Annotated in this window: 40 protein-coding genes (1 of these 40 running past the window's edge); 23 read left to right on the top strand and 17 right to left on the bottom strand. The window is 43.1% G+C overall.

From position 1 onward, the window contains the following. Nucleotides 1–181: DUF4187 domain-containing protein (locus ACRBG0_RS17710; RefSeq protein ID WP_431488274.1), on the bottom strand; the 181-nt coding region annotated here is incomplete at its 3' end. Beyond that, the gene (ltrA, locus tag ACRBG0_RS17715) at nt 159–1,148 is read right to left on the bottom strand and encodes a group II intron reverse transcriptase/maturase (protein WP_431488197.1); all 990 of its coding nucleotides are present in this window, start codon (nt 1,146–1,148) and stop codon (nt 159–161) included. The genes ACRBG0_RS17710 and ltrA, both read right to left, overlap by 23 nt. A 701-nt stretch (nt 1,149–1,849) precedes the next feature. On the opposite strand from ltrA, the gene ACRBG0_RS17720 reads away from it, so the two are divergent. From ACRBG0_RS17720 to ACRBG0_RS17790, 15 genes are all read left to right on the top strand, one after another. Next, nucleotides 1,850–2,761, top strand: coding sequence for a DUF2199 domain-containing protein (locus tag ACRBG0_RS17720; RefSeq protein ID WP_431488198.1), 912 nt, complete (start codon nt 1,850–1,852; stop codon nt 2,759–2,761). Between the two features lie 224 nt (nt 2,762–2,985). Further along, the gene (locus ACRBG0_RS17725) at nt 2,986–3,561 is read left to right on the top strand and encodes a hypothetical protein (protein ID WP_431488199.1); all 576 of its coding nucleotides are present in this window, start codon (nt 2,986–2,988) and stop codon (nt 3,559–3,561) included. Between the two features lie 11 nt (nt 3,562–3,572). After that, nucleotides 3,573–4,055: a hypothetical protein gene (locus ACRBG0_RS17730; protein ID WP_431488200.1), complete on the top strand. Its 483-nt coding sequence runs from the start codon at nt 3,573–3,575 to the stop codon at nt 4,053–4,055. A gap of 143 nt (nt 4,056–4,198) precedes the next feature. Continuing rightward, entirely contained in the window at nt 4,199–4,813 is a 615-nt protein-coding gene (locus tag ACRBG0_RS17735; protein ID WP_431488201.1) for an SMI1/KNR4 family protein, read from the top strand. A gap of 267 nt (nt 4,814–5,080) precedes the next feature. Further along, nucleotides 5,081–5,698, top strand: coding sequence for a hypothetical protein (locus ACRBG0_RS17740; RefSeq protein WP_431488202.1), 618 nt, complete (start codon nt 5,081–5,083; stop codon nt 5,696–5,698). A gap of 502 nt (nt 5,699–6,200) precedes the next feature. Further along, complete coding sequence (locus tag ACRBG0_RS17745; RefSeq protein ID WP_431488203.1) at nt 6,201–7,694, top strand: S41 family peptidase; 1,494 nt, start codon at nt 6,201–6,203, stop codon at nt 7,692–7,694. Between the two features lie 251 nt (nt 7,695–7,945). Beyond that, nucleotides 7,946–8,317, top strand: coding sequence for a cupin domain-containing protein (locus ACRBG0_RS17750; RefSeq protein ID WP_431488204.1), 372 nt, complete (start codon nt 7,946–7,948; stop codon nt 8,315–8,317). 398 nt (nt 8,318–8,715) lie between these two features. Then, nucleotides 8,716–9,663 carry a phosphotransferase gene (locus ACRBG0_RS17755; protein WP_431488205.1) on the top strand — a complete coding sequence of 316 codons (948 nt, stop codon included), beginning with the start codon at nt 8,716–8,718 and terminating at the stop codon, nt 9,661–9,663. Between the two features lie 2 nt (nt 9,664–9,665). Next, nucleotides 9,666–10,499, top strand: a complete 834-nt coding sequence (locus ACRBG0_RS17760) for a 3'(2'),5'-bisphosphate nucleotidase CysQ family protein (protein ID WP_431488206.1) — start codon at nt 9,666–9,668, stop codon at nt 10,497–10,499. 2 nt (nt 10,500–10,501) lie between these two features. After that, complete coding sequence (locus ACRBG0_RS17765) at nt 10,502–11,941, top strand: FAD binding domain-containing protein (RefSeq protein WP_431488207.1); 1,440 nt, start codon at nt 10,502–10,504, stop codon at nt 11,939–11,941. Nucleotides 11,942–11,946: 5 nt separating this feature from the next. Continuing rightward, on the top strand, nt 11,947–14,205 hold the full coding sequence (locus ACRBG0_RS17770) for a xanthine dehydrogenase molybdopterin binding subunit (protein WP_431488275.1): 2,259 nt from the start codon (nt 11,947–11,949) through the stop codon (nt 14,203–14,205). Then, on the top strand, nt 14,202–14,684 hold the full coding sequence (locus tag ACRBG0_RS17775; protein ID WP_431488208.1) for a hypothetical protein: 483 nt from the start codon (nt 14,202–14,204) through the stop codon (nt 14,682–14,684). The genes ACRBG0_RS17770 and ACRBG0_RS17775 overlap by 4 nt, the downstream gene beginning before the upstream one ends. Then, on the top strand, nt 14,681–15,646 hold the full coding sequence (locus ACRBG0_RS17780; protein ID WP_431488209.1) for an XdhC family protein: 966 nt from the start codon (nt 14,681–14,683) through the stop codon (nt 15,644–15,646). Before ACRBG0_RS17775 ends, ACRBG0_RS17780 begins: the two co-directional genes overlap by 4 nt. Before the next feature lie 135 nt (nt 15,647–15,781). Beyond that, a complete protein-coding gene (gene secDF / locus ACRBG0_RS17785; RefSeq protein WP_431488210.1) occupies nt 15,782–18,883 on the top strand; it encodes a protein translocase subunit SecDF in 3,102 nt (1,033 codons plus the stop codon). Nucleotides 18,884–19,266: 383 nt separating this feature from the next. Then, nucleotides 19,267–21,246 carry an OmpA family protein gene (locus ACRBG0_RS17790; RefSeq protein ID WP_431488211.1) on the top strand — a complete coding sequence of 660 codons (1,980 nt, stop codon included), beginning with the start codon at nt 19,267–19,269 and terminating at the stop codon, nt 21,244–21,246. A 13-nt stretch (nt 21,247–21,259) separates the two neighbouring features. Here the strand turns inward: ACRBG0_RS17790 and ACRBG0_RS17795 are convergent, their stop codons facing one another. From ACRBG0_RS17795 to recR, 3 genes are all read right to left on the bottom strand, one after another. Further along, nucleotides 21,260–24,484 carry a DUF7619 domain-containing protein gene (locus tag ACRBG0_RS17795; RefSeq protein WP_431488212.1) on the bottom strand — a complete coding sequence of 1,075 codons (3,225 nt, stop codon included), beginning with the start codon at nt 24,482–24,484 and terminating at the stop codon, nt 21,260–21,262. Between the two features lie 109 nt (nt 24,485–24,593). Further along, nucleotides 24,594–26,546 carry a glycosyltransferase gene (locus ACRBG0_RS17800; RefSeq protein WP_431488213.1) on the bottom strand — a complete coding sequence of 651 codons (1,953 nt, stop codon included), beginning with the start codon at nt 26,544–26,546 and terminating at the stop codon, nt 24,594–24,596. 121 nt (nt 26,547–26,667) lie between these two features. After that, nucleotides 26,668–27,276, bottom strand: coding sequence for a recombination mediator RecR (gene recR / locus ACRBG0_RS17805; RefSeq protein ID WP_431488214.1), 609 nt, complete (start codon nt 27,274–27,276; stop codon nt 26,668–26,670). 179 nt (nt 27,277–27,455) lie between these two features. Between recR and ACRBG0_RS17810 the strand changes: the two genes are divergently transcribed. Next, on the top strand, nt 27,456–28,766 hold the full coding sequence (locus ACRBG0_RS17810; RefSeq protein ID WP_431488215.1) for a pyruvate dehydrogenase complex dihydrolipoamide acetyltransferase: 1,311 nt from the start codon (nt 27,456–27,458) through the stop codon (nt 28,764–28,766). Nucleotides 28,767–29,036: 270 nt separating this feature from the next. Here the strand turns inward: ACRBG0_RS17810 and ACRBG0_RS17815 are convergent, their stop codons facing one another. Next, nucleotides 29,037–30,473 carry a DASH family cryptochrome gene (locus ACRBG0_RS17815; protein ID WP_431488216.1) on the bottom strand — a complete coding sequence of 479 codons (1,437 nt, stop codon included), beginning with the start codon at nt 30,471–30,473 and terminating at the stop codon, nt 29,037–29,039. 210 nt (nt 30,474–30,683) lie between these two features. Between ACRBG0_RS17815 and ACRBG0_RS17820 the strand changes: the two genes are divergently transcribed. The 3 genes from ACRBG0_RS17820 (at nt 30,684) to ACRBG0_RS17830 (ending at nt 36,579) form a co-directional block, all read left to right on the top strand. Continuing rightward, on the top strand, nt 30,684–31,298 hold the full coding sequence (locus tag ACRBG0_RS17820; protein WP_431488217.1) for an SCO family protein: 615 nt from the start codon (nt 30,684–30,686) through the stop codon (nt 31,296–31,298). A 17-nt stretch (nt 31,299–31,315) separates the two neighbouring features. Then, nucleotides 31,316–31,720 carry a c-type cytochrome gene (locus tag ACRBG0_RS17825; protein ID WP_431488218.1) on the top strand — a complete coding sequence of 135 codons (405 nt, stop codon included), beginning with the start codon at nt 31,316–31,318 and terminating at the stop codon, nt 31,718–31,720. An 83-nt stretch (nt 31,721–31,803) separates the two neighbouring features. Then, entirely contained in the window at nt 31,804–36,579 is a 4,776-nt protein-coding gene (locus ACRBG0_RS17830; RefSeq protein ID WP_431488219.1) for a choice-of-anchor L domain-containing protein, read from the top strand. 317 nt (nt 36,580–36,896) lie between these two features. Here ACRBG0_RS17830 and ACRBG0_RS17835 read toward each other — a convergent pair whose 3' ends face one another. Beyond that, complete coding sequence (locus tag ACRBG0_RS17835; RefSeq protein ID WP_431488220.1) at nt 36,897–42,440, bottom strand: alpha-2-macroglobulin family protein; 5,544 nt, start codon at nt 42,438–42,440, stop codon at nt 36,897–36,899. Nucleotides 42,441–42,548: 108 nt separating this feature from the next. On the opposite strand from ACRBG0_RS17835, the gene ACRBG0_RS17840 reads away from it, so the two are divergent. Beyond that, nucleotides 42,549–43,184: an LON peptidase substrate-binding domain-containing protein gene (locus ACRBG0_RS17840; protein WP_431488221.1), complete on the top strand. Its 636-nt coding sequence runs from the start codon at nt 42,549–42,551 to the stop codon at nt 43,182–43,184. Between the two features lie 436 nt (nt 43,185–43,620). On the opposite strand, the gene ACRBG0_RS17845 is transcribed toward ACRBG0_RS17840, so the two are convergent. The 5 genes from ACRBG0_RS17845 to ACRBG0_RS17865 all read right to left on the bottom strand — a co-directional run bounded on the left by ACRBG0_RS17845 (nt 43,621) and on the right by ACRBG0_RS17865 (nt 49,479). Further along, nucleotides 43,621–43,839: a hypothetical protein gene (locus ACRBG0_RS17845; protein ID WP_431488222.1), complete on the bottom strand. Its 219-nt coding sequence runs from the start codon at nt 43,837–43,839 to the stop codon at nt 43,621–43,623. 227 nt (nt 43,840–44,066) lie between these two features. Further along, nucleotides 44,067–45,155 (bottom strand): hypothetical protein, encoded by a 1,089-nt coding sequence (locus ACRBG0_RS17850; protein WP_431488223.1) that lies wholly within the window; start codon nt 45,153–45,155, stop codon nt 44,067–44,069. Nucleotides 45,156–45,393: 238 nt separating this feature from the next. Further along, on the bottom strand, nt 45,394–46,506 hold the full coding sequence (locus ACRBG0_RS17855; protein ID WP_431488224.1) for a glycerate kinase: 1,113 nt from the start codon (nt 46,504–46,506) through the stop codon (nt 45,394–45,396). A gap of 25 nt (nt 46,507–46,531) precedes the next feature. Continuing rightward, entirely contained in the window at nt 46,532–48,100 is a 1,569-nt protein-coding gene (locus tag ACRBG0_RS17860) for a sodium:solute symporter (protein ID WP_431488225.1), read from the bottom strand. A 62-nt stretch (nt 48,101–48,162) separates the two neighbouring features. Further along, entirely contained in the window at nt 48,163–49,479 is a 1,317-nt protein-coding gene (locus ACRBG0_RS17865) for an MGH1-like glycoside hydrolase domain-containing protein (RefSeq protein WP_431488226.1), read from the bottom strand. Nucleotides 49,480–49,694: 215 nt separating this feature from the next. Here ACRBG0_RS17865 and ACRBG0_RS17870 point away from each other — a divergent pair, with 215 nt between their 5' ends. Continuing rightward, complete coding sequence (locus ACRBG0_RS17870; RefSeq protein ID WP_431488227.1) at nt 49,695–50,552, top strand: AraC family transcriptional regulator; 858 nt, start codon at nt 49,695–49,697, stop codon at nt 50,550–50,552. On the opposite strand, the gene ACRBG0_RS17875 is transcribed toward ACRBG0_RS17870, so the two are convergent. The 3 genes from ACRBG0_RS17875 to ACRBG0_RS17885 are packed head-to-tail and all read right to left on the bottom strand — an operon-like array spanning nt 50,549 to nt 54,074. Beyond that, nucleotides 50,549–51,544 (bottom strand): YihY/virulence factor BrkB family protein, encoded by a 996-nt coding sequence (locus tag ACRBG0_RS17875; RefSeq protein ID WP_431488228.1) that lies wholly within the window; start codon nt 51,542–51,544, stop codon nt 50,549–50,551. The two genes, ACRBG0_RS17870 and ACRBG0_RS17875, sit on opposite strands and share 4 nt — an antisense overlap. Then, nucleotides 51,531–51,947 carry an acyl-CoA thioesterase gene (locus ACRBG0_RS17880; protein WP_431488229.1) on the bottom strand — a complete coding sequence of 139 codons (417 nt, stop codon included), beginning with the start codon at nt 51,945–51,947 and terminating at the stop codon, nt 51,531–51,533. The genes ACRBG0_RS17875 and ACRBG0_RS17880 overlap by 14 nt, the downstream gene beginning before the upstream one ends. 21 nt (nt 51,948–51,968) lie before the next feature. Beyond that, a complete protein-coding gene (locus tag ACRBG0_RS17885) occupies nt 51,969–54,074 on the bottom strand; it encodes a heavy metal translocating P-type ATPase (protein ID WP_431488230.1) in 2,106 nt (701 codons plus the stop codon). Nucleotides 54,075–54,184: 110 nt separating this feature from the next. Here ACRBG0_RS17885 and ACRBG0_RS17890 point away from each other — a divergent pair, with 110 nt between their 5' ends. Then, nucleotides 54,185–54,982 carry a phosphopeptide-binding protein gene (locus ACRBG0_RS17890; protein WP_431488231.1) on the top strand — a complete coding sequence of 266 codons (798 nt, stop codon included), beginning with the start codon at nt 54,185–54,187 and terminating at the stop codon, nt 54,980–54,982. Between the two features lie 55 nt (nt 54,983–55,037). On the opposite strand, the gene ACRBG0_RS17895 is transcribed toward ACRBG0_RS17890, so the two are convergent. Both ACRBG0_RS17895 and ACRBG0_RS17900 read right to left on the bottom strand, forming a co-directional pair. Then, a complete protein-coding gene (locus ACRBG0_RS17895) occupies nt 55,038–56,099 on the bottom strand; it encodes a saccharopine dehydrogenase family protein (protein ID WP_431488232.1) in 1,062 nt (353 codons plus the stop codon). Between the two features lie 69 nt (nt 56,100–56,168). Beyond that, nucleotides 56,169–57,161, bottom strand: coding sequence for an acyl transferase (locus tag ACRBG0_RS17900; RefSeq protein WP_431488233.1), 993 nt, complete (start codon nt 57,159–57,161; stop codon nt 56,169–56,171). A gap of 57 nt (nt 57,162–57,218) precedes the next feature. Between ACRBG0_RS17900 and ACRBG0_RS17905 the strand changes: the two genes are divergently transcribed. Next, nucleotides 57,219–57,671, top strand: the 5' portion of a protein-coding gene (locus ACRBG0_RS17905; protein ID WP_431488234.1) for a hypothetical protein. Its footprint extends 48 nt past the window's final position; 453 of the gene's 501 nt are visible here — the first part of the coding sequence; it begins with the start codon at nt 57,219–57,221; the stop codon falls past the right edge of the window.

Raw genomic sequence — 57,671 nt, forward strand, 5'->3', positions numbered from 1 at the left:
ACGCATAAGCCATTCCTTTTTCTACTCCTAGTCTAATTAGATGCTTACGTTTTCGCTCGGGCTTTTTCCAATCACACCAAATACAATATCGCAGTCGATTACGCAGCCATTCGTCTACCCTCTTTAGCTTTGAGTAAATACTAGCTAATCGGTAATTGTTAATTGTTAATCCATCCTTGATAGATTAATTTGATGGCTGATAATCTTTGGCTAAAACTATATCCTAGCGTTTTCTTGGTTACTCGCTTAAGTTTCCTCTTCAGTTCTGCCCAACTACGTTTACTTACTAACAGCTGAAATTGACCTTTGCTTCCCTTCTTATAAATAGAAGTAAAAGTGTGGCCTAATACCGTGAAATTTGATGGCCGTCTGATGCCGCTTTTCTCTCTATTGATTTGTAGTTCTAGTTTATCTCTAAGGAAAACATAGACTTCATTACCTATAGATTGTGCTTCTGATTTTGATTTAGTATAGATACTAAAATCGTCTGCATAGCGGATAAATCTACACTCTCTCTTTTCTAGGTATTTATCCAATTGATCCAACATGATATTGGATAGTAAGGGACTCAGCGGACTTCCTTGCGGAAGCCCTTTACGTCGCTTGTGTAGCTTGCCATTTATGCGTATCGGTGCGCGCAGCCACTTACGGATTAACCGCAAGGTGGTTTTACATTTAACCTTCTCATAAATGAGCTGTAGTATTTTGTGGTGTGCTACTTCATCGAAGAATTTGCTCAAGTCTATGTCCACTATATCGCTATATCCATCATTGATATAGGCCAGTGATTGTATAAGAGCTTGTTGCATGTTCTTCTTAGGACGGAAGCCATAACTGTGATCCGAGAATTCTAATTCGAATCTCGTCATCAGTTGCTGACTGACCGCTTGTTGTAGCCATCTGTCTACTACAGTGGGTATTCCTAGGAGGCGTTTGTTTCCATTAGATTTAGGAATTTCTACTCCTCTGATAGCCTCGGGCAAGTAGTTTTCGGCCAGAATTTCTCGCACCAAGTCGCCCTGATGGGTTGATAGATATTCTTGCAGGTCGGTTACTTGCATTCTGTCTACTCCACAAGAGCCTTTATTGCTTACTACTCGTCGGTAAGCTTTATATAGGTTCTTGCCTTGTAGGATTTTTGCTATCAATTCATTTTTTTTTTCTGTCCTTTTAGACCATGGCTATCAGTGATTCCATGGTGAATCCAGACGTGATTTAATGTTCAGTCCTTCCCAAGTTGTCTACCCTAGGGTATGGTATTAGCAGCCCTAGCTTGTTACTCTTGGTACTATGACCTCGGCTGACTTCTCAGAAATATCAACTATTTCTGAGATCTCCCTGGGTAAGTACTTATTCTTTCCGTCGATATCTACTTGATCTACTAATGGAGCCTTTTTACATGCTTAGGGCTTTACAAAGATGTGCTTGCTCACCCCAACTCTACTAGCCTCGGTATCAAGTTCCTGTTCGTTAGAACCGACTTTTGTAGTCTCGCTTCCTTCAGATCTAAGGTCACCCTTAACACCCTTGCGACTTACTAATACTTCGAGACCTCCGTCTCGCGTATAAGGGACTTACACCCTCTAGAATAATTTGCTATCTTTCGATAGCGATACATGCCAGGCACACACTTTGCTACCCCGACAATGCTCGTTCCTCGCACTGCGGGGTAGCCGGAGTTGGGTACAATTGAAAATCCAGTGAAGACAAAATATTTGATAAAAGATTGAAGTATTGTAGGCTTAGTTGATTTCCAATAATACCTCTAACTTATGAACTGAATATTTATCTAATTTTACTAAGAGGAGGAATACCAATTGATAAAACGTAATTCACTCGTACAGAATTAATGGAAAAATACCATTGTAATATATGTGGGAAAAAGCACCCTGTTTTTCATGGTGCCAAGAGTCCGTTACCTGCTATTCTTCGGGATATTCCAGAAAAAGACTGGAGTAGGAGAGTATTGGAGAATGAAGGATTCTATTTGATAGATAAAGCTCTGGCGACGTTAGAAGGATATGTGCAGGTTTTTCATGAAGATGATCCATCCAAGTCTTTTTTTAATTGGCATGTTTGGGTTTCCGTTAGTCCGAGAGAGTTTTTATCAAAAATTGCTTTCATAGAGAGTGAAAAAGAAGTTCGTCTTCAAGGCCGATTGGAAAGTGAGATCATGTTCTATGAAGATGCTGTAGGCCTAGAAGTAGAACTAGTTTTTGATCTATTCAGAGATTTTCCTTTAGTAGAGATAGTTGAATCAAGTGAAATAAAAAATGATCAAAATACTCCCATAACTACGGAACGAGTAGGTGAATTAATGAATAGACTTCATCACCGGGAACTCTTCGTGGCCCCAATTTATTTTGATACTCCTTTTACAATTAGATTATTAGAAGAACTAAATAATTGCAAGATCAAATATGGTCAGGGACGGTTTATCATAAGTCTGATATCCCCGAAAGAGGTGTTATTTCAGATAATACCAAATTCTTTCTTGGAAGCAACGAAAGATGACAGAAAAGGATATGGAGTACATGTTGCCTTTGATTTGGATGATGAATTGAGTGTAGAGCACTTTGAGAGAATTAAAGAACTCGAATCAGCTGACAGTTGGTCATACCATGTTATTGATGGAGTTTCAACTTATCAACTTGACTTAGAGCAAGATCATAAGAAGTTAGTAGAGATAGCTTCAAAACTAATTGAAGATGTCTTTGAAGAGAAAACGGGGCAGATTGAAATTGATAGTTTTGAGATATAATGAAGGACTGTACCGAACTTTGCTAGTGCGACAATGCCTCCTGCGTCGGCACGGCGTGTAGCCAAACCGTTCGCCGACAATGAGTTAAAGGAGTTAAAATGCTAGCTCTGAACTTCAAAAGACAACAAAAGGAATAGATTGCAATTCTAATTATTTTAGAGTAAATTACTTGAGTCTATTTATAATGGAATTTAGTATTGTTATTATGATATTCAATCTCTAATATGGATCGAAAACTCGTCAAAGCAGGGCTACTAGTTGGAGCATTTGCTTCGTTAGCCTTTTTTGTTGACTTTCTAGCAAATCTTACAACTATAGCAGGCTGGGCTATAGGGCCATTATCTACAATCGTTGAAAAGGAAAATTTGAAGAGAATTCATAGTAGAGAAGATACCCCCTCTAATGATATTCTAAGTTTGATAGACGATGCTAATTGGAGTGAGCAAAAGTGTATTATGATATTAATTAACTTTGATGCTATTCCCGCACGAATAGCATTGATTGAAAAAGACATAAGGCAAAAACTAACAAATAAGGAAGAGAGGATTCAGCTATTAGACTCCGATATAGATTCAGATACAGAATGTTCTCTACTAGAATTTACACTTGAATCCGTTGATACGACTATCATTTCAAGTTTAGGTAATATATCTGTTGGTTTTTATTGCACTCTTGATTATACATACAATGACGATAAGCCTACTCGAATTTGGGAGGATAAAATATATGGGGCGGGAATAGATGCGGAGAGTGCCTACATAAATGGCGTGGGCAAAATACGGTCTAGAATTCAAATGTAAATTATATATATATGCGCTTAGTTATAGTATTTACTACTTTAATAATCTTTACTTGCCTTGCTTGTGACCTCACTTATGGGCCAATCGACTTATTAGCAAAGAATAGTGCAAGAGATCTTGTTGATAGACAGATTAAGACAATCGCTATTGCTCCATTTAATTCCATGAATGGTAAGTATCAAAACATGAGCAGTATTCTGAGGGAGAAGTATAAGGCAAAGCTTTCAACTCGAGCCGAGTTTTTTAATATTTCAGATAGAACAGAAGTACAAACTTTGTTAGCAGAACAAGATTTAAGAGAAAGTGGCATGTTTCGTGAAGAAACCATCACTAAGCTGGGAAGTATGTATAGCATAAACGGGGTTGTTACTGGAAAATTCATAGTGACTGAAAACTGGTTAGGCAATCCAAAGAAGGTTACACTATTTATTACCAATATTTCTCTAGCTTCTGGTGTTTCTAAATCTTTTGAAGCTACAGAAATACCTCTATAAAAGATAGATAGATTCTGCACCGAATCGAGTAGGGTAAAACGGACTTCCTTGCGGAAGCCCTTTACGTCGCTTGTGTAGCTTGCCATTTATTGGTCATTGTATTTGATGAAGTATATTAATTTGTAATAACAATCGAATAGTGAATGGGAACAATTAGGGAGAACATAAACTACATCATCAGCGCGCAAAAAGACTTGGGTTATCATATGCCTAGCATCATCAATCCGCCAGCTACAGAAAAAGAAATCAGGATAGTAGAAGAAAAAATTGGACTTAAGTTTAATGCTGCGTTAATCGAATTATTTGGAACTGTAAATGGAATACAATTAGATGGAAAGACTCCATCGGGGCTTACAGGAATAATTCCTATCTATGATTTGCTGAGCCTAAATGACGCAATTGACTATTACAATGAGATGAATTGGGATGATCACAAGGACATCTATGAAATTGAATATGAGCTTGGCCATCAATTATTTCCATTTATTCATGACGGAGCAGGGAATTGCTACTGGGTAGATCTTAATGAGGGGACTGACAACTATGGGAAGCTCTATTGTACAAATACCTTTGGTGATAGGCCAGATTATCTATTTAATTCGTTAGATTTTTTTTTTGAAGCAATAAAAAGAGGGTACGAGCGAGGCATTTTTTCATTAGATGAAGAAGGGTACTTGAATTGTCAATACAAGGGATGGGGAGTGATCTGCCATGAATTGGATAAGTCAATAGCATACTGGGGAAAATATGTAAGTTAGAATAAAGGCAGCGGCGAACTTTTTGCAACGGGCTCCTTTGCTACTGCGACAATGCTCCTACGTCGCACTGCGCAGTAGCCCGAGTTCGGAACCATTGAGTTTCTATTCTATCTGGTACAATATTGAAGCGTATAGTGAAGCAGCGCTCGTCAAGCTCGCAACTGAAAAATACGGCCCTACGGGACCGGTTATAATTCTTTGATTACATTACAGATCATCGCATATGATTTATCCACGTTAATCACCTAGTTCTAATTATTATTAATTATGCTTCTAATTATTCTAATTGGTTTTGTTTCCATTTTGCTCGGATTCGGTGTGATGTTTAAATGGATTCCAAAGGATAAAATGACATTGTCTAATACTCAGGCTCATGTATTAGATGCCTTTGTATATTTATCGCTATTTCTGCTCACATTTAGTATTATTCTGTGGGTAGGTTGGAATACTAGAGTCATAAATTTTCAAGTGTTTAGAATAATATTCTCTATTGGACTCCTTGTGTCATTGTTACTGTATCCAATCAATCGTATTTTTAAAAATTATCAAAACAAGGTGAATTTCAAGACTCTTAGCTCTTGTTTTACTTATCTAGTTATGGCAATCGGAGTCATACCTTTTTTGAATATTGCATTGTTCCAATCGATTAACCCTATACTTGGATTCGAGAGAAAAGTGATCTTTAAAAGTGGTGACCTTATGATGGAAAAAGAGGAAGATGTGATAAAGTCAGGAGGGCAGAATACGTATGTGATTTACAGGAAATCAACGCTTGGAGATGTGTTAATAGATGACTTTATGGGATATAGTCGAGAATATGAAAATCAAGAGTATTGGCTGAGAATGAGTGAAGAACTGAATTCAAAAAATCAAAGTGAAGAATAGTCATTTTGAGAAATCGGAATTGCAAAGTATTCTTATTATTACCTTATAGTCAACCTAAAGCATGAAATTATCAAGAATACTAGTAATACTCGGAGGCATTGGACTGATGATACTTCTCAATCTATTTCTGCCAAACAAAGCTAGTTTCTACTCCCCACCGCTTGGTATAAAGTTGCTGGATTCTGCGGTAGTGAAATCGCTTTCGGTTCATCATATTAGTCATGAGTACTGACTGTGCGGCGGAAGCTCAAGGGGCGCTTCGCTGTGTGAAGTCTCGATCAGGATGATACAGGTACTGTTGCCGCTTACTTGGTGATAAACAATTGAATCGACGAAGCGATTTTAAATCGTGGAGTAGTTGCTGAGTCATTTATAATGATCAGAATAATCTTTATATTGGAAAAGACTTAGCTTAATGACCATGAACTTTGCTGCTACGTCCATGCTCCCTACGGTCGCACGTCGTTCTAGCTTGAGTTACTGTACAATTTAAGACCAAACTATGATAAAAAGAAAAATCTTAATCGTCCTGACCCTATTACTTATTTCAACTTCGGGATATAGTCAATATTTGACAAAAGAAAAAGCTCTAGAAGATTTAAAGGAATTTAAGACTTTATTGCAGAATCAATCTTCATATTATCAAGTATCAAATTTTGATTTTGAAAAAAGCTATAATGAAGTCGAAAGAAAAATAAATCAAGAAGACTCAATCCCAGTATATTTTTTAGCATTTGAGTTAGAAAAAATCATCTCAAATATAATTGATAGACACGCTAGTATCAGAATGGAAAATTTTGAAGAAGATGATTACGAGCTGTTGAATTTGTATTTGCCTTTTGCGGTATCGTCCCTGGGCGACAATATTGTTGCACTTAATTTTAATAGAACAACCAAAGAGTACGAGTATTTTGACCAAGCATATCCGTATTTAAAAGCAGTTGACGGGATTGACATCAAAGACTTTTTAAATAAAAATGCTTACACAAGAAAACTTTCGCCAAAAAATGCGAAACAATCAGATGAATTAAAAGACTTAAGGGATATTGGAGAGCTTTATTTTAAACAAGGCAAAATAACTTTGAAAGAAATCGAAATAACTTTGACGAATGGCAAAACCGATAAAAAATTGCTGCTACCTATGAGCAATAGGAGAAATTGGTATTTCGATATTGGCTCTACAAATTTTAATCGAGACTATAGAGACTTTGGGCGTGATGAAAATTTTGAATTATCAAAGTTAGACAAATGGCTGATAGATTCTATTGCATATATAGCTATCCCTTCAATGTTGAGTTATGAAGAAACCCCGAATTTAGAACCCTACTTGTCATCTACAATTGAAAAGTACAAAGATTCAAAAGCAATGATAATTGACATTCGTGGAAATGGTGGCGGAACAAGAGAAATACTTAATACACTATCAGGATATTTTGTACAACCTGAACAATCGCCTTGGATTGCAAATGTGGCTTATGTGCGAAGCGACCAATTCTTAGATGAAGATATTTCTTCTATGCAATCAAGATTTCTTTACAACTACAATTCAGAAATGTTATCCGACAAGGATAGAAAAGCAATAGATAGTTTTAATGAGAATTACGAAACAGAATATAAAGTTGACGTGAATAAATTTAGTGAACCATATTATATGGTTCTTCACAGTAAAAAACCAATAAATTATCCTATTTATATTTTGGTTAATGAAGAATGTTTCAGTGCGGCTTCTGTCTTTACTTCGGCACTTAAAGGTTTAGAAAATGTAAAAATAGTTGGCGTAACGACGAATGGCTCAAGCGGTAGGTCACAGAAATTTTATCTTAAAAACTCTAATATTCGAGTAAAGTTGTCAACTATGCTTTCTTTTCAAAGAAATGGAAAGACACTTGATGGAAATGGAACAGTTCCGGATATTATTATTGAGAGAGATGAGAATCAAGTGTTGAGAAAAGGTGATTCTCAATTGGAAAAGTTAATTGAAATAATAAAAAACTGATAACTAACGCCTAAAATACCTCGATATCATTAACCAAGCCCCTTCCATCTTGTTTTAGCCTCAATGTGCTGCAAGTTCATTTTATCCGCCAATAATCACTAGTATCCGCATTCTCTAAGCAGTACTATCGTGGGTAATCCTGGTTTGATGTTCTCGTCGAGAAAAGAACCTTAACATGCTATAGAAATAGTTAGAAATGAATTACCTTACCCAGGTTTTTCACAAACCATAGAACAAAACATATTAAAGACATGCAACGATTTAGCAAAAAGTACATCATCTCAAAAGATATGGAATGGGAAGAGCTTGGTGGTGGAGTATCAAGAAAATTCTTGGGTTACGACAACCAAATCATGATGGTGAAAGTAAAATTTGAGAAAGGAGCTCTAGGTTCTCCACATCAACATTTTCACACGCAAGCCACCTATTGCATTTCAGGTAAATTTGAATTTGAAATTGATGGAGAAAAGAAAATTGTAGAAGCAGGAGATGGGGTGTATATCGAGCCTAATTTATTGCATAGTGCAGTTTGCTTGGAAGAAGGGATGCTAATTGACACCTTTAGCCCTGTTAGAGAAGATTTCTTAAGCGGAGGTGAGGTATCTTATTTTGGTGACAAATAATCATCAGGAAAACATCTGTTAGCTTCCTTTAAGAAGATTTTTACGATTTGTAATCGTCTACGAAAAAATCAACAGATATCCTGTCATTGCCGAAATACGCGGAACTGGTGAATTTGCTATTATAGGCACTGTGGTTGGAGGAGGAGCTCCTAATGATTTCACCTACAGTTATAAGAAGCGTTCTGAACTGGCTGGAAATTAAGCTAAATCGGTGCCTATCAAGTCTGGATTCATAAATATTGGATTGGCAGACGATATATTCCGAGTCATAGAGGGGTTCAGGTTGTACTTCAGCCTAAACCCCTCTACTCGTTATCGCTAAAAAACATTAGCCAGCTTCCGCACTTTCAAATAGAATTCTTCCAGCCTTCTACCCTACCCTAGCTAATAACGCTCCTATGAATGAATATTTCAGATCGATCATTTTGCAGAAAACAGGGGCTTCTTCTTTATTTGAAAAGGAGATGATCCAGGAATTGTGGAGTGGCTACGGGAAAATCATCCGGGTCGGATTAAAGAATGCTCCTGTCGAAAGTGTTGTAGTAAAGCACGTTCAGTTGCCCCTGCATAAAAATCACCCGCGCGGATGGAACACGGATATTGGTCATCAGCGAAAGGTGAAATCCTACGAGGTTGAAGCTGCGTGGTATAACACCTACAGCAAAAATAGTGTTGCCCGCTTGCCGCAATGTTTAGCCCTTGAGACGCAAGATGACGAGGTACTGATGGTGCTGGAAGATTTGAATGGAGCGGGCTACCCCTTACGCAAGAGAACGGTCAGGTGGGAAGAAATAGCAGCCTGTTTGACATGGTTGGCACAATTTCACGCAAGTTACTTGGGGGAAACTCCCAATGGACTCTGGGAGGTAGGCACCTATTGGCACTTGGAGACCAGGCCTCATGAATTAGCCGTATTGGAGGATCAAAAATTGAAAGAGGCTGCTGCTGTCATTGATAAAAAACTGAATACTTGTACGTACAAAACATTTGTTCATGGCGATGCCAAGCTGGCCAACTTTTGCTTTGCTGAAGATGGCCCCGTTGCTGGTGTGGATTTTCAATATGTAGGCGGCGGGTGTGGAATGAAAGATGTGGCGTATTTCATAGGCAGTTGCCTGAACGAAAGGGAGTGTGAACGTTTGGAAGCACAAATCCTGGACACCTATTTTGGGCCTTTGCAAAACGCAATGAAGGAACGAAATGAAGCGTTGGAAAAGGAATGGCGTTCTTTATACCGAGTAGCTTGGGCCGACTTTCATCGCTTCCTAAAAGGATGGAGCCCTGGTCACTGGAAGATTAATAGTTACAGTGAGCGTGTCACGGCAGAAGTGATTAATAGTTTATAGAAATGGATCTTTCACAGCTTAGCAATATAGCCATCAAAGCTGCCCTTGCCGCAGGGAAAATCATTCAGAAGCATATGAATGAAGATGTTTCGGTGGAGAAAAAGAAGGGAGGGACAAGCTATGCCTCACAAGTCGTGACAGCGGTAGACAAAGCCTGTGAATCAGCCATTCTTTCTCATTTACTTCCTACTTGTGACGCGTTTGCCTTAGCGCTTTTATCGGAAGAGACCGAAGATGATGGTCGTCGATTCAAAAAAGACTTCTTCTGGTGCATTGACCCAATGGACGGAACGCTTGCTTTTATCAATAAACAATCGGGCTTTTCTGTATCGATTGCTTTAATCGCAAAAGATGGGACACCATATATAGGAGTCGTTTTTGATCCCAGTACAGATACCTTGTACCATGCGATTAAAGGATATGGGGCCTTTAAGAATCATAAGCCTTGGAAAATCAAGCATAGAAACAACCATTTGACCTATGTGACTGATCGAAAACTGAAGGATACGCCTCGTGCAGCCGAAATAGAAAGGCTGCTAAATAAATATGTAGCACAGCTGGGTTTGAATGATGTAAAAGAGATTGCTGGAGCTGGATCTGTATTAAATGGTATTATTGTACTGGAAAATGGCCCTGCTTGCATGTTGAAATTTCCGAAAAAGGAAACCGGAGGTGGGAGCATCTGGGACTATGCTGCTACCGCCTGTATTTATCAGGAATTGGGCTTAGTCGCAACAAATTTTGCTGGAGGAAGATTGGATTTGAACAGAAAAGAGGACACTTTTATGAATCACGAAGGCGTCTTTTATTCTAACTTGATCGATACACAAGATTAGTCATGATACAATTTATACTTAACAATAAGGTTGTCAAAACATCTACCAACTCGGGGCTTACATTACTCGATTTTATTCGAGAGCATCAACAATTGAAAGGCACAAAAATAGGCTGTCGCGAAGGTGATTGCGGTGCTTGTACCGTTTTGGTTGGAACCTTGAATGGAGACGACGTAAATTACCAGAGTATTACGTCTTGTCTTTCCCCTTTAGGAAATGCCAATGGAAAGCATATTGTCACTATAGAAGGTATTAATTTACCTACAGCCTTGAATGCCGTTCAAAAGGCGATGACCGACAATTATGCGACTCAATGTGGGTTTTGTACACCAGGATTTGTCCTTTCTATAACGGGTTTTGCTTTAGCAAATAATAAATCAAGACGTTGCAACGACGCTATTAGCGGGAATATCTGTAGATGTACAGGTTATAAATCTATTGAAAAAGCAGGTTTAGCAATTGAGCAAAAGCTACACCAGGAAGAGGAGCTTCACAGCATAGCGTGGTTGATAAAAGAAGGTTTTATTCCTGATTATTTCGAATACATTCCGCAAAAACTAAAGGCATTACAATATAGTACTTCGAGTGCTTTGACTTCTCTTCCCACAGCGAGCGTGGAGCAGTTTTCAAAAACTACAAAAGTTGCTAATGGAACCGACTTATATGTTCATCATGCAGATAAAATGGCAGCACAAGATGTACATTTATTAGTTGACGAACCAGCCCTGAAAGGTATTTCATTCTCAGACGGCATTTGCACACTGGGAGCCAACACAACGGCTACAGAAATAGCAGAAAACAAGCAGCTACAAAGTCTGTTTCCGAGACTAAAGCAATTTTTCAAACTTGTTTCTTCTGAACCCATCAGAAACATGGGGACTCTTGGCGGAAACTTTGTAAATGCCTCCCCTATTGGTGATATGTCTATTTTTTTTTTAGCACTAAATGCTACCTTGACGATTATGAACGAAGACGGAAAGGAAAGGCAAATCCCATTCCAGTCGTTTCACCGAGACTACAAAGTTTACGATTTACAAAAGCATGAGATTTTAAAGAATATTTCTTTTGACATTCCAACAGCGAATGAGTTTTTCAATTTCGAAAAAGTAAGCAAACGCACTCATCTGGATATTGCCAGTGTGAATTCAGCAGGAAGGATTGAAGTTTCGAATGGTATCATTACGCAAGCGCATTTTTCGGTAGGTGGCGTTGCCGCAATTCCCAAGTATTTATTCAAGACAAACGAGTACCTGTTAGGGAAAGCAATGAATTCGAAAACGGTAAGCGATGCCGCTGAAGTCTTGCAATCAGAAATTTCTCCAATCAGTGATGTAAGAGGAACTTCGGCCTACAAACGCTTGCTGGCAAGGCAATTATTCTTCGCCCACTTCCTTGAATTATTCCCAACTCAAATGGAGTTCGATAAACTAATGGCCTCATGAAGACGATGAAAAACATTGATAGTTTTACCCATGTCCGAGGCGAATCGTTGTTTGTGGATGATTTAATCTTACGACAAGATGCATTGATCGGATTGTGTTTTGATTCGCCAAAAGCGCACGGAAAAATCAAATCGGTAGATTATTCAAAAGCGGAAACACTGGAAGGTGTGGTCAGAATATTTACCTACAAGGATATTTTAGGAGAGAATCAAATTGGCGGCATTATTCCGGATGAACCGCTATGGGCAGAAAACGAAGTGCATTTCTGGGGACAGCCCATTGCTTTTATCGTGGCAGAAACGGAAGCCATTGCTAAAAAAGCAAAAGCCTTGATTTCCATAGAACTCGAAGAGTTGCCTGTCATTACCACCGCCAAAGAAGCCAAAGAAAAAGGGAGTTTTATCAATGCCCCCCGTTCTTTTGAACTCGGTGATACGACCAACGCATTTTTAGCTTGCGATTATGTTTTTGAAGGGGAAACATTCTCTAACGGGCAAGAACATTTGTACCTGGAGACGCAAGGATGTTATGCTATTCCACAAGAAAATGGCACGATAAAACTAATCTCCTCTACCCAAGGGCCAACTATTGTTCAAAAAACAGCGGCTAAAGTATTGGGGATACCCATGCATAAAATCGAAGTGGATGTAATTCGGCTAGGGGGTGGTTTTGGTGGTAAAGAAGACCAGGCAACCCCATGGGCAGTGATGACCGCTGTGGCTGTACAACACCTGAATCGTCCAGTGAAATACATATTGAATCGTCATGATGATATGCGGATGACGGGTAAACGGCACCCCTATACTTCTTTCTATAAAATAGGATTGACCAAAGATTTGAAGATCAAAGCTTTTGAAGCGGAGTTCTTACAAAATTCTGGTGCTGCTGCCGATTTATCTCCAGCTATTGCAGAGCGAACCTTATTTCACGCAACGAACAGTTATTTTATTCCCAATGTAAGTACCACCGTCTTTAGTTGTAAAACTAATTTGCCTCCAAACACTGCTTTTCGTGGCTTTGGTGGCCCCCAGGGTATGTTTGTCATCGAAAGCGCCATTGCCGATGCCGCTGATAAAATAGGGCTCAACAAAAGGCACATCCAAGAAGCAAATCTGCTGGCCGAAAATGATGAGTTTTCTTATGGCCAAATTGCTACACAAGTAGAAGCTGAAAAGACCTGGTTTAGTGCTAAAGAAAAATTTGATTTAGCGCGTTTGGAACAAGAAGCAACTGCTTTTAATAAAGAAAACAAGCGCCACAAAAAGGGCATTTCACTAATGCCCGTCACCTTCGGAATTTCATTTACCAATACCCAAATGAATCATGCCCGCGCACTTATTCATATTTACCAGGATGGCAGTGTGGGCGTTTCTACTGGTGCGGTGGAAATGGGACAAAGTGTAAACACAAAAATGCTACAAGTAGCACAATCGGTACTGGGGATTTCACCTGCAAAAATAAAACTGGAAACGACCAATACGACGCGTGTAGCGAACACCTCTCCTTCTGCTGCCAGTTCTACGGCAGATCTGAATGGAAAAGCCGTGGAAATGGCCTGCAATTCTTTACTGGAAAGATTAATAAAAGTAGCAGCTAAAACACTTTCAGTCGAGGAAAAAACCATTTCCTTTCAAGAGGATTTTGTTTTTGTTGATGGAGAGAAATCTTCCCTTGCCTGGGAAGACGTAATCAATCAAGCAATGATTCACCGAGTTGCATTATCTGAAAATGCACATTACGCCACGCCTAAAATTCATTTTGATAAAACGAAAGAAAAAGGACACCCTTTTGCCTATCATGTGTATGGAACAGCCATTACAGCTGTAACCGTCGACTGTTTGCGAGGCACCTATGAAATTGATGCAGTGAAAATCGTACATGATTTTGGGAAATCTATGAATCTAGGAATCGACTTAGGGCAAGTTGAAGGTGCCTTGGCGCAAGGAATTGGCTGGATGACCATGGAGGAAATTGCATATGGTGAAGATGGGCGATTATTATCAAATGCCTTATCTACATATAAGGTGCCAGATATTTTTTCTGCACCAAAAACAGTAGAAACCATTCCCCTGGAAACAGAAGGAAACGATATGGCTATCCAAAAATCTAAAGCTGTCGGTGAGCCTCCTTTAATGTATGGTATTGGAGCTTACTTTGCGATTCAGCAAGCAGTGAAGGCGTTTAATCCAAATTATAAATTAAAATTTCATTCGCCTTTTACACCAGAGAAAGTGCTGATGGGATTGTATGAACCTCTAAGTTGAAATACACCAAGCAAAATATCATTAGAGGCGCTGTTATTTATAGTATTGGAGATACCATTGCTGCGCTGTTATTAACCGAATTCTCTATCTATCGATTACTCGGAATGGTACTCATTGGAGCAACCATCTATAGCTTTGAAATTCCTAATTATTTCTCATGGATAGATAAAAAAACCATTTCCTATAGCGGAATAAAAAAGACATTAGCCAAAACAGGATTGGCAATTGCGTACTTTAATCCCTTATGGATTTTCCGGCATTTAGCGTTCATAAAACTATTTTCTGGCAATTACCAGCACATCAATAGTAACCTGCTGTTAATTGCGTTTTGGTCATTTTTAGCAAATATTCCGATCTCGTTTATTGCGAATTACCTGATTCAGAACAAGGTGAAATTGGACTGGAGGTTTATGGCAAGTGCTATATTCTCAGCGTTAATGGCTATTTATTACGCATTAAGCGAAACTATTTTCCAATGATTTTTTGGCAAAAACTATTAGATAAGCTTCAAGACAATCAAAAAGTATATGTCTTAACCGTTATTGAAAACTTCGGGAGTTCTCCGGGAAGAAAAGGTTTCAAGATGCTCGTAGCTCAAGACAAATTCATCTTTGGTTCTGTTGGTGGCGGTGTTATGGAATTTTCTTTAGTAGAAGAAGCCCAGCAATTATTATTAGAAGAAAATTCGCCCACATTTATAAAAAAGCAAATCCATAGAGGAGGGGTAAAAAATGGCTCAGGGATGATTTGTTCTGGTGAGCAAACAGTAGCTTTTCATTGCTTAACGTTCCAGCACATCTCTGTCGTTAAAAACGTGCTGAATTGCTTACAAAATGGCGAAAAAGGAACCTTAAGTCTGACACCGGGGACTGTCTCTTTTTCAGTTAAACATTTAGCAAATCTATTTGACTATCAAATCAATTCAAGCGAAGATTGGTTCTTTGAAGAACATATCGGTTTTAGAGAGACCTTGTACATCATTGGTGGTGGCCATGTTGGTGTTGCTGTTTCTGAACTGTTTGTAAAACTGGGATTTCACGTCATTATCTTGGACAACAGGCCGCACTTAAACACCTTAGAGAACAACAATTTTGCACATCAAAAATTAGTGGTTGATTATAACAACATACATGACTATGTGCCTCAGGGAAACCATAGCTATGTAGCAATTATGACCAATAAATACACGGATGACAAATTGGTTCTGAGTAAGTTAATCAAGAACAATTACAAGTTTATTGGCGTCTTAGGTAGCAAATCAAAGTTGAAAATGATGTGGAAAACCTTGCTAAATGAAGGTTTTACGCAAGCAGAACTAAAAGTGATTTACGCTCCTATTGGTTTGTCTATAAAAAGTGAAACACCCGAAGAAATAGCGGTGAGTATAGCTGCGCAGGCTATTCAGGTTAAAAACAAGCACTTTACAAATACTTCTACCTAAAAAGCTGTAAATACAACAAAAGCACTATATTTGCGCAGTTTTTCCAAGGGCTTGTTTTGGAGGCACTCTTGGATAAGGCTTTATGTATTTATTTTTTTTCTAATCTTAACTCGAGATTTTTTAAACTTTGAAATTATGCAAGGTAAAGGAATTGTAAAATTCTTTCTTGTGGTGATGATACTGGTCACTTTGATCCAGTACCTATTTATTCTCCCGACAAATCGGGTAGAAAAGGACGCTGAGCGCTATGCGCTGAGCATTTCGTCATCCATTGAAGACGACGCGGAACAGAACCAAGCCCATACGGATGCGGTTCGCGCGTACCTAGACTCTATGTCTAGCCAGACGATATTTAAAATACCGTTACTCAAGTCTTACACTTATCAAGAACTCAAAAGCCAGCAATTGGCTTACGGTCTTGATTTGAAAGGCGGTATGAGTGTTGTATTACAGATTGACCTGAGAGAACTAATAAGGACGCTCGCCCAGAATTCCAAGGACCAAAAATTTCGAACTGCATTAGAAAATGCCTCCAAAGCTCAGTTAAATGCACAGTCTGATTTCGTTGCTCTTTTTGCCGACGCATGGCAGGAAGTACGCGGTGAAGATCGCCTCGCTCCTATCTTCCAACGCAACGAATCTTTGCGTGATGAGATCAACTACGAGACGACCGATGCCGAAGTTATCCGTATTCTACGGACCAAGGCGGACGAAACAGTAGAACTCACTTTCAACCTGCTCAAGCAGCGTATTGACAAGTTGGGTGTTGTGCAACCAAACGTTAACCTTGACCAGGAACGCGACCTTATTTTGGTTGAACTTCCTGGCATTGACAACCCACAACGTGCTCGTGAATTCCTACAGGCAGCAGCCAACCTGGAATTTTTCGAAACGTTCCGCGTAAGTGACCCAGCCGTTTCTAATGCGCTGACACAGGCTAACGAAAAGTTGCGTACCATTCGTGGTGCAAATACAGAACAGACCATCGAGCGTGTTGATACGCTTTATGTAACCGATTCACTTGGTAATGTTTCTAACGAAATTGAAAAGATCGATACGATCTACGCACAGAACAGCCTTAACGGCCCTCTGTTTGACTTGATGTCACCAGGCCAGGGTGCTGTAATCGGTGTAGTTAGCCGCAGCAATATCGCTGAACTGAAGAGAGTACTAGAGATGGAGGAAATCCTGAACTTGTTCCCTTCTGATCTTCGTTTCCGTTTCTCACAGAAACCTTTCGAAAGCACCTTACTGGACGAGAGTGATCGTCCGTTGGAGATGTTTGAAGTATATGCCATTAAGATGCCTCGCTCTGGCGAAGCTCCTCTAAGTGGTGACCATGTAGTTGATGCAAGTGCGCAGCCAGACCCTCAGAGCAACCAGATTGCTGTATCCTTGAATATGGATCAAACGGGTGCTAAAATTTGGGCACGCATGACTACAGAAGCTGCGAATAACGGTAACCGTGAAATCGCCATTCTTCTGGATGACGAGGTAGCTTCTGCTCCTCGTGTAAACGAGCCTATTACCGGCGGATCGAGCTCTATTTCTGGTAGCTTCTCGCTACAGGAAGCAACTGACCTTTCCAATATTTTGGAGATTGGTAAGTTACCTGCTAGCACGGAGATCATTCAGGAATCAGTGGTAGGTCCTACCCTTGGTGCAGCGAACATTAAAAGCTCAATGACAGCACTTGCTGTAGGTTTCTTGATCGTAATTGCGTTCATGGTTTTCTACTACGGTGGTGGTGGTATTGTATCTGTTATTGCATTGCTGTTAAACCTTGTCTTCATCTTTGGCGCTCTTGCTAGCTACGGAACGGTACTTACCCTCCCTGGTTTCGCAGGTATCATCTTAACGATTGGTATGGCCGTGGATGCGAACGTAATCATCTACGAAAGGATTCGAGAAGAATTGCGAGAAGGCAAGTCAACCATAATGGCTGTTGCTGACGGTTTCAAGCACTCTTATTCTGCAATCATTGATGCCAACGTTACGACGATCCTTACAGCGATTGTCCTTGCCTACTTCGGTTTGGGCCCAATCAAAGGATTTGCGGTTGTATTGATCATCGGTGTACTTTCTTCTTTATTCACAGCAGTACTGGTAGGGCGCTTGATGCTTGACAGCTACTTGAAGCGTAAGAAAGACATCAGCTTTAATACCAGCGTATCGAAGAACGCATTTGCTAATATGCAGATCGACTGGATGGGTAAGCGTCGTATCGCTTATATCATCTCTGGAACGCTGATCGCTTTGAGCCTTGTGTCTTTCGTTACTCGCGGTTTCGAGCTAGGTGTAGATTTCAAAGGAGGTTACAACTACAACATCTCTTTTGATGACAATATCGATGTTGACATTGATGGCCTACGTGCCAATCTTGCAACTGCTTTTGAGGGTAGCACGCCTATCGTTAAAGAAGTAGCTGGTGTCAATACCTTCAATGTAGTAACAGACTACCTCATTGATGTACAATTCGATCCAGAGGCTTACGCTAACGAAGATGAAGCCAACGCTAATAAGCCAGAAACACTGGTTATGCATGCCCTTCACGAGGGTGTTGTTAGCACCATTGGTAGCGAAGTACCTTTCGATCAATTCAGTAATGCTGGCGGTGTGGGCACCCATGTTTCCAGCTTTAGCAAAGTAGGTCCTACGATTGCCGATGATATTACTCGGAGTGCAATTTACGCGGCCATCTTTGCCCTGTTGTTGATCTTCCTTTACATCTTTATCCGCTTTAGCAAGTGGCAGTACTCACTGGGTGCCGTTGCGGCTTTGTTCCACGATACTTTGATCGTATTGGGTATCTTCTCTTTGGGACACGGCGTCTTCGGTTTCAGTATGGAAATTGACCAACCCTTTATCGCTGCAATCTTGACCGTAATTGGTTACTCGATTAACGATACCGTGGTTGTATTTGACCGTATCCGTGAATACTTCAACACTTACACTAGCGGTGATAAGACTTCTGTGATCAACGCAGCAGTGAACAGTACGGTTAGCCGTACGATCATTACCTCTTTAACTACCCTCTTCGGTGTATTGGTACTCTTCCTCTTCGGTGGAGCCAGCATCAAAGGTTTTGCTTTCGCAATCCTCGTGGGTGTTCTAGTAGGTACTTACTCATCTATCTTCGTGGCTACTCCATTGGTACACGATTTGTCAGATGATCTGCAAATGAAAAAGGCTGATGACGGACGTCGGAGCTTCTCTCGCGCTGGTCAGAATTCTTAAAGGTATATTATATTAAGTACTTAGGTACTTGGTATTTTCCGCCTAATATTTTCCAAAGCCGCTTCGACATTGTCGGAGCGGCTTTGGTCGTTTTCTGCGAGGTATCTCGGCAAGAGTCGCGATATGCACAGTGGCAGGATGGAAAGCACATCACGGTAGGTTATTCAATCTAGCTTTATATATTAAAAATCCTCCCTCCATCACAAGGGAGGGAGCTAGAGGATGGGTCGTAAATACAGGCCTAAAAGTGTCACTCTCCTTTAGCATTAAACGACATAAAAGAAATTAGCGACAACAATAAATTGAGGAAAATCGTTTTCTTTGGTAGTTCTTAAGCCCAAAAGTGATTTTTGTATCTAAACCACTTCTTAATTCAATTCCCGATGATCAAGCATCTCTCTTTACTAAGTCTTCTTGTTCTTTTACTAGCTGCGTGCTCCTATACCATGAAAATTCAGGATGGTGAGATGGCGGTAGATCGCAAGCAATACGCTGTAGCGGTTAAAATGCTAAAGAAGGAATATAGCAAAGCAGATACAAGGATAGAAAAAGGAAAGATTGCCTACCTGCTCGGCACCGCTTACGATGGCCTTAATCAAGGCGCTGATGCCATCAGTTGGTATAAAACAGCTTACGACAACCAATATGGCATGGATGCCCTGCGTAACTATGCGCAAGCACTTAAGCAAGCTGGAGATTACCGGGAGGCTGCTCGTGTTTACAAAGAATTGGGTTTAGAAATTGGAAGCCCCTATGAATACCGTAAAGAGATTCGAGCTTGCGAAACTGCGGCAGAATGGAGTGAAGAAGAACGCCAGGAATACGAAGTAGAAGCCTTGGTTGCAAATTCTGCTTCTTCGGACTATGCGCCAGTACTCTATGGCCAAGAAGAATTGATTATCACTTCTGACCGGGCCGATGCGACAGGGGAAGAGGCTTACAATTGGACAGGAGAGGCTTTTAGTGATTTCTTTGTACTTAACCTTACCACCAATACGGTCACTCCATTACCCTTTGGCTTGAATACTGCTGACAATGAAGGGACGCTCAGTTTTAACAGAGATCAAAGTCAGGTGTTTTTCACAAGGTGCAACGCTCCCAAGGGAGAAGATGCCTTTTGTAAAATAATGGTAAGCAATAAAATTGCAGACGGCACCTACGGTCCGGCAACACCACTCCCTTTTCAGGAGGCTGGTGTTAACTATATGCACCCTACGATGGGGCCGGATGGTAAAACATTGTACTTCAGCTCGGAACACCCAGACGGATGGGGCGGCTTCGATATTTATTCTTCTGTCTACGAAAACGGAAACTGGAGTGATCCCAAGCTGCTAAGTCGATCTGTAAATACAGAAGCTGACGAGCAGTTCCCTACTTTCGATCAAGACACCATGTATTTTGCCTCTTCCGGTCACACGGGTATGGGGGGCTTGGATGTATTCAAAACTTACCCGCTGGCTTCTGGCAATTGGGCACCTCCTATCAACCTAAAAACGCCTGTTAACTCAGGAGGTGATGATTTTGGTTTTGTCATCGATCGCCGTAAGCAAACCAACCAAGGAGATGTTGTTGCTACAGGCTACTTCACTTCCCGTCGTGGGGAGATTGGCGGTGATGATATTTACAAATTCACCCAGAAAGTTTTGCCTCCTGAGCCAGAACCAGATGATTCGGAGCCTATCGTCTACAAAAATACGCTAGACGTTTACGTAGTAGAAAAAATTTATGAAGACCCTAGCAACCCTAATAGCAGAGTGCTAGGAAAACGCCCATTACCGGGAGCAAGCTTAAAGATTCAACTAGGCCGTGAAGAACGTACTGTTGATGTTGGTGAGGAAGGGAAAATCAGCCTTAACATTCAAGACAATTCCCTCTATGCTTTCTTTGCCAACAAAGCAGGTTACCTCAACAACGATGGCAAATTCAGCAGCATCGGCCTTCCCGAAGACCCCCGCAATCCGGAGCAACTCTATGAAGTAGAGATCGTTCTGGAAAAAATCTTCCTTAACCAGGAGATTGTCCTCGAAAATATCTACTACGATTTTGATGAGTCCTTCATCCGCGATGATGCAAAACCTACGCTCGATGCCCTCGCTAATATCCTGGAGAAAAACCCGAAAATACGCATCCAACTTGGTAGTCATACAGACTGCCGTGGTGGCGACCCCTACAACGAATCCTTGAGTCAGCGCCGGGCACAAGCTGCCGTTGATTACCTAATCAACCAAAAAAGCATTGATGCCAGTCGATTGGCCGCCTTGGGTTACGGCGAAAGCCAACCAGCAAATGATTGTCTTTGTAGCCGTTGCAGCGAGGAGGACCACCAGGAGAATCGGCGGACGACATTTAAGATTTTGGAGTAAGAAGTCATGCCTATTACTCCATCACCACTATTTTTCGAGTTACCCAGTGCTCACCTTTACGCATTCTAAGAAGGTAGAGCCCTGGCCTTGAGATTGTGATTTGCTCGCGGAGGGAACTTCCTTTGTAGCGTAAAACTATTCTTCCTGCAAGGTCAAACACTTCTGCCTCCCAGTTTTCCTGTTGGTTTGCATCTTGCCAATCAAGCCAAAAACCTGTCCGGGATGGATTAGGGTAAACACGAACCTGTAACGTCTCTACGGGTTCATCGGTATCAACAGAAAGGTCTTCTACCAGGATATTTTCGGTGGTGTTCGTAATAATAGCTGGGTTGAGGTCAAAATAGATATGTGCGGTATTGTGAATTGGTGTAGGATCTGGCAGTTCCGCTAAAGGATTTATTTGGTATTTGATAAAACCCTGGCTACCAGTTACATCTTCCATCTCAGGCGGCAGATTAATGTCCATAAATCGGAAAACAGCCTCACGGTCGCTGTTGATTGTTGTCGTCATTAAGTGGCTACTAGAAAGTACTTGCAAAGATGAGATATCCAGAGACGGATCAATGAAGTCGCGAATTACGACATCCTTGGCCCTATAGTTACCCATGTTTTGAAAACGAATAGTGTATTGTAGTGCTTCACCTAATAAGGAATAGTTAGCACTTGACTCACCTACTGCGGTACATGTCTTGTCATTGGGATCAAAAGAACATAATAAGATGCGTTCATCCGAAGAAGAAAGGTTCTGTTCACCACTGATAATATTGCCCGTGAACGAGTAGGTCTCGTTGAGTTCTTCTACCCCTGGGGCAACTAGCTGGAGGCGAAACACACGGGATTCCAATGATCCTAAATTACTAAACGACCAGGTAACTTCTGTATCAGTGACGGATGATGCTTCAGGCATCGTCTCTACGAAAGTAAAGTTAGCTGGAAATGTAAGGGTAACGTCTCCATTTGCTGGCAAAAGAGCTTCATTGCGAAAGGTCACCCAGATGCTGCCCTCTTCGTTACAAACCAACTGCCCTGCTACCACATCTATACTCACGCGTTCTGGTAGTTCCTCTGCGTATACCGCAAAATCCTGTTCCGCAATAGACTCATTGGCGTATGCTATATTTAAGCTCGTCGCAGTAACTGGCGTAAGAGGCGCAATTGGCGTAGAAGTGATCTCGTAATCACCGCTCTGTGTTGGGTAGAAGCTGTAAGCGCCCAAACTATTCGTGATAGCGCTCGTATTATCTGGCAAAAGCAAGACCTCCTGGCCAGGAAGACGAACGTCTTCTGACGATTCAAAAACGCCATTCTCATTGCGATCAATAAAAACCAGCCCACTGATATTGTTACCGTTCTGGTAGTTTTCCAGCACGGAAGCCCCATACAGATGCAAAAACCAAACATCATTTGTAGCTGGGTCAATGACAATTTCGCGGATATAACTAGAAGTCATTCCTGTATTTTCAATATTATAGAATGAGGTCGAATAGCCATTCCAATAAACCACCCCATAAGTTACACTCAGCCAGAAATGGCCATCAACATCCTCCTTCATACCCGTGACGCCAAAAAAGCTTGGATCAAGGGCTAAAAACTCCCACTCTGTTCCGTCATACTTAGCCAGGCCACCATCGGCACTAACCCATAGGTTTTGCTCGCTGTCTTCATAAATCCAATAACAGTTTGCGGTAACAGGAGAATTGCTGGCGTCAAAGATCGTCCATTCGCCATTTTCCCATCTCGCTAAACCCTCATCACGGCTACCGACCCATAGCGCTCCATTGCTATGCATTTTCACAGACCTCACGTGGTTATTTAGGGGAGAATTACCTTCATTGAAAAAAGTCCATTGGTCATCTTCGCGCACGGCTAAACCCATCGTATGGGTACCAACATATAGCGTACTACTCGTTGAGACGTCTATACATCTTGCACTGGTTGAGCCTATATCAAAAGTGGTAAAATCGGAGCCGTCGTAATATCCTACTTCTGGTTCATCGGGGCCATTGCTCCACAAAGCAAACCAAACGCCACAAGTTTGAGGGTCAATGACTGCCTGCCGTACGCTAGATTCAAACCCCGTTTCTTCTCTATAAAACAGCTCCCAATTCTCTCCATCAAACCTGCTAAGGTCGTATCCTGCCAGCCAAATATTGTTGTCACAATCAATGACCATCGCATCATTCAGGTTACTAGCGAGCGGCGTTAGTTGTGTATCATAAGCAGTTATTGAAGTACCATCAGCATTGAAAACTTTGGGAGCTTGCATCCCACTAAAAGCGTGAAACCATAAACTATTAGCCGAGTCTACTGCGTATAGTACAGGCGTTCCATACCAGATGGGAATATCCAAAGTATTGGTCGTGTAATATTGCCACGCTGTACCATTGTGGGTGCCATAGCTATTGCTTTCCGTAGCTCCTCCAAAAAAATTAGCCCACAACTCACCATTTATATCTTTAAAAAAACTGGTAACATAACCAGGTGCGTTACCGTCTTCTATGAGCCATTGATTGCCATCAAATTTTATCAGTCGATCATATCCAGTAGTATAATTCTCGGTAGACACCCATAAAACCCCTTGGTTATCAACTTCAATACGTCGAATACTTTCGTCCTGTACTAAACCTATTGCGGTAGGGGAATAAGTCATTAGCATTTCATTACCGTCGTACCTGATGATGTCATTATAGGCAGCAACCCACAGTTCATTTTCATCAATAAAGGCAAAATCTTTCACTCCCCGATCTATGGGTAATTGGAGATTTGCCTGATGATTACTAAACTCACTTCCATCGTAGCTTATCAACTTTGGGCACCCCCAACAGGTGCCGTTTGATACGGAAAGAAACCACGGATTTCCATTGGGGTCAAGTTTAAGCTTGTCAATTTCTATCAGCGTATCTCCAGTATTGATAAAATAGAAGTTCTCCCAGCTGTTTTCACCATCCCAACGAAAAAGGCCTGAATTCTGGCCTCCTATCCATTTAGTGCCGTCTTCGGTTATCTCAATCTCCTTTGGACTACCACCACGATAGCCGCTGTTGGCTGCCCGTATGAATTCTTTCTCATTGGTTTCAATATTCATTTTCACGAGTCCTCCTTGGGTAGCCGTCCAAAAGAAGTCGCCCTCAAGTGCGATATCCTCGATAATGTGGTCATTGATATGGTTGGTCCAGGTTGCCTGTGCGACAAGGTTTACACCTAAAAGAATTAATAGCGTAGAGAGGAGCGTTCTCATATTTTCAAGATTTCAGAAAAGCGGATTAATAGCAAAACGTCCTACCAATATACAAACATTTCAATTCAACAAGCCTTTACAATGAATTCATTTATAGGGAGATAACAAACTATTGCTTTCCCAAATCTACCCTACCCTTCCAAACAATATCCAAATCCATCCAGAGCTGGTAATCTTTGGCGTAAAGAAGGTTCAAACGATGGACGGTAGCTTCGTCAGGCTGGCTGATCTCTAGTGGCAAGACAGGGTTCAAGACGCCCGGTTTGATTTGGGGTAGTAATTCTCTGCTGGTTGCTGAATCAGCATATCCGACCCAACTCCGGCGACCGATCAGTACCTTAAAGATATTCTGAAGTAGGCCCAGCGGCTTTTTAACCATCAGTATACTTACTGGAAAGAAAAGCAAAAGAAATAAGCTCATTCCTATATCCAACAAACGCTTGTTACGGCGTAGTAATGGCTGAGCAATAGCAAACTGTACGTCAATCGTATAAAGCTCACCGCTGTGGTTCTTGGAGTGGCTGCCGATGATACTTACACTATCCTCTGGGAGAATTTTGTACAGCATTTTGGGGCCGAGCATACTCATCCATTTCATGATGGACTGAGCGGGGAGGTCGCGAGAGCAGAAGATCAATTCTTCAATGCGATATATCCTGACAACCTCATCCAATTGGTTTAGAATACCCAAGGTTCCCGTTTCTTTACTTTCCGGTGCTACGCGACCGACGAAATTGGTACGCACATTGGCTTGTTGCAGCAATTGCAATGCGCGGGAAGCTTCTTCTTCACTTCCGACAAGCACCAATCTGCGCTGTTGCTCCTGCCCTATCGCCAGCGACTTATAACGCAAGAAATACAACAACATTCGAGTGGCAAGTGTAATCCCGAACGCCCAAGCTGCTCCCAATAAAATAAGCGCTCGTGAACTCCGATATTCTTGCTCTAAAAAACCATAAGTAGCCGCTAAGATCAAGGTGCCCATAAGTAGCCCCCGCAGGAGTCGGCGTAACCGGAAAGGCTCATCATAAGCCCCTGAGAAAAAGTTGCTCCCGAGCCAGATCAGTACATACAGCGGAAAGTTGATATAACGCACTGCTGGTTCGTAATAATCAGGGTTTTGAAAATGATAATTTGCCCAAAAATTTTGTAAAAAAATCAAGCCTAGATAAATCAGGATCCCCTCCAGTGCTGGCAGGTATATTTTGCGGATCATATTGCTCACCAAAGTCATCCCTGCTCTCAGATAGATGGCCCCTTGTAGCATGGCTACGAATAAACGTGCTTGCCCGCCCTGAAAATGTTTGCGAGCAAAAATGATCATGGCCTGGTAAAAAGCCTTGACGTAATTAAGGCTTCCTTTTTTTGTGCTCTCGCCTTTGTAGTGAATGATTGTTGTTGTAGGCAGGTAGTAGTTTTTGTAACCACCTTGTACAATCCGGTAAGAGAGATCAATGTCTTCACCGTACATAAAAAAGGCTTCGTCCAGCAGGCCTACTTTTTCCAAGGCGCTACTGCGCATAAACATGAATGCGCCGGAAAGCACTTCTATTTCATGTGTTTCGTGTTCCGAGAGATAGCCTAAATGGTAATGATTGAAGCGCGGAGAGGACGGAAAAATCTTTGCTAAACCAAATGTTTTGGCGAAAGCCACCCAAGGAGAGGGAAAACCCCGTTTGGATTCAGGCAAGAAATTACCGGCTCCATCGATCATTCTAACCCCTAATCCGCCTGCTTCGGGGTGAGCGTCCATAAAAGTGACACAGGTGGTGAAGGTATCTTCTTCCACCAAGGTATCCGGGTTGAGCAATAATACATATTCTCCGGTTGCTTGCCGGATAGCTTGATTGTTGGCAATAGAAAAACCGGGGTTATCCTGATTGGCAATAAGTTTGACTTCAGGAAACTTCTCGCGTACCATGCTGACCGAGTCGTCGACAGAATTATTATCCACTACAAAAACCTCGGCAGACACATGAGCCGCAGCTTTCCTTACGGAGAGAAGTGTTTGTTCCAGAAAGTACCGGACATTATAGTTGACAATAACGATACTGAGTTTCATAGCACTAATGGCGAGTATGCATTAAAGCGTTGTTCGCGCAGAGACGCAGAGACGCAGAGTTTTTTTTGATGAACGACAACCTGTACATTACCTAAATATTTTGGCACCCATTGACTCCCCACTAATCTACCTTATAGGGTATACGAGCTACAATACTGCGGCCCAGCGTGAGGCCGTCTGCGTATTCTAGTTCCCCGCCAAAGGAAACGCCCCGAGCGATGGTACTGACTTTCACATCAAGCGCTGCGAGTTGTTTAGTAATATAAAAGATAGTTGTATCACCTTCTATGGTAGGGCTGATAGCCATAATGACCTCTTTTATCCCTCTTTCATCAATTCTACCGACCAAGGAGTCAATATTCAATTCAGCTGGGCCGATACCTTCTATCGGAGAGATGACGCCACCCAAAACATGGTAGCGCCCGCGGTACTGTCCCGTTTCTTCAATGGCCATTACATCCCTGATGTTCTCGACGACACAGACGAGCTGGGGGTTGCGGCGGTCATCTTTACAGACGGTGCAAAGCTTATCATCGCTAAGATTATGGCATTGTTCACATTCTTGAATACCACTACGCATTTTGGTGAGTGCGCTGGCAAATGCATCTACGGTTTCACCAGGTTGTTGAACCATGTGAAGTACCAGGCGCAGGGCTGTTTTGCGACCAATTCCGGGAAGACTAGAAAAAGCTTCGACTGCTTCCTCAATTAATTTGGAGGAGAATTGCATATTTGTTTTCTTCGTGCTGCGCAAAGATACAGCCTTCTTTGACAATAGAGGATAACATGAACTATGAAAAGGTTAAGCTGTTGATTGCTAGGATAAGGATAATTTCATAAAAAAATTGCATTTTTGCGTCAGCCTTGACCAAAGATTTACAAGAAACAACAGAAAAACATCAAAATATTATGGCGGAAGTCATTCGTATGCCGCGCATGAGCGACACCATGGAAGAAGGTAACATTATCGGTTGGCTCAAAGCTGAAGGAGAAACCGTAGAAGCTGGTGAAACACTGGCTGAAGTGGAAACCGACAAAGCTACCATGGAATTGGATAGTTATTTTGACGGTGTGTTACTACACATCGCCGTAAAGGAAGGTCAAGTCCCTATCAATGGCGTTATCGCTGTAATTGGAGAAGAAGGAGAAGACTGGAAAGCAGCTATCGCTGCTGCCGGTGATGTTGATGGAGGAGATGATAGCAGCTCGGATGCCCCTGCTGCCGTAGAAGAAGAATCTTCCTCAGCAAGTCCTGCTACTGCTGCTTCACCTGAAAGTGAAGGAGACCGACTGAAAGCTTCTCCACTTGCTCGGAGCATGGCCAAAGAAGCGAATATCGACTTAGGTAATGTTACCGGGTCTGGTGATCAAGGTCGCATCGTGAAGCGTGATATTGAAGCTGCGATAGAACAGAAATCTTCTGCTCCTGCGCCAAGCCCTGCGCCTGCGGTTGCTGCACCAAGTCCAGCCGCTGCTCCTGCTCCTGCAAAAGAACAAGCAGCCCCAGCTGTTACGCCATTTGCTTACACTGGTGGTGGTGATAACTTTGAAACTGTTCCACTTTCGCAAATGCGTAAGGTGATTGCTCGCCGTTTAGGCGAAAGCAAATTCACCGCTCCTCATTTTTACCTGACGGTAGAAATCAACATGAACAAAGCCATTTCATTGCGCAAGCGCATCAACGAAGTTGCTCCTACCAAGGTTTCCTTCAATGATCTTGTGGTCAAAGCCAGTGCTGCTGCCCTGCGCCTACACCCTGCTGTTAATAGCGCATGGATGGATGATCATATTCGTATCAATAAGGACATCAATATCGGTGTAGCTGTAGCTGTAGAAGATGGCTTACTGGTGCCAGTTGTTCGTTATGCGGACATCAAAACGCTTTCGCAAATTAATACGGAAGTAAAAACATTGGCTGGCAAAGCCAAAACTCGCAAACTACAACCCGACGAGATGCAAGGCAACACCTTCACCATCTCTAACTTGGGGATGTTTGGTATCGAAGAATTCACAGCCATCATCAATCCGCCAGATGCTGCGATCCTAGCCGTGGGTGGTATCATTGAGAAACCCGTTGTAAAAAATGGAGAAATCACGGTCGGTAGTCAAATGAAAGTGACCCTTTCTTGTGATCACCGCGTGATTGACGGCGCTACTGCTGCACAGTTCCTGAATACGTTTAAGGGTATTCTTGAAGACCCCATCCGCTTGATGGTGTAATTGCACAGCTTGATTGAATTAAAAAGGCCCGGACAACAGTGTTGTTCGGGCCTTTTTTAGGATAGTCTGACAAGCTGAATTAAGAAGATAGTTTTTGTCCGTTTTCCACTTATCCGGGTTGTGCTGCAATACGCTTGTAGTAATACTCATTCTTCGTGAAAGCACCGAACACGTCGGCGGTAGCCGCGTTATACGCGAGCTTTAACGAGTACTGCCGCGAACGCGAGTGAGCACAATCGTGAGCATAGCGAACACTCATACCACACCTCTCTAATCCCACTTCTTGGTTTCAACAATCGCTTGTGGGTAATCTTTTCCAATTTCTACATGATGTTCTTCCTGCTCAACAAATTTCAATTGATCCGGAATATGCACCATGTCTGCGGGCAACTCTGCCAACTCTGGCACCCATAGTTTCACATAATTCCCTTTTGGGTCATAACGACGAGCTTGTTTAACGATATTAAAGTATCGATCTTCTCGGGGGTCACTCCCTACGCCTGCGATGTAATTCCAGTTTCCCCAATTGCTGGTCACATCATAATCGATCAGCATTGACTCAAAATATTCCGCCCCCATTTGCCAGTTGACAAAAAGATCTTTCACCAGGAAACTGGCTACATTCTGTCGTCCACGATTAGACATGAAGCCCGTAAGGTTGAGCTCTCGCATATTGGCATCGATAAAAGGAACACCGGTTTCTCCTTCAAGCCAAGGGCGCATATTCTGCCAATTATTGCGCAAATTTGATGGCTCTTCCCTTTTGGTCCCTCCTTTTAAGAATATTTTCTCTCCATATTTTTTTCCCATAAGCCGGAAGAAATCTCGCCAGAGTAGTTCAAAAAACAACCAGTAGGTGCTCTTATTCGCGCCACGCTCAGCTTCGTACTTTTTTAGCTCATGATAGATTTTTTTGGGTGAAAGGCACCCCTGCGCCAGCCAAGCCGAAAACTTGGTGGAATAATCCCCCCCGATTAAGCCGTTACGCGTCTCCTTGTACTCCTTGATGTGATCCGTCTCCCATAAATAATAGTGCAGCCTGTCGAGTGCTGCGGTTTCTCCCCCCTGGAATGGGATAACTGAACGTGAGTCTGGAACAACTTCATCGTGACCAAAATCCTGAAGGGTAGGAATTAATCCAGGTACGATATCCGAACTAAAATGAGGAATATGCTTTGGTGAAGGGAGTGGTTCCCGTACGGGAACTATCCGTTCTACTTCCTTGCGAAACTGGGTAAAAACATCAGGGGAATGAGTAACTGGAAACGGTAGGTCTGCTGTATAATAGAGCATCTTTCCTCTAGTATAGAGCACCTCCTGCCCTATTGACCATAAGTTTTTCTCTAGCGTATTTTGTACCGCTACTTCTTCTGTCGTTCGTTCACGATTACAGAAAACCCAATTACTCCTGCATTCTCGGGCGAGCTCAAAAATGACTTCTTCCGGCTTGCCTATCCTCACTACCAATTCATTTCCACGGGCACGCAATTGTTCACGTAAATCTTCCACTGCTTCAATGATAAACTTAGCTCGAAATTTGCCCGTTTTGGGAAAATCAAAACATCGAGTACGCCCTCTAAAGATACGCTCATCGAAGACATAAACCGGCAATACTTCATCGGCCATCTTTAGGGCGTTGGTGATTGCTTCATTATCATGCAATCGTAAATCTTGTCGAAACCAGACTATTGCGCGGCGCAAGCTCATAGATATCGTTTTAACAATACAGTGTTACTGGAAAGAACTATCACTATACTGTTCTTTTTGAAAACATTGAAAGTAAAACAAAGATACAACTACTTGGTTTGGAAAATGACCGTATAAATCATCATTTTTCAGACACATTTTCCGGGTTGAGAAAAATCCTTATGTTGTGTCGATTTCTATCATTGATTTTCAGCTTGTTCAAGTACTTTTATGAGATATTGTCTCTATATTTTTTGCTTTTCCATCTCCGTATTTCTCGCCATTAGCTGTCAATCAGCGGATAGCCTCCCTATTTTGGGCCCTTATGAAAAAGTTGATGGAGAAAAAGTGTTCCATCCCGTCCGAAGCTTTCAGCTCTTGAACCAAGATAGTCTTACTGTCACTGAGGAAACATTTCTGGGAAAAATCAGGATTGTAGACTTTTTTTTCATTTCCTGCCCGACTATTTGCCCTAAGGTGCAAGCACAAATGTTAAGGATTCAAGAGCGTTTCAGTACAGAAAAAGACGTAGTTCTAATTTCTCATACCATTGACCCTAAACGAGACGATGTATCAGCTTTGGCTAGCTACGCTAAAAACATTGGGGTTGAGCAAACTGACAAATGGCAATTCCTTACCGGCGACCGAGCATTACTTTATCAACTTGCTGACGACCATTTCAATATCGTTGTTGAAGACTCCTCTGCGCCAGGAGGCTTTGATCATACAGGCCGAATAGTATTGATTGACAAAAAAGGATTCATCAGAAGTTTTGGCAACGGTACTAACCCCGCTTCTATAGATACCTTGATTCAAGATATCGACCAATTGCTGATACAGGAATGATAAAACAGAACAACAATATGTATACTACCTTTTTTCGCTTCGCGCTTATTGCTATCACGTTAATCTTGCTTACCCAAAACTGCCAACAGGAACCTTTTCCGCAAGGTAAAAACCTCTATGCCAAGAATTGTGAAAATTGCCACATGGCAGATGGTAGTGGTTTGGGTGCCAACATTCCTCCATTAGCGCAAGCAGATTTCCTGAAAAACGAGCAAGATAAAATTGCTTGTATTATTCGCTATGGAATTACTGACACATTGATTGTTAATGGAACGACGTATGAAACGCCTATGGCTGGCATCGAAAAACTCAGTGAGTTCCAGATCGCAAACATTATCAATTACATCAACCACGCCTGGGGAAACAACTACGGTTTTGTCACTATTGAGCCACTCCGGCTTCAATTAGAAAACTGCAAATAAGCCGACGGTAATAAGATTAAATTCCTTAATAATTTCAGAATTAGTACATTGTAGTCTACTTCTCTATCTAAATGACTGTTACAATGCTACAGAACGTTAAGAATACGCTCTTTTTATTGATTTTTTTCATCACTACTGTTTCTCTTCATGCCCAAACACCAGTCAATGATGATTGTGTGGGCTTGATTGATCTAGGGGTAGCACCTTATTGTCCTGATATCACTATCCCTGGGAATGAAACAGAAATTTATTCCAATGTCGATGCTACTGCTTCTGACATAGGATTTGGCAATAATCCGCTTTGTTTCAACGGAGGTACCACCCAGCGTGATGTCTGGTTTGCTTTCACAACCAGCGATACTATTTTTGACTATACCATTACCGTTATGGGTGTCGAAGGCCCCGATGGAGAAGCTTCCATTGTTAATCCACAGGTCGCCCTTTATCGAGGTGCTTGTGCTGTAAACAACTTGGCAGAGTTACTCTGTTCTTCTGCTGATCCTGGCGAAACAATGGTAGAGTTAGATGCGGAGGGTCTTACCCCTGGCATCACCTACTTTATACGAATCAATGATTATTCTGGTACCGCTACGCCAAATGCTGGAAGTTTCAAGTTGTGTATTGATAAAAAAGACCCTATCGACCTCATTACTGACGGAGGCTCTACCAATTGTAGTGGAGAGCTCTACGATTCAGGAGGCCCCGATGGGGATTATGGCAATAATGAAAACAGTGTTTTCACCATTTGTCCTAACCAGCCTAACCAGTGTATCAATTTCACCCTGGAGTACTATAATATGGAGTACAATGATTTTGCTGTTACCGATCAGATGGTTTTCTATGATGGAGATGGTACAAACCCTGGCACAATCATCACTACGCTTGGCGGCAATGATTTTGGTGGTACTAGTGCTACTTCAGGCGTCTGTTTTGCGGTTCAAGCCAGCAGTGGATGTATGACTATCCAGTTTATTTCCGATGGTACAAGTACTTTTCAGGGATTTGCTGGCAGCTGGGAATGTTCTGCTCAGGCTTGTGAAATCAACGAGCCCGTTGTGGTTAATCCCGGGGCTACGGCTACAGAAATAGAGAATGCACTCTCTACACCGTTTACCCAAACAACGATTACAGACATTAATTGTGAAGGCGTAGCTTATGGTACATTTACCGCAGGTGACAATACCGACTTAGGGCTTGAACGAGGGCTTATACTTACTTCAGGAAGTGCCATTGGTTCAATCGGACCTAATAACCAAGCGGGGGTATCAACGAGTTTATTCGTGGAAGGTGATCCTGATCTGGATGTCCTTTCTGACCTTTCTGGCAATGGAGAAGCATCAGAAGATGCCTGTGTTATCGAACTAGATGTATTTGTTAATACCAATGAACTTTCCTTCGAATATGTCTTTGGTTCTGAAGAATACCCGGAATTCGTAGATGATATCTACAATGATATATTCGCTTTCCTTATTTCAGGGCCTGGAATAACCGGCATCCCTGGACTCAATGGACAAGACAACATTGCTACCATACCAGGAACCAATACTTTTGTAGAAATCAACAGTGTAAATACATCCCTGAATTGGGAATACTACCGTAATAACCAGGATGGACTGAGCCTTCAATATGATGGACTAACTTCTGATTACCTAGGGGTTAAAAAAAGCCTTACTGCTCGTGCGACGGTTGAACCATGTAATACTTACCATCTCAAGTTAGCTATTGGTGACCGGGGCGACAACCTTTTTGATTCTGGTGTTTTTGTTTCTGAATTAAGCGGCGGTACCCCAGAGCTTCTCGTGGAATTCAATTCTGGTATTGACTACCTGATTGAAGACTGTACGGATACGCCTGATCAAGTCATCTTCAGTCTCGACAATCCACTGGACAACGATATTACCTACAATGTCGTAGTTACAGGTACAGCAACCCAGGGAGAAGATTATCTTTTCGTAGTCCCCTCTCAACTTACCTTTGTTCCTGGTCCAAATGAGATTTCGTTCCCTATTTCGGTACTTAGTGACCTGGATGACATGGAAGGCATTGAAAATATTATCATCACCCTGACCAATGATTTTGGCTGTGGTTTGGTTGAACTCGCGACCCTGGAGATTCAGTTGTATGACCAGTTGATCGTTGATATCAATGCAGGTAGTGATACGGCTAGGGTTTGTGCCAATAGCGATATTGTGCTTACGGTAGAAGGCGCCTCTGATTACTTCTGGACACCTGTAAACCTTTTTGACGATGTTACTTCCAGTATGCCTACCGTTACACCTACGGAGAATGGATGGGTATATGTCGAGGGGCAAGTAGGTAATGCTTGTGCTGCTGTAGACTCCATCTACCTGCTTATTCTTGATCCTGTCATTGACATTGTCGAAGACACCATAGCAACCTGTCAATCTCAGGCTGTTCAGCTTGAAGCCATAAATAATACGAATGGAGAAGGACTTACCTGGAGCCCGATTGCTGGTTTGGATGACCCAACCTCTGCTACGCCAATGGCTAACCCTGAATTTACAACCTCCTACATAGCGACCATTGACCTTGGTTTCGGCTGTGTCGTTGCAGATACCGTTTTGGTTCAGGTAGACTTTTTCAATGTCCCAGAAGTAGCTACCGACACCACTATTTGTCAAAATTATGGGGTAAACCTGGCCGAGTTACTAGATCCTAATGTTTCAGCAACAACTTACAGCTGGAGTCCTGATGTAGGATTGGATGATGCAACTAGCCCAACTCCTATTGCATTTCCTGATGTAACGACAACCTACGAGCTTACATCTACTACTGCAAATGAAGCTTGTACAACAACTAATGAGGTAACGGTAACCGTACTAGCGGCTGATGTCGCTATCACTAACGAGCCAGACACCCTACTCATCTGTTTGGGTTCAAGTATCACCCTCAATGCACAAACAAGTACTGGTACTAATGATAACTTCGGTTGGTCACCAAATGATGGAAGCCTTAGCAGTACGACCGATCTTACGGTCACTGCATCACCAATAACAGGAACGACTTACTTTACCACCTTTAGTGTGGGGGCTTGTACGGTTATGGATTCCGTTTATGTTCAGGTGGATTCCCTGCCTTCCGATTTATCCATCACGGTAGAACCTCTTGAAGAGTCTTATTGTCAAGGAGAATTGGTAACCTTGACGTCGCCAACTTTCGAGCCTGTTTTCTATCCTAACATTACTCATGAATGGATAGGTATAGGTTTAGAAACGTCGGATACGCTTTTCAATATGGTGTTTACCACAACAGACACCTTTACTTATCAGCGGATTACCATTAATGGTGGTTGTACTTCTGTGGAGGAGGTCACCATCAATGTTATCAGTAATGATGAGATAACCATTACGCCAGACCAACCCGTCATTTGTCCCGGAGAAGAAGTACAACTCACCGCAAGTTCAAGTAATTTAGGAGAGTTGGAATGGACACCTGCCGAAAGCTTGAGCTGTAGTGATTGTGCAACACCCGTTGCAACGCCGACTAACACAACTACGTACACGCTCAGTTCAAGTATTGAAGGTTGTGCCATTGAGCAATCCGTCACAGTAAATGTATTGAGCCCCGATGATTTTAATCCAATAGACGATCAGATTGTTTGTGCTGGCGAGTTACCGCTGGCGTTAAACCCTAGTCCTAGTTCGGATGCAACTTACGTATGGACTTCTACTCCAGCTGGTTTCAATAGTACAGATCCTAATCCTGTCGTCAATCCGGCGGTGACCACAACCTATACTGGCACAGCAACCAATGTGTGTGGCAGTACAACGGAAGAAGTTACCATTACCGTCATTGACCCAGGAAGCATTATTAGCATTGCTAACGGGTTAGATACGATTGTTACTTGTAATGGTTTTGAGTTTGACCTTACCGCTACTATTGACAACAGCAGCAATGGCACCGAGACACTCACTTGGATTTATGATGGAGAAAGTGCCATCGGTACCAATGTTTCCTTTACCGCTGGAAACAGTGGCGTTGCTACATTTATTTACCAGTATGGTACCAGTGCTACCAACGATTGCGAATCACTTACAGCAACCGTCTTTATCCAGGTAAATGAAGCTCCTCAACTTGTAGATGTGCGGCCTGACACCACGCTATGCTTTGATTCAGGCCTGCCGCTTACGCTATTCACAGGTACCGTAGAGCCGGGAGTAAGCTACAACTGGACAAGTACCAGTGGTGACTCCTTTATGGAGGCTGACCCCGAAGTAATGCCAACCAGTACAACTACTTACACACTGGAAGCTAGCCTAGGTGAATGTACAACGACCACTGATGTTACCATCAACGTAATTGAAGCCACTACGCTTGCCATTGATGCTACCTTATCGACTGGACTTATCCAGGAGAATGTAGAAACGCTGACCTTAGTTGCAGAAGCTCCCAACGAGTCAAACCCGGCCATTGACTGGATGTTTAATGGTAGTAGTATCGGCATGGGCTCTCCGCTGGATTGGACACCCAACCAAGCGCAACGTGATTCTCTTCCAGGGTATGTATTTGCTACGATTAGCAATGCTTGTCAGGAATTGGTTGATTCCTTCTTTGTTCAGAAGTTACTCTTCCAGATGCCTAATATCTTCTCTCCTAACGGCGATGGTAACAATGATGTATTCAAGCCCTTCTACCTTGGAGAAATGGATGTGGTGGAACTAATCGTCTACAACCGCTGGGGACAAGTCGTTTTTGAATCCGATGATCCTAACAATCCCGGCTGGGATGGAAAGAAAGGCAACAAAGATGCCCCATCGGAGGTCTATATCTATGTTGTAAGAGTAGGCGTTGGAGGAAAGACTGTCGAAGAAAACGGGCAAGTTACCTTATTGAGGTAATGACGTAGGTTGGGCTTCAGCCCGAGCGTGGATTATACGCTCGGGCTAAAGCCTAACGGTTGGGACACATCTCGACCAAAATCAAGAATGGGATCAAGAAAAAAAACACCTCGGAGAGGTGAAATATTGGTAGAAAAGAACATATAAACAAGGAAACGACCTCGGATGAGGTCGCACAAAAGTAAATATCGCCTTCCCTTTTGTTTTTTTCTACCCGATGATCAAAGAAGCCCCAGTCAACGATGTTGGCTGGGGCTTCCTCACTTATAATCCCTTCTATTTCCTTAAATGGTTCAAAACAGATCAATAAAAAAAGATCATTCAATTGCCGGCGTAACCACCTCTACCCAATAACCGGAACTACTGGCGAAGATATCATTGTCATACATCGCGCCACAAGTACTGGCAGGCAAATAGAATCGCCCACTATAGGTAGCACTGAGATAAACCCGGAAGGTTTTATTTTCATTCCTTCCCAAATTGAAGAAGGTGTTTACGCGATCATCGCGGAAATCTCGATAGTTGTAGCCAGATTCAGGGTTCGTATTGATTTCCTCAAAACGGGTATTGGTGATTTCCCAGCCCGCCGGAAACACCTGCTCTAAAGCCAACTGACGATAGCCATAATTGAGTGAATTCGGATGCGAAACTGTCACTTCTGCAATAAAATCCGTTCCCTGCTCCATGCGCGACACATCAAGCAATGTTCCTGCGGCATCTCGATAAACAATATTAATCTGAAGTTGCCTACTGATGGGCTGCTCTTCTTCCGGCAGGGGCTGTCCTTGACGAACAATGCTGCCAAAAAGCTTCTGCGTACTGGTGTTTTTTACCAGGATAGGGTTCGTACGATCTTTCAGGTTTATTTGAATGTAAGGGTGATCAGCTCCTACGTCTATTGCATTGGCAGCCCCTTGTTTCATGGTGAAAGTGTACGTCTTGCTCAATTCATCATTTTCACCAATGTATTTACTAAACGACAAGAGACAATAGGCTACTTCCTGTGTACTTAGCCATCTCTGGGAGTTCATTTGCTTAGCAATTTGCTGGGCTACTAAGTCCGCAGAAGATTGATCCTCTAATAAAATCAACGTTTCCAGGATCATAGCTTGATCACGTAATCCCGAACCATAGGTAAAGTCCATTTCTCGGTAATTAGAAACCTCCGTAGTAAGCGAGCGAACCAGGTCTTTGGCAGCACTCCCCTGCCCTGCCAGTGCATACGCAGCCGCTAAGCGCCAGCGGCTCGTCCCACTCAGGGCATTGCGTTCTCTCAGGCGATTCATCGCTCCCAGTTCAGGTTTTCCAGCCAAAGCCAAGGTATATAAACGGTAAGCTTGATCCAGTTCATAGCTTCTTCGGCTGACAAGGCCGAAATCAGCTACACGGCCATCCCACGCGCGAGCAGCACCCTGCTGGTAATCTTGCCAATTTTGCAGTACCCCTGAAGGAATTGTGTAACCTGCTGCTTGGGCAGCCAAAAGAAAATGCCCAACATAAGAAGTTGCCCAAGAGGATATTTCTCCACGATTTGGCCAATAAGAAAATGCACCGTCACTTCTTTGAAACTGCCTTAATCGGTCGAGTGCAACCCCAATATTTGTACGAACCTTATCGCGCTGCTCATCATTAAGCTCCATAAAGGTGGCTAAATGCAACTGGGGAAAAGCAGCCGACGTCGTTTGCTCAAGACAACCGTAGGGATAGCGCAGCAAATACTTCAACCTACGCTCAAGGTCTAACGGAGGTAGATTTGTCATTTCCAGCGTACCTGTACGGGTTCCTTCGGAGCCGAAAGGAACATAATCCAGTGTTTTTTCCTCTCCTTTGGCCAATACAAACGGTGTCGCCAAGCTTTGCATTGGGTTGGGGTTGCGGATATCAATCTCTATCTCTTGCGTTGTACGTTCTCCGCCGCCTTCAGCAATGACTGTAAATTTCGCTACCCCCGTTCCATTACCGACACTGATCGGGAAGCGTATCAGTTGATCACCGGTCGTAGAGAAGTTTACTTGCTTACTTGCCGTTGCAATATTCACCAAACCAGAACTTTCTTCTAAGCGTACTTTTATATTACCAAGTTTTTCTTTCATGGCAAATACATTGACAGGGAGCTCCAATTGTTCGCCAATACCTAGTACACGCGGCAAGGTTGCCAGTACCATTAATGGTTTGCGAACAGGCACCGATTTTTCGGCCGAGCCATAAGCATGCGGCTTCGCTGCGACAACCATTGCTCTTACCGCTCCTACATAATTGGGCATTCTCAAGCGGTGTTTGACTTTCTGCCCTTTGCCTAGCTCAAATGGCCCTAAATGCAGGACAACCGGATCAAAGCGATTAGCACGATCCTCTTTTTTACCACCTGCCAAATCACCATCACCACCAATGGTCAAAACATGATTGAGCTCGACATTGGTTCTTGATAAAACATAGCGGTACAAGTCCCACGTTTTCACACCCAAAGCCTCACGTGCAAAGAAAGTCTCGTGTGGGTTTGGCGTTTTGAAGTTGGTAAGGCTCAATAGTCCTTCATCAACGACAGCCAGCGTATAGGTCATCGCTTGCCCCTTGGTTTCAGAAACTTCTACAGTGAAAAAATCTTCCGGCTTCAACTCTTCAGCCATCAATATCTTAGGTTCCAAGATTGTTGCTGGGTCTTCGACCTTGATGGGGATTACACCGTAGGCGCGCATCGGCAAGTCATTCGCATCCTGGTCATAGGGTTGCAAAACGGTGAGGAAAGCATAGACGGTAGGCGCCATATCTGCCGTGGCTTTGAAGGAAACAACATTGTCGCCGGCCTGGGTATCCAACCAACGTTCTTCGATTACGCCTTCTCCGTTTTCTAAACTCAACAACGCCCTGCCAGCACTACCAGCGGGAAAGGTCACACTTACTTCATCACCTACCTCGTAGGCCGTTTTATCGGTTCGGAAGGTAAGCATACTCGCTTCTTCAGAGAAAGTGTCTTCATTGTACCAAGGCGAACCAGCATACACATAACCGGCAGCACAATGCCCACTTTCCTCATCACATACTCGAATAAGGTAGCGGCCCCAATCGTCCACTTTTACTTTCCAATTGGCCTTTCCACTAGCGTCCGTGGTGACTGTCTCTGAGGAAAGGCTACGCAAATTCCGGTCACGGGCATAGCGTGCGCCACGGGCATCCTCATCATCCCACCACCAACGCCATTCCACTCGAAACAATTCTGTTTTCAGTTTACGTCCAGCAGCAACTTTACCCTGATAATTGGCACTTGCTAATTGGATGGTTGCATCTTCGCCAATCAGCACCCTCGGACTGCCATAGCGATCTTCTGGCATTCTTAAACCTGCATAGTAATCGAATGGGAAGACTTCAAACGAACGGCTTTCTGTGCTAAAATTGCCTCCTTGCTCATAAACGCGCGTTCGCAGTCGCATGTGCAATGGCCCGGCAGCAGTATTCGCATTAGGCATGCGCACTTCCACCGTTGCTTTCCCTTTATCATCCAACGGCGCATCAAAAACGACTTGGTTTTGCGAAAGCAAATTGCCTTGATTACGGTCGTAAAAACTATAATCAGGAAATGCTTCAAACCCACTTCTGTCCAATTGGAACGAAGCTTCTACATTTGCTTTTAAATTGGCCGCGGGAGCGCCATGTAACCAAGCAGCCTCCAGGTTCATTCGAGAAACACCTGATGACATTCTGATGGGATCTTCGGCACCGGTAAGGGCTACTTTTATCCGATTAGGTTTGATGGTCTCAATCCTTAGGTTTTTGCGAAATACAGCATCGCCAGCAGAGATAGACGCCTGCCAAACTCCTGTAATATCATCTGGCGATGTACGGAAAAAGACCGGGTAAATTTCGCCCTCAGGCACAATACCCTCTCGCTTTTCGACCATTTGGCCTTGGGCATCGCGAAGTTCAAACGTTACAGGATAGGCCGGAGGAAGAAGACCTTTTTCATCTTCTAAAACGAAATTCAAAAAGACAGAGTCGCCGGGACGCCACACCCCTCTTTCTGCATAGAGGTAACCTTTTAGCCCTTCTTGAAGTACGGTGCCTCCTACGTCAAAACGGCTGGTAGATAACGCGCTACCATCATCAAGGCGAACGTAGGCTTGATCAGCTGTGGTTTCAGCAACAGCAAAAAAGGCGTCTTCTGATAATTCTTTAGCCCCTAACCCCTTGGCATTGGTTGTCAAGGTTCCTAACAATTGCTGCTGATAGTCATAGAAATGAACTGTAGCTTCAGCTACAGGTCCCGCCGTTTGCAGGTTAGTCACGGCTACGGAATAAGACTGATTTTGCCCTTCTTTAACGATGAGCCCTAAATTAGAGGTCATTACATTACGGACAATAAACCGATCAGAATTATAGTAAGCAGGGTAACACGGATCATCGCGCTGGTCCCAACGATATTCCTGGTAGTAACCTTCCAGGCCATACCAGTTATTCAGTATACTGGCGTCATTGTTTCGATTATACCGCTCTTGAAAAGTGAAATTTTGGTTGGAACAATTATAGCGGCTTTGATCACGTCGAAAACCAATACGTACTTGATAAAAAGACTTGGCATCCATTTCAAAAAACTGGCGCAAATCCAGTGCATAACGCTCCCATTGCGCGTGGTTACCTGTTGGTTTAAGGTTCTTCAGCGCGACTTCCTGCCGTAGGATGACTTTACCGACTTTATTCAGATCGTATTGGCCATCCAGGTTGTTATCCTGAAGGAATTGCAAAATGTTGCTGCTGTGTATTTTGAAAATTTCTACCTCAACAGCATTTAAGCCAATAGCCTCGAATGGGAAAACCAATTTTGCGGAAGCAGGAAGAATATTTCCTTGTCCAACTAATCGCACCTGTGGTTCTGTGGCGGTAAAAGTTACCTCCCAAACGCTGCTTCTAGGCATTGTTTCTCTGTAACGATTTTGGATACCCGTATAGACACTTAACTGTTGGTTGCCAGCAAGAGGTTCATTCAGATAAAGAGTGAGAACGTGCCCTTTAGCTACATAACGGAATTCATTCGTACTATTACTAATGTTTACCAAGCCACTAAAATCCTGGTCTTCTTTGATGGGGTCGGAAAAATGAATATCAACCTTGGCTTCGCCTCCTCCGTAAGGGACTGCTTTGGTTACCTTAAAGTCGCCGATCTTTGGCACCTCCACCTTCTCATTTCCTTTCTGCATTGCACTAATTGCAGCACCATTCCAGCTGAGGGTTATTTCACTCGTTGCTTCACCTCTCTTCACACCAGGCGCTGTGAAATAATGGACGGTTCCTTCTGCATTATGAGACCAGACAAGATTAAGCGCCTCGTTACTTTGAGCGACACTAAGCAACTCAGGAACCTCTTCGTCAGCAACGTAATCCGATGTAAGAATCTGCCCTTTTAGCACCTGAGATTCCCGAACAGAGGGATCTGGTGTCGTCAGCCCATCTAATTCAAGAGAAACGAAAGGGTCGCGGGTTTTTACAGAAAACTCAAATTGCCGAGCTTCCTCTGGTACATTATCAAAAAGGTCTTCTAAAGCAACGGTTACGATATAGGCCGTAGCAAATTCCATTGCCGGTGCAGGATCAAAACGGAGGGTTTGGCGATCAACCCAAGTCCATTTTCCTGCTGCCGAAGGAGACATTTCCACAAGTCCCCTTGCAGCCTCTGTCCCTACCTCTTCTTCTGTAACAACGATGCCTGCAAACTGTATTTTTAATGGGGCGATCCGTGATACAACGCCATTGGAGTAAGCATACACGTAAGCCTTAGCGCTTTCTGGCATGGGCTTGGCGGTCTTATTACTCGAACAAGATTGCCCTATTATTAACAAGAGTGAAAAAAACAAGAGGAGTACACGGTTCATAGAGGTAGGTATTAGTACGTTTTTAGGAATAATTCTAACAAGTCATAAAAATAACGTTAATTAGCACAAGCTCTTTAATCGAACTCTTAAAAGACTAAAATATTTAACATGCCCCGCCAAATTGCGCTTTTCCCCCTTCAGATTGTGGTCTTTCCCGGTGAGGCCGTTAACCTTCACATCTTTGAAGAGCGTTACCGCAAACTGATTAAGGATTGCGAAGAAGATGGTATCACTTTTGGTATTCCCACTTACCAAAATGGCTCGATAAAAGAATTTGGCACAGAGGTAAGGTTACTGAATATTGAGAAGGTTTATCCCGGCGGCGAAATGGATGTCAAGATGGAAGCTTTGGGCATTTTTAGAATCAAAGATTTCTACCCTACGCTAGAAAACAAACCTTACGCTGGCGGATTGGTCAATGATTACGAGATCGACCACAATGAAGACCCTCGCCTCAATGAGCAAATTCTTGCCTATAGTAAGAGGCTCTTTGCTGCAATGAAAATCAAGCGTTCCCTTCCTGAAAATGCCAGCAACTTTACCACTTACGACATTGCTCACTTTGTTGGCTTCGACCCCGAACAAGAGTACCAATTTCTAACGACCTTCAATGCCGCTAGCCGCCAACAACTCATCATTGAGCAGATCAGCCGCATCTTACCTATTGTAAAAGAAATGGAAAATTTGAGGGACAGAGCCAAGATGAATGGCCACTTCAAGAATTTGATTCCGCCAGAAATATAGTGGGCAAAAAAAACACCACACAAGTACCGGGTGGTTTTGGACCCTCGATAAAACATGGTTAGAGCCGCTGTTGTGGTTCAGTAATCCCCTTGTCTCGTAATGAGAATATCAACCGAAGTTGATACTGAGGCCCGCCTTAGTCACACGCAAAGTCAAACTCTAATTTAATAAGTGTAGAGCCAAAACGCTTGTGGGTACCTGCGTGGTTTGTTTTGCTGATAGGCATTTCGACTATCGAGTCGAGAACCTATACTATGCAAGGACAATAACGGATGATCGCGGGAAAAGTTTTGATGGAGGGAGAATTTAGTGGTGTAAACCCAGCGACGTAGATCCAACCGACGCCGAATAGAGGAGGTCTATCGCGCAGAGGTACAAAGGCGCAGAGATTTTTTACTGCCAATAATTTCTGTTAACAAAATGAACAAGCCGATATTTAATGCTCTTCGTCCTTTAAACGAAACTTAACAGGCAAGTTAAAATAAACACTTCTTACTCGCCCACGGCTACTTGTTGGTGTAAAGCGGACACCCTGATTGACCATGTCTTCTACCACCTGCAAGGCTGCCAAACCACATCCATAACCAATGTCTCTTAAGAGTATTGCGTCACCGACCGATCCATCTTTAAACACTGTAAAACGTACAACGACCATACGTATTCTGCTGGTCGAGAGACCAGCGAGATATAACATATTAGTTCGGAAACTAACATGCGCTATGGTTTAGGAAACGTATAAAAACTGATGTTTGCACTTTTCTAAAGCTCGCACCCGCCATAAATGACGGGGAACCCAACTAATCTAGGACAATCAAAACTCTGAGGAGCTTTCGACGATAAGCGAAGCTAATCCCAATACCTTTTACAAAGTACCCCGTACCACTACTCTTTACTCCTCGGCTTCAGTCCCAACCGCAAGCTCACCACATGGGAAAAGGTATTCTGGTCATCCCCCAAATCGGTGTAGGCATAATCAACGAGAAGGCTGCCTAATTGGAGGCCGATGCCCATACTGGGGCGCATGGTGAGGGTTTCTTCGTTGCCGAAATCAAGCTCGCGCTGAAATTGATTGATACCGGCACGTAGGAAGAGGAATTTGCGGTAAGCCATCTCTAAGCCCAGGCTTGGATCAATACTGATAGGATCGGCAGAAATGAGGGTGTTGCGCTGGCCGTCGGTGGTGAAAATCAGGTTCATTTCGGATAGCAGGCTCACTTTTTCGTTTATCTCAAAGGTGCGCGCACCGCCCATAATGAGTTGTGGGCGCGTGATTTCTACCGAATTGATAGGAACTTCGTTATTCGTCAGTTCCAAGATGTCTTTTTCTTGATCGGTAAAAGAAAAGCTCCATGCGTTGAAAGTGGTGGTAATGTCTTTGGCAAGGACGGCCCAAACCCACTTGTCGCGTACGACCTGCACGCCCAAGTCGGCACCAAAGCCCCAAGAGGTTGCAAAGGGGCCAATTCTACGATGCACCACTTTTATAGAACCACCAAAACGGATAGGCCCTTGGGGTTTGTTGATCTCTTTGGCGTAAGAGCCCACAAACGCATAATCAGCAGAGGAAAAATCTGTGATATTATCGAAATTGATAGAACCGTCGCTTTCGTAAAGAGAAAGCGTATTGGGAATATTATCAATACCAAAGCGTACGAGGCTAAAAGCAAGACGATTGCCCGCCTGGGTAGTTGGTAGCGTAAAAGCCAAGTAATCGAATTTGCCTACGCCACCAAACCACTCCGAGTGCATCGCCCCCAACTGGAGGCCATCATCCGGCGTGAGAGCCGCTAGACCTGCAGGATTCCATACCCCGGCATAGACATCATTGGTACTTGCAACAACGGAATTGCCCATGGCCTGTGCCCTTGCTCCTACTCCAATAGAGAGAAATTCATTGGAATATTTTTGAGCTTGCAGCTCTGTAAAAAACAAGGTGCTCATTAAAATCAGGCACAGGTAAATATATCTCATAGTCGTTATTTTCGATGCTTTCCTCAAGGAAACGTAAAAGTGGAGGTTTTACCCTTCCAGAAAGGCAAATTTAACAGCCTCCGTCGAGGAAATGACAAAAGAGAGGAAAAAATTCAGGTTAACTATCAAGAGTATCTATGAAAGTACAATTCGCGCGGAGACGCAGAGGTTTTCTTTTGATTGCCCCAAATGGGCACTTGCCCAAGGATTATTGACACACACCTCTAAGACTAACCAACTACAACACAGCTTCCGCAAATGCTAAGCTCATTTGCTGAAGATATTGAGTTGGGTTCAACATCGCGTCCTCTTGGCTCGTTGCATATTCCATTATCGAAAACACCTTTTTTATCTTCAATGTTTCATGAGCGCTCGGGGGTAATGCACTCACACCTACAAAAAGATAAAGCGGCTTTTGATGATCTGCACATAATTTGGCGACACCATCGATGACCTTTCCTTGTAGGGATTGTTCGTCTAGCTTTCCCTCTCCGCTGATGACGATGTCTGCGGCAGCTATCTTTTCCGGCAGCTTGGTCAGGGTGCTCAATGCCGCAAAGCCGCCTTTAATTTCGCCGCCCAGCAGGCCAACCATTCCGGCGGCTGTTGCACCTGCGGCTCCCCCACCCTGTAAGCTATCCAATGCTACTCCGAACTGATCGTTAATAAGGGCGCATAAATGTTTAGCACCAGCATCTAAATCCTCAATTTGTTGTTCTGTCCCTCCCTTTTGTTGGGCATAAATAGAAGCAGCACCATTTTCACCGTAAGGGGGATTGTTAACATCACAAAGGACATGAAATTTCGTCTCCTGATATACTACTGAAGGAGGGATAATCTTGGCTATTTTGATCAAATTTTCACCGACAGGTGCTAAAGCCTCCCCCTCCTCATCCAGTAACATTCCGCCAAGGGCAGTAATGATACCAAGCCCAAAATCATTGGTTGCACTACCGCCGAGCAGTAAATAAATGTCTGTTATTCCTTGATCTACAGCATGCTTTACCATCAAACCTGTACCAAAGGTTGAGGTAAGCATTGGGTCGCGTTCTTCTTCCTTGAGTAACACCAAGCCACTTGCACTGGCCAATTCTATAAAAGCCTGATTTTGATTATGGAGGTAACTCGCTTTAATAGGCCTACCTAATGGATCAACGGTAGCTACCTCCATTTCATCAAGCCCTAAGGTTTCGACAAGTATTTCTAAAGAACCATCTCCTCCATCTGCCATAGGGTGAATCTCAATTTCTAACTCGGGAACAATAGAAAACAAGTTCTCAGCTATCGTTTCACAAACAGCTTGAGCGGATAGTGACCCTTTGAATTTATCAGGCGCAAGGAGTATTTTCATTACACGGGGGTACTGGTTTGATTGTTTAGTTGAAGAATCCTGGGAATTTGATACTGAAGACAACAATTGCAACAAAGAACAAGAGTAATATCGCAATTTTACGCCAAGGAAGTTCTTCCATACTCCAATCAGTTGTACTCGTTTCTTCTCCTTTTCCTGGTAATAAATAGCTGAATAACAGTGCACTTCCTAAGGTAACAACGGCCCCTACGGCATTCCACCAGAACCAAAAGATAGAGGGTACAAATAGCCATAAATAAACATTGACTGCAACGCCTAATAAAAGACCTACGTTAGCTGCTTTACCGTGAATTTTCTTTATGCCTACCGCCGCAACAAAGGTGGCAAGAATCGGTCCGTAAAACAGTGACCCGACTTTGTTGATCGCCTCAATTACCGTCTCTGCTATATCTCCTGTGAAAAAGGCGAAGCCGATACAAAGAACACCCCAGAAGAGCACGGTATACTTTGAGTAACGCATGTACTCCTTGTCACTGAGGTCTTTCTTTGAGGCAAAAAAGTCTTCTACAGAAGCTGCACTCAGTGAATTAACCGCAGAGCTTAAAGAAGACATCGCTGCTGAAAAGATAGCGACCATCAAAATACCAATGACGCCGTGCGGGAGAAAATCCCTGATGAAGACAGGGATCATTAAATCAGGCTTATTACTTGGTATTTCCTGGGCAAATTCAGGGTTGAGCACCACCAAAGTTCCAATTACCAAACCCATAATACAATAGACAAGCGTGATAGGGAATCGCAAAAGCCCGTTCCATAACAAGGTTTTCTTTAGCGTCGGTAAGTTTGGCGCTGAGAACAATCGTTGCACCTGGCTTTGGTCTGTTCCGTAATAAGAAGCATACAAGAAAAAACCACCCAAAAGCATTGGCCAGAAGCCAAACTCTTCTCCTTTTTGAAAGCCTAGTTTATCAAAGTTGACAACCTCTAGGCGAGCTGGGTCTACTTGCTGTAAAAAAGCATCCCATCCACCTACGGCCTGCAAACCAAAAAACAGACAAATAACCATTCCTGCAAATAGTATCACCATCTGAATGACATCACCATAAACAACGGCCTTCATCCCTCCTTGTAGTGAGTAGACTAGTGTAACAATACCAATAAGCAAAATTGTCATCCACATGGGGATGGCCATAACACTGGTAAGAATAAGCGCAATGGCATAAATCATGACACTGGTACCAAAGGCCCGACTGATCTGAAACACGCCACTCAATAACAGTCGAGTAGACCTGCCGAATCGTTTTTCCAAATAGGCATAAACACTAACAACACCAGATGTATACAAAGTAGGAACGAGAAATACCATAAGGAATATCATCGCCAGGGGGACCGCAAATTCATAGGTAAGCCAAGTCATCCCACCTCCTTCTTTCAAGCCTACAAAAGCAGGTGCCGAAACAAAGCTAATGGCTGACAACTGCGTCGCAAGCGTGCTGATAGATAGTGAGAACCAGCCAAATTGTTTTCCACCAAGGAAGTAGTCTTTACTGTTCTGGTTATTGCGGAACATCCGCCCAAGCAACAGTAAGCCTACTAGGTAAATGGCAATGATTACTAAGTCTAATGTATTCATGGTATTTCTAATAAGGTGAAAATAAGTTTAAATCTAACTGGCTATTACTGACAAAGAGAAGATTATTGATCCTTATGTAGTAAATCTAGGACACAAGCGGAAGTCCAGGAAAACTGGCCGCCGCCATATCCTTTGTCAAGTTGAGCAGCTACGGATTTCTGTGCTTCAAAGTATTCGTAAAAACCCTGTTTTGTGATCAACTCAAGGAAGTCTTCTTTTACAATTTTCGCTGTAGCGGAAAAACCATAATGCTGTAATCCCTCATAGATCAGCCAATTCATCTGTGGCCAAATTGGTCCGCGCCAATAGCGTTTCGAGTCAAACAAAGGATCATCTACATCGAAACTAGGGCACAGGTAGTAACCTCTGTTATGCAAATCATTCAAATAATCATTGAGCTTATCAGCTTGATCCTTGGTTGCGATTTCCGCAGATAGTGCTGTCAGGCCGCCAATTTCTTTGTACTCAATCTGGGCCTCTTTGCGAAGATCGTAGCAAGTAAAAGTAGCAAGGTTTTCATTCCATAGTTTCTCTCTGAAGCTTTTAACAGACTGTGCCTGCCATTCCTTCAGTTCTCCCGTGTCTAGCCCCAACCGCTCCCCTATCCGAATAAGACTTTGGTTGGATTGAATTAAAACCGCATTGGTGAGCGTATCCTGAAGAAGTACTGGACTTTCTTCAAAAATACCTTCCCCATCATATTGGTGCCTTTTCCCCAACTCAAGCATGTATACGAAACGGTCGTACTGGTCGCTGGTGGGTCTTTCTTTTTTGTCTGCAAGCTTTGTATCCTGGCGGGTATACGCCGGCAAGGTCGATTTGTCGATCTGAATACGAGCATTAGACTCATCCCAAAGCGGACTATTATCGCGTCCTGTTTCCCAAGGGTGATATAAAAAAGCCAGGCCTTCTCTTTTCGGATCGCGATAAGTGTAAAAGAACCGATGAGAATGAACCACTTTGGGGAAAATAGCTTTCACAAAAGCTAAAAACGCCCCATCATTTGGAAATTTGGCCAAGAGCTTCTCTAAAATAAAGCCATGCACCGGAGGCTGAGTAATCCCGGATGTTTTGGGCTTTTGCTGTGCTCCGGGGTTAACGGTGGTGTTCCAAAAATCATGGTTTGGGAAATAGCTGGTCTCTGTTTCGCTATGAAAAATAATATGAGGAATCATCCCATTTTCCCATTGCCCAGAGAATAGCGAATTCAACTCGCGGATCGCCCACTTTGGCTCGAAATACGCGTGCCCTAAACAAGTGAAACCTGAATCCCAATTCCACTGGAAAGGATAGAGCTTGTTGGTGGGAACCGTAAATCCGTCCCGCCAATTCAACCTTAGTATTTGTTCCGCTTCTTCGGCTAAATCTTGATAAAGCATCTAACAATAGTTTGTAATTAGAAAAGTGATTCAGTTAATCATTTCTCCAAATAAAATTTCACCCAACGCGCCCTCGACACTCTTGAATACCGAGGCAAATTGATATGCAAAATTATATTAGCCAATCGACTACTGTAAACAGTCAACTATCTTCTTTTAACACTATTCTATACTTTTTTACTAGATCTAGCCACCAAGTTGTTATTATTGTATCTATGAAACCAGGATATGAAAAAATAATTGAACCAGCAGAGCAATCCTTCACTGCTAGGATGGTAAATAGAGATAGCCGCCCCTTGTTAAGCCAAGCTTGGCATTATCATCCAGAGATAGAAATTTGTTACACACTAAAGAGTAACGGAAGAAGGTTTGTTGGTAATCAGATCGACGACTACCAGAAAGGAGACCTTGTGTTATTGGGGTCTAACCTGCCACATGGATTCACAACAGAGCACAAGTGTAGCCAGATTGTCTTGCAGATGATGCCTAATTTTATGGGGGATGCCTTTTTCCTAAAACCAGAATTAAGACATATCCATTCTCTTTTCGAACGAGCAAAGCAAGGAATCGCTTTTTCTGACAAAGTAAAGCCTAAAGCCTTGCGGCTAATGCGAAAAATATTGGCAGAGAAAGGCCTATCCAAGTTCATGTACCTATTGGAGTTGTTACAATTACTAGCAGTGTGCCAGCAATATGAAACGATCTGTCCTAAAACCTATGCTTTGGAGTTCAATGAAACACAGTTGGGGAGAATAAAAATTGTCTACGATCACATTATGCAGCACTATACCAAGGTGGTAAACATCAAGGAAGTAGCTGATAAATTAAACATCTCGGAAGCTGCATTCTATAAATTCATTAAAAAACAAACACAGAAAACTTATACTCAGATCATTAACGAGTTTCGGATCAACTACGCCGGTAGGTTATTAATGGACACGGAGAAATCGGTAGGAGAAATATGCCACGAATGTGGTTTCAACAACGTGTCCTATTTCAATCGAAAATTCAAACAATTGATGCAACGGACGCCAGAGAATTTCCGACAGCAATACGCTAATACTGCCAGTTAATCATCTTGCTGAGCTTTCAAATCCCGGTTTACAGCAATCGCTGCATTTAATTCAAAACCGATCAATAAGATCAAAGAGTTGAGCTGTATCCACAACATGATAATAATAAAAGTACCAATAGAGCCGTAAAACTTGTGGTAAGTGTCGTAGCGGTTGAATTCATCAATGTAGAAGGAAAAGGCCAGCGAAGACAGGATACAAAGCACCGTAGCCAAGGTCGTTCCCGGAGAAAAAATGGCCATCCGACGATGAGTTGCCGAACCATAACGATACAAAACGGCAATTCCAAAATAGAAAACCATCAAGATCGAAAGCCAACGCAGTAAGCCAATAGCAAACTCACCAACCTGCGTAAGATGTACAACTTCACTGATCCAGGTAATAAAAAGACTACCTAAAATAATGAAAATGACAGAAAATATCAGCAAAAAACCGACTAAACCTGTCAGCATAATAGCAACAGCTCGCTTGCGAAGGCCTCCCCGCTGTTTGAAGGTGTCGCGGTAGGATTTTTCAAAACTCCGCATCATCGCCAGCATCCCATTTGAAGAAAAATAGATGGCTAATACGAAACCAAAAGACAACAATCCAATTCGAGGCGTATCGGTGATTTCATGAATAAAATCAAACACGAGGCTTCCGGCTTGCCCTGGCATAACCCGGGTAATCTCTTGTTCAAGCACATAATTAAAGTTGGCCAACTCTGGAACCACCCCGGAGAGAAAGTCCAGTAAAAAAGGGACCAGCGTAAAAAGGGTTAGTAAAGAGGGGAAAAGCGAGAGAAAAAAGCTGTAGGCAATACTGTTTGCTCGGGTAAACAGGTCAAACCTGCGAATCTCATTAAATACAAAAACAACTACATCATAAATCGGCACACGAAAAAAACCCGGCAACGAAGTCCGTTTCGACCAATCCAAAACTTGTTTGACGATTGGCAAATTGTAAACCCAATCTTGTATCTCCTTAGGAGTAGGCCACTTAAACTTCTTCAAAGTAAGGCTTCAATTTTTCCAGCAAATAGGATGGTGTTTCAATCGACTTATTGGTCTTGGCATCAATAAAACAAAGCTTTACCGAGCCGCCATTCACCAATTTACCCTTTTCATTAAACAACTCCATGTGAAAGGTGATGGTTTTCTGCGGAAGGTGCCGCAAAGTCGACCGAATCGTAATTAGCTCATCATAAAGCGCTGGGCGGACGTAGCGACACTGCAAAGTCATTACCGGCATTAGCACATTATGCTCCTCCTCCATGGCCCGGTAGCTCAACCCCAAGGAACGGATCATCTCCGCTCTCCCTATTTCGTAATACTGGGCATAATTCCCGTAGTAGAGATACCCCATCTGATCGGTTTCACCGTAGCGTACGCGCTTAGTACATTCGTGTGTTAGCATTTGACAAAACTAGCATTTTGTCTACACTTTTTTGTATTTCAGGCGGATTGAATTGCCGATAACCACTACATCAGAGAAGGCCATAAACAAAGCACCCCACATCGGATTGAGGAAACCCATTGCCGCAATAGGAATGGCTACAATGTTATAAGCAAAAGCCCAAAAGAGGTTTTGCCGTATCGTTTGTACCGTTTTTTCAGCGATCCCGAATGCCTCTGGTAGCACATCAATACGCCCTTTCAGCAGGATAACTTTGGCCGACTGAATAGCTACCTGAGATGCACTACTCAAGGATATTCCCAGGTCAGCTTGTGCAAGTGCAGGCGCGTCATTGATCCCGTCACCGACCATTGCCGTAGGGTGTTTTTCGCTGATGTTTTTTATGATAGATAATTTTTCAGCAGGAAGTTTCTCAGCGTGATATTCTTTTACACCAATCTTTTCGGCCAGTATTTGGGTTTTGTCCGCTCTATCTCCGCTAAGGATGAAAGAATTCCGCCCTTGGCCTTCAAGAGCCTGGATGGCTTCGCTCACTCCTTTTTTCAAATCATCCCCTAATTTGAATATTGCCAGGACTTCCCTTTCTCGCAACAAGAAAATGTCCCCGTCACAATCCGCATCATTTTCCAAGAGGCGTTTGGAGCCTAGCCGATAACGGATGCCCGTTTCATCAACGGCGGTCATACCTATACCTCTTTCTTCTTCTACTGTTAGTGCTGGTAAAGTTTCTGCTCGGGGCATACCTTCCAGTGCTTCCCGTAAAGAAACAGCAATGGGGTGGCTTGAATATTGCTCCATCGCCCAAACCAGGCTATTGGCTTTTTTCATTTCTCCGGTTGGGTATTCGGCTTTTTCTACCCGAAACTTCCCAGTGGTTAAAGTACCTGTTTTGTCAAAAACAATGTTTTTGATGGTTGCCAACTGTTCTACGGTACGGCCGCCCTTAATCAGCACCCCTAGTTTTGCTAATCGCCCTACGCCTACCATCACGGCGGTAGGTGTTGCGAGGCCCATTGCGCATGGACAGGAAATAACGAGTACCGCGATGGCATTGAGCAATGCCTGGGTTGCGGTAAGCCCAAAAGCAAAATGCCCGAGCAAAAAAGTGAGCAGAGATATACCAACTACTGCGGGAACAAATATTGCACTGATTTTATCTGCTAATTGTTGAATCGGGGGCTTATCCTGCTGGGCTGTTTTTACCAATTCTACCATTTGCTCCAGCACCGTGTTTTTTCCGCTGGCAGTTACCTTCATTTGTAGGTTTCCTTTGAGGAGTAGGCTGCCGCCAATCAATTCAGAGGACAATTCCTTTGCCGCAGGCATACTTTCGCCGGTAAGCATACTTTCGTCAACCAAGCCTTCTCCTTGAAGGAGCGTTCCATCTGCGGGAATTCGATCCCCTTCATTAATTTGAAGGAGCATTCCTATTTGCAATTCCTTCTGAGGAATCTCCACCAACTGCCCAGAAGGAAGAATTCTGCGTGCGGAGGTAGCCTGCAACTGTGTGAGTTCACCAATAGCCGACGTCGTTTGGGCCACTGCTCGTTTCTCCAACCAATTGCCCAATAGTACCAAGGTTATGATTGTAGCAACGGTTTCAAAGAAGTAATAATCTGGGTTTTGTAAAACAAGTCCAAATATGCTGTATACAAAGGCTGCGGTACTACCTAAAAAGATCAAGACATCCATATTGGGTACTCCGCCACGTAGGCTACTCAATGCACTACTACCAAAGTGTACTACTCCGATAACGAAAGGAGGAAGCGTAAGGCCAAGCTGCACCCAAGGGTTCATCAACCATGCGGGCGCCCAGCCCACCATCATCAGTAAATGTCCTAATAATAACGGCAGCGTAAACAGAGCACTAACGAGTAGCTTCTTTTCAAAGGTCCAAAAAACAGGCTGTGGTTCTTCTTCTAAAACAGTATAGCCTAGTTTTTCAATCCCCGACTTGATCTTATCAAGGCCTAAGTCTCCATTGCCAGACGCAAAACGGACTTCTTTGGTTTGAAAGTTTACAAAAACGTCTTCCAGGCCCTTGCGTTCAAGGTATCGAGAGATGCTCATGGCGCAATTATTGCAGTCCATGCCATCTACTTTAAGTTCTATTAATTCTTTTCCCATGGTATATTGGTGAACATCTTTAAATTAGCGGTAGTTTTATAAGGAAGTGCCCTTTGCTGCAAAGATGTGGCGAAAAAGCATGCAACTCAATTTCATAAATCAATTATAATATGAGAACATTCATTCTTTTAGCCTTTTTAGCCACCTTTTCCTTAGCCTGTGGTGGTGGAACGGAAACAACAGATTCTGCAACCGAAGAAATGGAAGCACCTGCTGTCGTTGAAACGAAAGTCACGATCAGCCCTATGCCTGCTTCTCCAGATTTTCCGGATGCTGCAATTACAAGCATGAGCTATCAATCAGGAAAGTTTTCCTTCGGCATTGATGGTGGAGAAAGCGGTTACACTTTAGGTAATCAAACCAGTGATGCTGCACAAAAAATGTGTGCAAACTCTGCACAAGGTCAGCACATTCACCTGATTCTTGACAATGAACCCTACGCTGCTAAATATGAGGCTGATTTCGACTACGAGATCGCTGATGGAAACCACTACCTACTAGCCTTCCTGAGTCGTTCGTACCATGAAAGCATCAAGCATGCTACTGCTGCCAAGGTTGCGGTAATCAGTGTAAATGGCCAAAGTATTTCTGGTGAAAAAGAGGTTACAGAACCTATGCTGTTTTACAGTCGCCCCAAAGGCACATACACAGGAAAGGATACCGAAAACTTGATGCTCGATTTTTACCTGGCCAACGTTACCCTTGGTGACGATTACAAGGTTAAAGCAGAAGTTGGTGGAGAAACTTTCATGATCGACACCTGGCAACCGTACTTCCTCAAGGGGCTGCCTATGGGCGAGCATACCGTAACATTGACGCTCGTTGATGCGGAAGGTAAGACCGTTGATACACCACTGAATCCTGTAAGCCGTACTATTACGCTGGCAGAAGATAAAGCCGAAGGATAAATTAACTGTGCTCCTGGCTTTTAGCTTTTTTCAACTAAAAGCCAGGAGTCCTTTCCTAAATCATTTCCCGATGCGTGCCTGCAATTTCCATTACCAAGTCGTCACCATACGCACCTGCAGGCGTTTGAAACCCAGGGTAAGCCTCGTCATTGAGCACCTTACGGGTAATTATTAAGCTACTGTGCGCGGTGAGCGTATAGCCTTCAGGACCAATAAACCGTGCAGAAAGCGTATCTCCATTTTCGGCAGTAATTTGTCCCCAAACCAGGCTTCTTCCTTCTTCTCTTTCTTTATCGTTTGGGCCGGCAGGCCCTGCTTTTACTCTCCTGCGAGCAATATTTCGTACCCAGGATAATCGAAGAAGCCAAGCAATATAAGGCAGCCATTTAGTCGAGCGATGGGTTGCCGGAGAAACCTTTGTGTAGGTAATGATATTGGGAATTCCAGTCGTATAATAGGCAGTACTTACATCGCCCCAGGGAATAGACATCGCCAAGCGGGTGTAGTCCTCCAGAAAAGGAATATTCTTGGCAGCATGACCTAATGGAACGTCTATAATTCGGCCCTGTCGTCGCATTTTTCCGCTACTGCCAAGACCTTCAATCATCGTGTTGGCCGTTCCTCTGGATACACTACCACCCTGCATCGTGAAGGCCAGTTCCAGTTGTTCCGCTTCTGGCATTTTTTCTGCCAAAAACTTAGCCATACAATCCGTTGGTACCACATCAAAACCGACACCGGGCATCAACATTATTTCATTTTGCTCCGCAGCAGAACCATAGCGATGGGCCAACTCGAAAACATCAATTTCACCAGTAATATCCAGGTAGTGTGTTTTTGTCTCAAGGCAAGCTTCAATCATCGGCACTGCCGTATGAACAAACGGCCCAGCGACATGCAAAACAACCGATACTTTCTGAAGCGCATGAATTAAGGCATGCGTATCTTCCAGGTCAAAAGCCAAATAATCATAACCTGTGGCATCGGCCATCTCTCGAAGTTTGTCCTCGTTACGGCCAGCAAGAATAGGCTGCAAGCCATACTGTTCTGCGTACTTCACTATTAATTGCCCGGTATAGCCATAGGCGCCGTAAAGTAAAAATGTACTGTCATCCATACTTGAAGATCCTGTTATTGTACTGAAGCTGTCTAAAGTTACACAAAATGATTCTCTGTTGGCCCTTAATTAAATAACCATCAAGTTGCAGCCTCGAACATCACTGGCGTCCAACCGGCCCAGTATTTCAAAACTGCCATCAGCGTGAACCTTGCCCAAATCTTCGGTAGCGATAAAACTGATGGTATCTAAATTAGCGAGATCAATGATATTTAGCACCCCCGTCCGTTGCTCAGATTGCAATTGAAGAGGGTCGGTAATTTCACGAGCTAGCACACGCATTGTCGGGGCGGGCAGAAACAAACCTTCTCCTTTGGAATATGCCTGAGAAAAAAGCTCTGTCATGCCGTATTCCGAATGAATGTTCTCTTGATGAAAAGCTAGTTTCAGTCGTTGGTGCAGTTCCGTTCTGGTTATTTCTTCCCGTCGGCCTTTCATTCCTCCTGTTTCCATGATGATCACATTGCCCAGGTCAATACTATTGGCTTCTGCCAGGTCTAAAAGCGCAAAACTGACGCCAAGCAAAAGTATTTTCGTCATCGGCTGCTCTTCTTGAATGCTTTGCAAGTGCTTAATCAACTCCTCCTGATTATAAAGATAGAAACCGCCGCGTGCTGATTGGGATTGCTCAATAAAATCTTGCGCCATGAGAATCAGGCTAGAACCTTGCCTTTCCAAATAGGAAGGCAAAAGTGCCAGTATCACAAAATCTTTTAAATCACCATAGAAATATTCAAACCCTCGGCGTGCGTTTTCAAGATACCATTGGGTGTCTCGGACCAGGTGCTTGCTGGTAGCACTACCCGTTGTGCCACTGCTGCTAAAAATTTGTTGTGCGGGCCACTGGCCAGACTGTAGTTCATATTCTTTAAACAACTGGATAGGCAAGAAGGGAATGTCTTCTATCCGTTGAATTTCAGCTTGATTTATTCCTAATAATTCCAGAAATTTCCGATAAACTGGGTTATTTTCGGCTTGGTAGCGAAAAACATCCAATGTTAAAGCTGTAAAATGCTGATCTTTAACTGTCTTAATGCGTTCTAATAACGAAGACCTCTGCATATCCTAATTTAGATTAGAAGCGCAAAGATACGCGCCACAATTATCAAAAACGAACAAATGAAAGCTCTGCCAATTACGCTCTTTTGCCTCCTTTGCGGAATGTTAATTATTGCATGTGTCAATCCACCCGATTATCCAGACACCCCTGTTATTGAATATTTAGGCACCAACAAAGCTCAAGTGCGCCAGGGCATTGCATCCCTACCCAATGACACCTTAAGTATTGTTTTTTCATTTACCGACGGTGATGGTGATTTAAGTATCGAAGATTCTACGGATGTTTTTCTTTATGATAGTCGTTTCCCTAGTATTGCTACCCAATATAAGCTTCCCGCAATTCCTGAAGATGGTACCGGTAATGGTATTCGTGGAGAAATCACCATTAATATCCAAAGTGCAAATACAGGCATCTGTTGTATTGAAAATGGCTTCCCTTGCCCCAATAATCCGCAAAACGCTATTGATACTTTTTCTTACGAGATTCAAATCCGAGATCGCGCAGGCAATTTG

Origin of the sequence: Lewinella sp., assembly GCF_050633125.1 — a bacterium.
Lineage (GTDB): Bacteria > Bacteroidota > Bacteroidia > Chitinophagales > Saprospiraceae > Lewinella.

What these genes read in the sequence shown, in the direction of transcription:
- ACRBG0_RS17720 (WP_431488198.1), top strand. Translation starts at nt 1,850, where the DNA reads ATGGAAAAATACCATTGTAATATATGTGGGAAAAAGCACCCTGTTTTT.
- ACRBG0_RS17725 (WP_431488199.1), top strand. Translation starts at nt 2,986, where the DNA reads ATGGATCGAAAACTCGTCAAAGCAGGGCTACTAGTTGGAGCATTTGCT.
- ACRBG0_RS17730 (WP_431488200.1), top strand. Translation starts at nt 3,573, where the DNA reads ATGCGCTTAGTTATAGTATTTACTACTTTAATAATCTTTACTTGCCTT.
- ACRBG0_RS17735 (WP_431488201.1), top strand. Translation starts at nt 4,199, where the DNA reads ATGGGAACAATTAGGGAGAACATAAACTACATCATCAGCGCGCAAAAA.
- ACRBG0_RS17740 (WP_431488202.1), top strand. Translation starts at nt 5,081, where the DNA reads ATGCTTCTAATTATTCTAATTGGTTTTGTTTCCATTTTGCTCGGATTC.
- ACRBG0_RS17745 (WP_431488203.1), top strand. Translation starts at nt 6,201, where the DNA reads ATGATAAAAAGAAAAATCTTAATCGTCCTGACCCTATTACTTATTTCA.
- ACRBG0_RS17750 (WP_431488204.1), top strand. Translation starts at nt 7,946, where the DNA reads ATGCAACGATTTAGCAAAAAGTACATCATCTCAAAAGATATGGAATGG.
- ACRBG0_RS17755 (WP_431488205.1), top strand. Translation starts at nt 8,716, where the DNA reads ATGAATGAATATTTCAGATCGATCATTTTGCAGAAAACAGGGGCTTCT.
- ACRBG0_RS17760 (WP_431488206.1), top strand. Translation starts at nt 9,666, where the DNA reads ATGGATCTTTCACAGCTTAGCAATATAGCCATCAAAGCTGCCCTTGCC.
- ACRBG0_RS17765 (WP_431488207.1), top strand. Translation starts at nt 10,502, where the DNA reads ATGATACAATTTATACTTAACAATAAGGTTGTCAAAACATCTACCAAC.
- ACRBG0_RS17770 (WP_431488275.1), top strand. Translation starts at nt 11,947, where the DNA reads ATGAAAAACATTGATAGTTTTACCCATGTCCGAGGCGAATCGTTGTTT.
- ACRBG0_RS17780 (WP_431488209.1), top strand. Translation starts at nt 14,681, where the DNA reads ATGATTTTTTGGCAAAAACTATTAGATAAGCTTCAAGACAATCAAAAA.
- secDF (WP_431488210.1), top strand. Translation starts at nt 15,782, where the DNA reads ATGCAAGGTAAAGGAATTGTAAAATTCTTTCTTGTGGTGATGATACTG.
- ACRBG0_RS17790 (WP_431488211.1), top strand. Translation starts at nt 19,267, where the DNA reads ATGATCAAGCATCTCTCTTTACTAAGTCTTCTTGTTCTTTTACTAGCT.
- ACRBG0_RS17795 (WP_431488212.1), bottom strand. Translation starts at nt 24,484, where the DNA reads ATGAGAACGCTCCTCTCTACGCTATTAATTCTTTTAGGTGTAAACCTT.
- ACRBG0_RS17800 (WP_431488213.1), bottom strand. Translation starts at nt 26,546, where the DNA reads ATGAAACTCAGTATCGTTATTGTCAACTATAATGTCCGGTACTTTCTG.
- recR (WP_431488214.1), bottom strand. Translation starts at nt 27,276, where the DNA reads ATGCAATTCTCCTCCAAATTAATTGAGGAAGCAGTCGAAGCTTTTTCT.
- ACRBG0_RS17810 (WP_431488215.1), top strand. Translation starts at nt 27,456, where the DNA reads ATGGCGGAAGTCATTCGTATGCCGCGCATGAGCGACACCATGGAAGAA.
- ACRBG0_RS17815 (WP_431488216.1), bottom strand. Translation starts at nt 30,473, where the DNA reads ATGAGCTTGCGCCGCGCAATAGTCTGGTTTCGACAAGATTTACGATTG.
- ACRBG0_RS17820 (WP_431488217.1), top strand. Translation starts at nt 30,684, where the DNA reads ATGAGATATTGTCTCTATATTTTTTGCTTTTCCATCTCCGTATTTCTC.
- ACRBG0_RS17825 (WP_431488218.1), top strand. Translation starts at nt 31,316, where the DNA reads ATGTATACTACCTTTTTTCGCTTCGCGCTTATTGCTATCACGTTAATC.
- ACRBG0_RS17830 (WP_431488219.1), top strand. Translation starts at nt 31,804, where the DNA reads ATGCTACAGAACGTTAAGAATACGCTCTTTTTATTGATTTTTTTCATC.
- ACRBG0_RS17835 (WP_431488220.1), bottom strand. Translation starts at nt 42,440, where the DNA reads ATGAACCGTGTACTCCTCTTGTTTTTTTCACTCTTGTTAATAATAGGG.
- ACRBG0_RS17840 (WP_431488221.1), top strand. Translation starts at nt 42,549, where the DNA reads ATGCCCCGCCAAATTGCGCTTTTCCCCCTTCAGATTGTGGTCTTTCCC.
- ACRBG0_RS17845 (WP_431488222.1), bottom strand. Translation starts at nt 43,839, where the DNA reads ATGGTCGTTGTACGTTTTACAGTGTTTAAAGATGGATCGGTCGGTGAC.
- ACRBG0_RS17850 (WP_431488223.1), bottom strand. Translation starts at nt 45,155, where the DNA reads ATGAGATATATTTACCTGTGCCTGATTTTAATGAGCACCTTGTTTTTT.
- ACRBG0_RS17855 (WP_431488224.1), bottom strand. Translation starts at nt 46,506, where the DNA reads ATGAAAATACTCCTTGCGCCTGATAAATTCAAAGGGTCACTATCCGCT.
- ACRBG0_RS17860 (WP_431488225.1), bottom strand. Translation starts at nt 48,100, where the DNA reads ATGAATACATTAGACTTAGTAATCATTGCCATTTACCTAGTAGGCTTA.
- ACRBG0_RS17865 (WP_431488226.1), bottom strand. Translation starts at nt 49,479, where the DNA reads ATGCTTTATCAAGATTTAGCCGAAGAAGCGGAACAAATACTAAGGTTG.
- ACRBG0_RS17870 (WP_431488227.1), top strand. Translation starts at nt 49,695, where the DNA reads ATGAAACCAGGATATGAAAAAATAATTGAACCAGCAGAGCAATCCTTC.
- ACRBG0_RS17880 (WP_431488229.1), bottom strand. Translation starts at nt 51,947, where the DNA reads ATGCTAACACACGAATGTACTAAGCGCGTACGCTACGGTGAAACCGAT.
- ACRBG0_RS17885 (WP_431488230.1), bottom strand. Translation starts at nt 54,074, where the DNA reads ATGGGAAAAGAATTAATAGAACTTAAAGTAGATGGCATGGACTGCAAT.
- ACRBG0_RS17890 (WP_431488231.1), top strand. Translation starts at nt 54,185, where the DNA reads ATGAGAACATTCATTCTTTTAGCCTTTTTAGCCACCTTTTCCTTAGCC.
- ACRBG0_RS17895 (WP_431488232.1), bottom strand. Translation starts at nt 56,099, where the DNA reads ATGGATGACAGTACATTTTTACTTTACGGCGCCTATGGCTATACCGGG.
- ACRBG0_RS17900 (WP_431488233.1), bottom strand. Translation starts at nt 57,161, where the DNA reads ATGCAGAGGTCTTCGTTATTAGAACGCATTAAGACAGTTAAAGATCAG.